51 protein-coding genes and 1 riboswitch (1 of these 52 running past the window's edge) are annotated in these 57,494 nt (G+C 55.2%); of the genes, 18 read left to right on the top strand and 33 right to left on the bottom strand.

The features are described 5' to 3' along the window. On the top strand, positions 1–2,695 hold the 3' portion of the coding sequence (gene uvrA, locus ABOC97_RS20675) for an excinuclease ABC subunit UvrA (protein ID WP_349601375.1). Its footprint begins 131 nt before the window's first position; the window shows 2,695 of its 2,826 coding nt (coding positions 132–2,826); its start codon lies beyond the left edge, outside the window; it ends in the stop codon at positions 2,693–2,695. Here the strand turns inward: uvrA and ABOC97_RS20670 are convergent, their stop codons facing one another. From ABOC97_RS20670 to dnaB, 5 genes are all read right to left on the bottom strand, one after another. Beyond that, on the bottom strand, positions 2,696–3,049 hold the full coding sequence (locus ABOC97_RS20670; protein ID WP_234502119.1) for an MmcQ/YjbR family DNA-binding protein: 354 nt from the start codon (positions 3,047–3,049) through the stop codon (positions 2,696–2,698). A 130-nt stretch (positions 3,050–3,179) separates the two neighbouring features. Continuing rightward, complete coding sequence (gene aphA / locus ABOC97_RS20665) at positions 3,180–3,893, bottom strand: acid phosphatase AphA (protein WP_349601373.1); 714 nt, start codon at positions 3,891–3,893, stop codon at positions 3,180–3,182. Positions 3,894–4,091: 198 nt separating this feature from the next. Further along, entirely contained in the window at positions 4,092–5,285 is a 1,194-nt protein-coding gene (tyrB, locus tag ABOC97_RS20660; RefSeq protein WP_349601371.1) for an aromatic amino acid transaminase, read from the bottom strand. A gap of 202 nt (positions 5,286–5,487) precedes the next feature. After that, positions 5,488–6,567, bottom strand: a complete 1,080-nt coding sequence (gene alr, locus ABOC97_RS20655; protein WP_349601369.1) for an alanine racemase — start codon at positions 6,565–6,567, stop codon at positions 5,488–5,490. A gap of 47 nt (positions 6,568–6,614) precedes the next feature. Continuing rightward, entirely contained in the window at positions 6,615–8,030 is a 1,416-nt protein-coding gene (gene dnaB, locus ABOC97_RS20650; RefSeq protein WP_234502122.1) for a replicative DNA helicase, read from the bottom strand. Between the two features lie 63 nt (positions 8,031–8,093). On the opposite strand from dnaB, the gene ABOC97_RS20645 reads away from it, so the two are divergent. Beyond that, the gene (locus ABOC97_RS20645; protein ID WP_349601367.1) at positions 8,094–9,077 is read left to right on the top strand and encodes a quinone oxidoreductase; all 984 of its coding nucleotides are present in this window, start codon (positions 8,094–8,096) and stop codon (positions 9,075–9,077) included. A gap of 172 nt (positions 9,078–9,249) precedes the next feature. On the opposite strand, the gene pspG is transcribed toward ABOC97_RS20645, so the two are convergent. The 4 genes from pspG to ABOC97_RS20625 form a co-directional block, all read right to left on the bottom strand. Further along, positions 9,250–9,489 carry an envelope stress response protein PspG gene (gene pspG, locus ABOC97_RS20640; protein WP_349601365.1) on the bottom strand — a complete coding sequence of 80 codons (240 nt, stop codon included), beginning with the start codon at positions 9,487–9,489 and terminating at the stop codon, positions 9,250–9,252. A 139-nt stretch (positions 9,490–9,628) separates the two neighbouring features. Beyond that, positions 9,629–10,627 (bottom strand): tRNA dihydrouridine(20/20a) synthase DusA, encoded by a 999-nt coding sequence (gene dusA / locus ABOC97_RS20635; RefSeq protein ID WP_234502124.1) that lies wholly within the window; start codon positions 10,625–10,627, stop codon positions 9,629–9,631. A 168-nt stretch (positions 10,628–10,795) separates the two neighbouring features. After that, on the bottom strand, positions 10,796–12,043 hold the full coding sequence (locus ABOC97_RS20630; protein WP_349601363.1) for a conjugal transfer protein TraF: 1,248 nt from the start codon (positions 12,041–12,043) through the stop codon (positions 10,796–10,798). A 173-nt stretch (positions 12,044–12,216) separates the two neighbouring features. After that, positions 12,217–12,705, bottom strand: a complete 489-nt coding sequence (locus ABOC97_RS20625; RefSeq protein ID WP_349601361.1) for a cupin domain-containing protein — start codon at positions 12,703–12,705, stop codon at positions 12,217–12,219. 126 nt (positions 12,706–12,831) lie between these two features. Here ABOC97_RS20625 and zur point away from each other — a divergent pair, with 126 nt between their 5' ends. Continuing rightward, complete coding sequence (gene zur / locus ABOC97_RS20620; RefSeq protein WP_052281831.1) at positions 12,832–13,347, top strand: zinc uptake transcriptional repressor Zur; 516 nt, start codon at positions 12,832–12,834, stop codon at positions 13,345–13,347. Positions 13,348–13,394: 47 nt separating this feature from the next. Here the strand turns inward: zur and ABOC97_RS20615 are convergent, their stop codons facing one another. The 4 genes from ABOC97_RS20615 to ABOC97_RS20600 all read right to left on the bottom strand — a co-directional run bounded on the left by ABOC97_RS20615 (position 13,395) and on the right by ABOC97_RS20600 (position 16,205). Continuing rightward, positions 13,395–13,604, bottom strand: a complete 210-nt coding sequence (locus ABOC97_RS20615) for a CsbD family protein (protein WP_234502158.1) — start codon at positions 13,602–13,604, stop codon at positions 13,395–13,397. Between the two features lie 136 nt (positions 13,605–13,740). Then, positions 13,741–15,060 (bottom strand): MATE family efflux transporter DinF, encoded by a 1,320-nt coding sequence (dinF, locus tag ABOC97_RS20610; protein WP_234502127.1) that lies wholly within the window; start codon positions 15,058–15,060, stop codon positions 13,741–13,743. A gap of 68 nt (positions 15,061–15,128) precedes the next feature. Further along, a complete protein-coding gene (gene lexA, locus ABOC97_RS20605) occupies positions 15,129–15,737 on the bottom strand; it encodes a transcriptional repressor LexA (RefSeq protein WP_234502128.1) in 609 nt (202 codons plus the stop codon). Between the two features lie 99 nt (positions 15,738–15,836). After that, positions 15,837–16,205, bottom strand: coding sequence for a diacylglycerol kinase (locus ABOC97_RS20600; protein ID WP_234502129.1), 369 nt, complete (start codon positions 16,203–16,205; stop codon positions 15,837–15,839). Positions 16,206–16,390: 185 nt separating this feature from the next. Here ABOC97_RS20600 and plsB point away from each other — a divergent pair, with 185 nt between their 5' ends. Further along, positions 16,391–18,832 carry a glycerol-3-phosphate 1-O-acyltransferase PlsB gene (gene plsB, locus ABOC97_RS20595; protein ID WP_349601357.1) on the top strand — a complete coding sequence of 814 codons (2,442 nt, stop codon included), beginning with the start codon at positions 16,391–16,393 and terminating at the stop codon, positions 18,830–18,832. Positions 18,833–18,937: 105 nt separating this feature from the next. Here the strand turns inward: plsB and ubiA are convergent, their stop codons facing one another. From ubiA to malK, 5 genes are all read right to left on the bottom strand, one after another. Next, complete coding sequence (gene ubiA, locus ABOC97_RS20590; RefSeq protein ID WP_349601356.1) at positions 18,938–19,810, bottom strand: 4-hydroxybenzoate octaprenyltransferase; 873 nt, start codon at positions 19,808–19,810, stop codon at positions 18,938–18,940. 14 nt (positions 19,811–19,824) lie between these two features. Next, positions 19,825–20,322 (bottom strand): chorismate lyase, encoded by a 498-nt coding sequence (ubiC, locus tag ABOC97_RS20585; RefSeq protein WP_349601354.1) that lies wholly within the window; start codon positions 20,320–20,322, stop codon positions 19,825–19,827. A gap of 327 nt (positions 20,323–20,649) precedes the next feature. Further along, entirely contained in the window at positions 20,650–21,588 is a 939-nt protein-coding gene (gene malM, locus ABOC97_RS20580; RefSeq protein WP_349601352.1) for a maltose operon protein MalM, read from the bottom strand. Between the two features lie 113 nt (positions 21,589–21,701). Then, the gene (locus tag ABOC97_RS20575; RefSeq protein ID WP_349601350.1) at positions 21,702–23,063 is read right to left on the bottom strand and encodes a maltoporin; all 1,362 of its coding nucleotides are present in this window, start codon (positions 23,061–23,063) and stop codon (positions 21,702–21,704) included. Between the two features lie 102 nt (positions 23,064–23,165). Continuing rightward, positions 23,166–24,275, bottom strand: coding sequence for a maltose/maltodextrin ABC transporter ATP-binding protein MalK (malK, locus tag ABOC97_RS20570; protein ID WP_234502135.1), 1,110 nt, complete (start codon positions 24,273–24,275; stop codon positions 23,166–23,168). A gap of 371 nt (positions 24,276–24,646) precedes the next feature. Between malK and malE the strand changes: the two genes are divergently transcribed. From malE to malG, 3 genes are all read left to right on the top strand, one after another. After that, positions 24,647–25,837: a maltose/maltodextrin ABC transporter substrate-binding protein MalE gene (gene malE / locus ABOC97_RS20565; RefSeq protein WP_234502136.1), complete on the top strand. Its 1,191-nt coding sequence runs from the start codon at positions 24,647–24,649 to the stop codon at positions 25,835–25,837. A gap of 121 nt (positions 25,838–25,958) precedes the next feature. After that, positions 25,959–27,503, top strand: coding sequence for a maltose ABC transporter permease MalF (malF, locus tag ABOC97_RS20560; protein ID WP_349601347.1), 1,545 nt, complete (start codon positions 25,959–25,961; stop codon positions 27,501–27,503). A gap of 14 nt (positions 27,504–27,517) precedes the next feature. Next, a complete protein-coding gene (malG, locus tag ABOC97_RS20555; protein WP_234502138.1) occupies positions 27,518–28,408 on the top strand; it encodes a maltose ABC transporter permease MalG in 891 nt (296 codons plus the stop codon). A 110-nt stretch (positions 28,409–28,518) separates the two neighbouring features. On the opposite strand, the gene psiE is transcribed toward malG, so the two are convergent. After that, positions 28,519–28,929, bottom strand: coding sequence for a phosphate-starvation-inducible protein PsiE (gene psiE, locus ABOC97_RS20550; RefSeq protein WP_349601346.1), 411 nt, complete (start codon positions 28,927–28,929; stop codon positions 28,519–28,521). A gap of 203 nt (positions 28,930–29,132) precedes the next feature. On the opposite strand from psiE, the gene ABOC97_RS20545 reads away from it, so the two are divergent. After that, complete coding sequence (locus ABOC97_RS20545; protein WP_349601344.1) at positions 29,133–29,642, top strand: GNAT family N-acetyltransferase; 510 nt, start codon at positions 29,133–29,135, stop codon at positions 29,640–29,642. Between the two features lie 9 nt (positions 29,643–29,651). Then, on the top strand, positions 29,652–30,107 hold the full coding sequence (locus ABOC97_RS20540; RefSeq protein ID WP_349601342.1) for an acyltransferase: 456 nt from the start codon (positions 29,652–29,654) through the stop codon (positions 30,105–30,107). A gap of 45 nt (positions 30,108–30,152) precedes the next feature. Here ABOC97_RS20540 and ABOC97_RS20535 read toward each other — a convergent pair whose 3' ends face one another. The 5 genes from ABOC97_RS20535 to pgi all read right to left on the bottom strand — a co-directional run bounded on the left by ABOC97_RS20535 (position 30,153) and on the right by pgi (position 35,917). Further along, positions 30,153–32,249 (bottom strand): YjbH domain-containing protein, encoded by a 2,097-nt coding sequence (locus tag ABOC97_RS20535; RefSeq protein WP_349601340.1) that lies wholly within the window; start codon positions 32,247–32,249, stop codon positions 30,153–30,155. After that, positions 32,249–32,986 carry a capsule biosynthesis GfcC D2 domain-containing protein gene (locus ABOC97_RS20530; protein WP_349601338.1) on the bottom strand — a complete coding sequence of 246 codons (738 nt, stop codon included), beginning with the start codon at positions 32,984–32,986 and terminating at the stop codon, positions 32,249–32,251. Before ABOC97_RS20530 ends, ABOC97_RS20535 begins: the two co-directional genes overlap by 1 nt. Beyond that, positions 32,983–33,621 (bottom strand): YjbF family lipoprotein, encoded by a 639-nt coding sequence (locus ABOC97_RS20525; protein ID WP_349601336.1) that lies wholly within the window; start codon positions 33,619–33,621, stop codon positions 32,983–32,985. Before ABOC97_RS20525 ends, ABOC97_RS20530 begins: the two co-directional genes overlap by 4 nt. A 61-nt stretch (positions 33,622–33,682) precedes the next feature. Further along, complete coding sequence (yjbE, locus tag ABOC97_RS20520) at positions 33,683–33,928, bottom strand: exopolysaccharide production protein YjbE (protein ID WP_234502144.1); 246 nt, start codon at positions 33,926–33,928, stop codon at positions 33,683–33,685. 339 nt (positions 33,929–34,267) lie between these two features. Then, the gene (pgi, locus tag ABOC97_RS20515; protein WP_349601334.1) at positions 34,268–35,917 is read right to left on the bottom strand and encodes a glucose-6-phosphate isomerase; all 1,650 of its coding nucleotides are present in this window, start codon (positions 35,915–35,917) and stop codon (positions 34,268–34,270) included. A 244-nt stretch (positions 35,918–36,161) separates the two neighbouring features. After that, positions 36,162–36,359: riboswitch (Lysine riboswitch) on the top strand. A gap of 114 nt (positions 36,360–36,473) precedes the next feature. Between pgi and lysC the strand changes: the two genes are divergently transcribed. From lysC to ABOC97_RS20500, 3 genes are all read left to right on the top strand, one after another. Next, complete coding sequence (lysC, locus tag ABOC97_RS20510; RefSeq protein WP_349601332.1) at positions 36,474–37,823, top strand: lysine-sensitive aspartokinase 3; 1,350 nt, start codon at positions 36,474–36,476, stop codon at positions 37,821–37,823. 284 nt (positions 37,824–38,107) lie between these two features. Further along, on the top strand, positions 38,108–39,034 hold the full coding sequence (gene panS / locus ABOC97_RS20505; protein ID WP_061283387.1) for a ketopantoate/pantoate/pantothenate transporter PanS: 927 nt from the start codon (positions 38,108–38,110) through the stop codon (positions 39,032–39,034). A gap of 101 nt (positions 39,035–39,135) precedes the next feature. After that, complete coding sequence (locus ABOC97_RS20500) at positions 39,136–39,408, top strand: YjbD family protein (protein WP_349601330.1); 273 nt, start codon at positions 39,136–39,138, stop codon at positions 39,406–39,408. On the opposite strand, the gene rluF is transcribed toward ABOC97_RS20500, so the two are convergent. Further along, positions 39,405–40,277 (bottom strand): 23S rRNA pseudouridine(2604) synthase RluF, encoded by an 873-nt coding sequence (gene rluF, locus ABOC97_RS20495; RefSeq protein ID WP_349601328.1) that lies wholly within the window; start codon positions 40,275–40,277, stop codon positions 39,405–39,407. The two genes, ABOC97_RS20500 and rluF, sit on opposite strands and share 4 nt — an antisense overlap. 218 nt (positions 40,278–40,495) lie before the next feature. On the opposite strand from rluF, the gene ABOC97_RS20490 reads away from it, so the two are divergent. Together ABOC97_RS20490 and ABOC97_RS20485 are read left to right on the top strand one after the other, a co-directional pair. Further along, complete coding sequence (locus ABOC97_RS20490) at positions 40,496–41,419, top strand: sugar-binding transcriptional regulator (RefSeq protein WP_349601326.1); 924 nt, start codon at positions 40,496–40,498, stop codon at positions 41,417–41,419. 20 nt (positions 41,420–41,439) lie between these two features. Beyond that, positions 41,440–42,252 carry a shikimate 5-dehydrogenase gene (locus ABOC97_RS20485; protein WP_349601388.1) on the top strand — a complete coding sequence of 271 codons (813 nt, stop codon included), beginning with the start codon at positions 41,440–41,442 and terminating at the stop codon, positions 42,250–42,252. A gap of 26 nt (positions 42,253–42,278) precedes the next feature. On the opposite strand, the gene ABOC97_RS20480 is transcribed toward ABOC97_RS20485, so the two are convergent. Together ABOC97_RS20480 and ABOC97_RS20475 are read right to left on the bottom strand one after the other, a co-directional pair. Continuing rightward, positions 42,279–42,593 (bottom strand): CcdB family protein, encoded by a 315-nt coding sequence (locus ABOC97_RS20480; RefSeq protein WP_349601324.1) that lies wholly within the window; start codon positions 42,591–42,593, stop codon positions 42,279–42,281. Further along, complete coding sequence (locus ABOC97_RS20475) at positions 42,593–42,886, bottom strand: type II toxin-antitoxin system CcdA family antitoxin (RefSeq protein WP_349601322.1); 294 nt, start codon at positions 42,884–42,886, stop codon at positions 42,593–42,595. The genes ABOC97_RS20480 and ABOC97_RS20475 overlap by 1 nt, the downstream gene beginning before the upstream one ends. A 182-nt stretch (positions 42,887–43,068) precedes the next feature. On the opposite strand from ABOC97_RS20475, the gene pepE reads away from it, so the two are divergent. Continuing rightward, positions 43,069–43,758, top strand: a complete 690-nt coding sequence (gene pepE, locus ABOC97_RS20470; RefSeq protein ID WP_349601320.1) for a dipeptidase PepE — start codon at positions 43,069–43,071, stop codon at positions 43,756–43,758. Positions 43,759–43,887: 129 nt separating this feature from the next. Here pepE and ABOC97_RS20465 read toward each other — a convergent pair whose 3' ends face one another. Next, a complete protein-coding gene (locus ABOC97_RS20465) occupies positions 43,888–45,519 on the bottom strand; it encodes a Na/Pi cotransporter family protein (RefSeq protein ID WP_349601318.1) in 1,632 nt (543 codons plus the stop codon). 153 nt (positions 45,520–45,672) lie between these two features. Further along, positions 45,673–49,356 carry a methionine synthase gene (metH, locus tag ABOC97_RS20460; protein ID WP_349601316.1) on the bottom strand — a complete coding sequence of 1,228 codons (3,684 nt, stop codon included), beginning with the start codon at positions 49,354–49,356 and terminating at the stop codon, positions 45,673–45,675. A 195-nt stretch (positions 49,357–49,551) separates the two neighbouring features. Between metH and iclR the strand changes: the two genes are divergently transcribed. Beyond that, complete coding sequence (iclR, locus tag ABOC97_RS20455; RefSeq protein WP_349601314.1) at positions 49,552–50,376, top strand: glyoxylate bypass operon transcriptional repressor IclR; 825 nt, start codon at positions 49,552–49,554, stop codon at positions 50,374–50,376. Positions 50,377–50,386: 10 nt separating this feature from the next. Next, positions 50,387–50,800 (top strand): ASCH domain-containing protein, encoded by a 414-nt coding sequence (locus ABOC97_RS20450; protein WP_349601312.1) that lies wholly within the window; start codon positions 50,387–50,389, stop codon positions 50,798–50,800. On the opposite strand, the gene aceK is transcribed toward ABOC97_RS20450, so the two are convergent. The 4 genes from aceK to metA all read right to left on the bottom strand — a co-directional run bounded on the left by aceK (position 50,758) and on the right by metA (position 56,747). Beyond that, positions 50,758–52,515: a bifunctional isocitrate dehydrogenase kinase/phosphatase gene (gene aceK, locus ABOC97_RS20445; protein WP_349601310.1), complete on the bottom strand. Its 1,758-nt coding sequence runs from the start codon at positions 52,513–52,515 to the stop codon at positions 50,758–50,760. The two genes, ABOC97_RS20450 and aceK, sit on opposite strands and share 43 nt — an antisense overlap. Positions 52,516–52,607: 92 nt before the next feature. Continuing rightward, complete coding sequence (gene aceA / locus ABOC97_RS20440) at positions 52,608–53,912, bottom strand: isocitrate lyase (protein WP_349601308.1); 1,305 nt, start codon at positions 53,910–53,912, stop codon at positions 52,608–52,610. A gap of 31 nt (positions 53,913–53,943) precedes the next feature. Next, positions 53,944–55,545, bottom strand: coding sequence for a malate synthase A (aceB, locus tag ABOC97_RS20435; RefSeq protein ID WP_349601306.1), 1,602 nt, complete (start codon positions 55,543–55,545; stop codon positions 53,944–53,946). A 272-nt stretch (positions 55,546–55,817) separates the two neighbouring features. Further along, positions 55,818–56,747, bottom strand: a complete 930-nt coding sequence (metA, locus tag ABOC97_RS20430) for a homoserine O-acetyltransferase MetA (protein ID WP_349601304.1) — start codon at positions 56,745–56,747, stop codon at positions 55,818–55,820. 159 nt (positions 56,748–56,906) lie between these two features. On the opposite strand from metA, the gene ABOC97_RS20425 reads away from it, so the two are divergent. After that, positions 56,907–57,359, top strand: coding sequence for an acetyltransferase (locus ABOC97_RS20425; protein ID WP_349601302.1), 453 nt, complete (start codon positions 56,907–56,909; stop codon positions 57,357–57,359). Positions 57,360–57,494 lie beyond the last annotated feature (135 nt).

Below are 57,494 nucleotides of genomic sequence, written 5' to 3'. Positions count from 1 at the left end.
CCTCTACGCCGAGGGGCAGCGTCGCTACGTAGAATCGCTTTCTGCCTATGCGCGCCAGTTCCTGTCGCTGATGGAAAAGCCGGACGTCGATCATATTGAAGGGCTGTCGCCGGCTATCTCCATTGAGCAAAAGTCGACCTCACACAACCCGCGTTCTACCGTCGGTACCATCACCGAAATTCACGACTATCTGCGTCTGCTGTACGCTCGCGTCGGTGAACCCCGCTGTCCGGATCACGACGTGCCGCTGGCGGCTCAAACCGTCAGCCAGATGGTCGATAACGTGCTGTCGCAGCCGGAAGGCAAGCGCCTGATGCTGCTGGCACCGATCATCAAAGAGCGTAAGGGCGAGCACACCAAAACGCTGGAGAACCTGGCAAGCCAGGGCTATATCCGCGCGCGTATCGATGGTGAAGTCTGCGACCTGTCCGATCCGCCGAAGCTTGAACTGCAAAAGAAACATACCATTGAAGTGGTCATCGACCGCTTTAAAGTCCGCGACGATTTGTCACAGCGCCTGGCGGAATCGTTTGAAACCGCGCTGGAGCTCTCCGGCGGTACGGCGGTGGTCTCCGACATGGACGACCCGAAAGCGGAAGAGCTGCTGTTCTCCGCCAACTTCGCCTGCCCAATCTGCGGCTACAGCATGCGCGAGCTCGAACCGCGCCTGTTCTCGTTCAACAACCCGGCCGGCGCCTGCCCAACCTGTGACGGCCTGGGCGTACAGCAGTATTTCGACCCCGACCGCGTGATCCAGAATCCTGAACTGTCGCTTGCCGGTGGCGCGATTCGCGGCTGGGATCGCCGCAACTTCTATTATTTCCAGATGCTGAAATCGCTGGCGGAACACTACCAGTTTGATATTGAAGCACCGTGGGACAGCCTCGGCGCGGTCGCACAGAAGGCGATTCTGTACGGTTCGGGCAAAGAATCGATTGAATTCAAATACATCAACGACCGTGGCGACACCTCCGTGCGCCGCCATCCGTTCGAAGGCGTGCTGCATAATATGGAGCGCCGCTATAAGGAAACGGAATCGAGTGCGGTCCGCGAAGAGCTGGCGAAATTCATCAGCAACCGCTCCTGCACTAGCTGTGACGGTACGCGCCTGCGTCGGGAAGCGCGCCATGTGTACGTTGAAAACACGCCGCTGCCAACCATCTCCGACATGAGCATCGGCCACGCGCTGGACTTCTTCACCAACCTGAAGCTGGCCGGTCAACGGGCACAAATTGCCGAGAAAGTACTGAAAGAGATTGGCGATCGCCTGAAGTTCCTGGTGAACGTCGGCCTGAACTATCTCACCCTTTCTCGTTCGGCGGAAACCCTCTCCGGCGGCGAAGCGCAACGTATTCGTCTGGCCAGCCAAATTGGTGCCGGGCTGGTAGGCGTGATGTACGTGCTGGATGAGCCGTCAATCGGCCTGCACCAGCGCGACAACGAACGTCTGCTGGGGACGCTGGTTCACCTGCGTAACCTCGGCAACACGGTGATTGTGGTTGAGCACGATGAAGATGCGATTCGCGCCGCCGACCACGTTATCGATATCGGCCCAGGCGCAGGTGTACACGGCGGCCAGGTGGTTGCCGAAGGGACGCTGGACGACATTATGGCGGTGCCAGAGTCGTTAACCGGGCAGTTCATGAGCGGTAAACGCAAAATTGAAGTACCGAAAAATCGCGTTCCGGCCGATCCGGAAAAAGTGCTTAAGCTGACCGGCGCTACGGGCAACAACCTGAAAGACGTGACTCTGACGCTGCCAGTCGGTCTGTTTACCTGCATCACCGGCGTTTCCGGCTCAGGTAAATCAACGCTGATTAACGACACCCTGTTCCCGATTGCGCAGACCCAGTTGAACGGCGCAACCATTGCCGAACCGGCGCCGTATCGTGACGTTCAGGGGCTGGAACATTTCGATAAAGTTATCGATATCGACCAGAGCCCAATCGGCCGTACTCCGCGATCTAACCCGGCTACCTATACCGGCGTCTTCACCCCGGTGCGCGAGCTGTTTGCGGGTGTTCCGGAATCACGTTCACGTGGCTATACGCCGGGACGCTTTAGCTTTAACGTCCGCGGCGGGCGCTGTGAAGCCTGTCAGGGCGATGGGGTTATCAAAGTTGAAATGCACTTCCTGCCGGATATCTACGTGCCGTGCGACCAGTGCAAAGGCAAACGCTATAACCGCGAAACGCTGGAAATTAAGTACAAAGGCAAAACTATCCACGAAGTACTGGATATGACCATCGAAGAGGCTCGTGAGTTCTTCGATGCGGTACCAGCGCTGGCGCGTAAGCTGCAAACCCTGATGGATGTGGGTCTGACCTACATCCGTCTTGGTCAGTCGGCGACCACGCTGTCCGGCGGCGAAGCCCAGCGCGTGAAGCTGGCGCGCGAGCTGTCAAAACGCGGTACCGGCCAAACGCTGTACATTCTGGATGAGCCGACCACCGGTCTGCACTTTGCCGATATCCAGCAGTTGCTGGAAGTACTGCATCAGCTTCGGGATCAGGGCAATACCATCGTGGTAATTGAGCACAATCTGGACGTCATTAAGACGGCCGACTGGATTGTCGACCTCGGTCCGGAAGGCGGTAGCGGCGGCGGTGAAATCCTCGTTTCCGGCACCCCGGAAACGGTGGCTAACTGCGAAGCATCGCACACCGCGCGCTTCCTGAAGCCGCTGCTGTCGTAATTACGAGTACATCTGCTGTCGGAGCGTTTCCGGCAGCAGTTCTACCGCCAGCTTATACGAGGCATCGACCAGATAGTAAATCTGTGAATTAGGCAGCGAACCGTCGAGATAAACCGTACTCCAGTGCGCTTTATTAAGATGGCGACTTGGACGTACATCGCTATGCTGCTGACGCAGCAGATCTGCCAGTTCGGGGCTGGTTTTCAGCGACACCGCCGGGCGGTCTTCCACATCCTTTACCATCGCGAAAAGCACGTCGGCCACTTTAATCTGAGTTGCCTTCCAGTCGCTGTGCACGCTCTGTTCCGCGCCACGCTTAGCCATGCAGTACAGCAGAAGATCCGAGCTGGTCATCGTTATACTCCTTTGTGTTACCGCCACCTGTGCAAAAAATCATCACCTTCAGTGTGCAACAAGACGCCGAAAGGTTAAACCTTCCAGCGCATTATTTTGCCTAAAAAAGCATCATTTCTTGGTAGGGCGCTCAGTACTCGGAGTTAACGATCACTTCTTCATTAAAAGCGCCAGCCTGCGGCAGCGGTCGGTAAGTAGAGTTGGAGGCGCGCAGCACGCGGATCCCTCGGGCACCGGCTTCACGCGCGGCGGTGATGTCGTTATCCGAATCACCATAAAACACCCGAATATTCTTCTCTTTTAGCCACTGCGTTTTGCTGTTCTGCCCCGGATGGTCGCCGGCAAAAATCACCGGATTCATGCTCGCAGCCGGGATCAGGAAATCATCCTGCAGCGTTTTGGAGACTGTTTCGGTTTTGGTCGGGCTACGGCCGGTCACAAAATAGATGCTGTCGCCGCGCTTCACGTGCATCGCAATCAACGAACGCGCGACCTCTTTCGGGATACTAAAAGCATCCCAGCCGTTGTTCATCTTTTCCCAGAATTCCGGGTTTTTCAGGTAATCCTGGCTGTTCGGCGAGTAGTTCTTTTGCCCACGCCAGAAACCGGGGCTGGAAAACAGCACGGTATCGTCGATATCAAAACCGACGGCCATCGGCGGATGGCCAAGCAGACTATTTTCAATCTGTGCCACGGAAACCCAGTGGATAGGCGCTTGCTCGGCAAGTTTCGCCACATCGGTGCCAGGGTACAGCGGAGAGGGAGACGACGCATGGGCCGTCACCGAAGTATTCAGTGCAAATAACAAGCAGACGGCACTGAGAGCTTGCGTAATCTTGCGCATGTTTTCCCTTAATTCGTCGATTCGTTATTGTTTTAGAGTCAGTCGTGCTTTAAACAAAGCACTGCGACCTTACCGTCTGAGGTCGATGAAAGGAAGGATTATCTAAGAATAATCCCAGAAAAAGTAAGGGGATCACGTTTTGATTTCGGGAAAACACTCTGGCTCAGCGCTTACCTTAGAGCCAGAGTGAGCACATACTTACATTACTGCGGCAAACGCTTTGGCTACGCGCTGAACGTTCCGGCTGTTGAGCCCAGCCACGCACATACGGCCGCTGGCGATCAGGTAAACACCGAACTCATCGCGCAGTCTGTCAACCTGTTGCGCACTCAGGCCGGTGTAGCTAAACATCCCGCGTTGCTTGAGCAGATAGTCGAAATTGCCGTTCGGCATCTCTTCTTTCAGCACGTTGACCAGCGCCTGACGCATTTCCAGAATACGCGTACGCATTCCTTCCACTTCCGCCAGCCAGTTGGCTTTCAGCTCTGCATCGCCCAGCACCGCTGCCACCACCTGCGCCCCGAAGTTCGGCGGGCTGGAGTAGTTACGACGCACCGTCGCTTTCAGCTGACCCAGCACGCGCAGCGCGGTTTCGTTATCTTCACAGATAATCGACAGACCGCCGACGCGCTCACCGTACAGCGAGAAGATTTTGGAGAACGAGTTGCTGACCAGCGCAGGCAGCCCGGCCGCGGCAATCGCGCGGATCGCGTAGGCGTCCTCATCCATACCTGCGCCAAAACCTTGATAAGCGATATCGAGGAATGGAATCAGTTCACGGGCCTTCAGCACCTCAACCACCGCGTCCCACTGCGCAGGCGTAAGGTCGGCACCGGTTGGGTTATGGCAGCACGGATGCAGCAGCACGATGCTGCGCGCGGGCAGCGTGTTGAGTTTTTCCAGCAGCGCATCCACGCGCACGCCGTTGGTTTCGCTGTCGAACCACGGGTAGGTACCGACGATAAAGCCCGCACCTTCAAAAATCGCGATATGGTTTTCCCACGTCGGGTCGCTGACCCACACGCCGGAGTCCGGGAAGTAGCGCTTGAGGAAATCCGCGCCAACCTTCAGTGCGCCGGAGCCGCCGAGAGTTTGAATGGTCGCCACGCGCTGTTGCTGGAGAACCGGGTTGTCCGCGCCAAACAGCAGCGGTGCCACGGTGTGACGATAGCTGTTAAGCCCTTCCATCGGCAGATACAAAGACGCGCCGTGCGGCTGTGCGTTCAGATGCGCTTCGGCTTTCGCCACCGCTTGCAGCTGCGGAATGATGCCGTCTTCGTTGTAGTACAGGCCGATGCTGAGGTTAACTTTGTCGCTGCGCGGATCTTCTTTGAAGCGTTCCATTAATGAAAGAATGGGGTCGCCCGCATAGGCGTCAACTTTTTGAAACACGCGATGGTTCTCCAGGTTTACAGAAGGCAGGAAATAACACAATAAACCGGATGCTGCGGAAGGTCGAGAGGTAGTTTTACGGTGGGGTGAATATTACCGGGTGGCGGCGTAAACGCCTTATCCGGCCTACAGTCAATACGGGCTGTAGGTCGGATAAGCGCAGCGCCATCCGACGATTACTCTGCACACTGCCGGATAACGCTTAATCGATATATTTCATCGCCACCCGCGAAGTCAGGCGGGTAATAAGTTCGTAAGCACTCACTTTCGTGATTTCAGCGATGCGCTCAACCGGCAGCCCCTGACCCCACATGATCACCGTATCGCCGGTTTTGTCTTCCGCTTCAGGCCCTAAATCGACGCAAATCATATCCATCGCCACGCGACCAACAATCGGCACTTCACGGCCGTTCACCAGCACCGGCGTTCCGGATGGCGCTGCGCGAGGATAACCATCGCCATAGCCCATCGCCACCACGCCAAGGCGGGTATCACGCTCGCTAATCCAGGTACCGCCGTATCCGACCGCTTCACCGGCTTTGTGCTCACGTACCGCAATCAGGCTAGAAGTCAGTGACATCACCGGCTGCATGCCAAAATCCGGGCCCCACGGCTTTTGCTCCAGCGGCGATACGCCGTAGAGAATAATGCCCGGGCGCGCCCAGTCAAAATGCGACTGCGGCCATAGCAGAATGCCGCCGGAAGCGGCGATAGAACGCAGCCCCGGCTTGCCTTCGGTAAAGGTATTGAAGATATCCAGCTGGCGTTCCGTCGCCCCACAATCCGGTTCGTCGGCGCGGGCAAAGTGGCTGACGATATTCACCGGTTGACGGACGTTTTTGCACTGGCTCAGGCGCTGATAGAAAGCTTCGGCTTCCTCCGGGCGAACGCCCAGGCGGTGCATGCCGGTATCCAGTTTCATCCACACGGTGACGGGCTCGCTCAGATCGGCGGTTTCCAGCGCTTCAAGCTGCTCAATGTTGTGCACGGCGGTATGCAGCTGCTGCGTCGAGATGGTCGGCAGGTCCGTGGCGTTGAAGAAGCCTTCCAGCAGCAGGATCGGCTGAGTGATGCCGCCGTCACGCAGGCGCAGGGCCTCTTCAAGACGGGCAACGCCAAAAGCATCGGCGTCGGGGAGCGTTCGCGCGGTCTCGAGGAGGCCGTGTCCGTAAGCGTTCGCTTTCACCACCGCAACCAGCTTGCTGGCAGGTGCCAGCTCACGCAGACGTTGCAGGTTGTGTCGCAGAGCGCGGCGGTTAATGACTACAGTTGCCGCTTGCATTTGTGTTCCTTGATAAGTGTTTGCTTGAATGACCTGATTCAGTGTTGTTATTCGTCGTCGTACTGCGGGCCTGCGTAGTTATCGAAACGCGACCACTGACCATTAAAGGTCAGGCGTACCGTACCGATTGGGCCGTTACGCTGTTTACCGATAATAATCTCGGCGATGCCTTTTAAGTCACTGTTTTCGTGATAAACCTCATCACGATAGATGAACATGATTAAGTCGGCATCCTGCTCGATGGAGCCAGATTCACGCAGGTCGGAGTTGACCGGGCGTTTATCCGCACGTTGTTCCAGGGAGCGGTTAAGCTGCGACAGCGCTACCACCGGCACGTGCAATTCTTTGGCCAACGCTTTGAGAGAACGGGAAATTTCCGCGATTTCCAGCGTACGGTTATCGGAAAGAGACGGCACGCGCATCAGTTGGAGGTAGTCGATCATGATAAGACCAATACCGCCGTGTTCACGGGCGATACGACGCGCACGGGAGCGCACTTCCGTCGGCGTCAGGCCGGAGGAGTCATCGATATAGATGTTCCGTTTTTCCAGCAGGATCCCCATGGTGCCGGAGATACGCGCCCAGTCCTCGTCATCGAGCTGGCCGGTACGAATTCGGGTCTGGTCAACGCGCGACAGAGACGCCAGGGAACGCATCATAATCTGCTCAGATGGCATCTCAAGACTGAAGATCAGTACCGGTTTATCCTGCAACATCGCCGCATTTTCGACGAGGTTCATCGCAAATGTCGTTTTACCCATCGACGGACGCGCCGCGACGATAATCAAATCCGACGGCTGCAAGCCGGCGGTCTTTTTGTTGAGGTCGTCATAACCGGTATTCACGCCGGTGACGCCATCGTGCGGCTGCTGGAAAAGCTGTTCAATACGCGCCACGGTGGCATCGAGCACTTCGGTGATGTTTCGCGGGCCTTCGTCTTTGTTAGCGCGGCTTTCAGCGATTTTAAATACCCGGGACTCAGCCAAATCCAGCAGATCTTCGCTGGTGCGCCCCTGCGGGTCAAAACCGGCTTCCGCGATTTCATTGGCGACCGCAATCATCTCGCGAACAACGGCACGTTCACGAACGATATCGGCGTAAGCGCTAATGTTCGCCGCACTTGGCGTATTTTTTGATAGCTCGGCCAGATAGGCAAAACCACCGACGCTGTCCAGTTGCCCCTGTCGCTCCAGCGATTCCGCGAGCGTTATCAGGTCAATTGGGCTGCCACCTTCTTGCAAACGCCCCATCTCAGTAAAGATGTGGCGGTGCGGACGCGTATAGAAATCATCGGAGACCACGCGCTCGGCGACATCGTCCCAGCGCTCGTTATCCAACATTAAACCGCCCAACACCGATTGTTCCGCTTCAATCGAGTGCGGCGGTACTTTCAGACCCGCAACCTGAAAATCGCGTTCGCGAGCTTCGGTTTGAGGTTTGTTGAAGGGTTTATTTGCTGCCATAGTGAATGGTATTACCGAGATAAAGAGTGGGTCGAAAGATTACCACATTGTTCTGGAGGAAGCATGGCAACCCGTATTGAATTTAGCAAACATGGCGGCCCTGAAGTGCTAAACGCCGTCGAATTCACCCCCAACGCCCCTGCTGAAAATGAAGTGCAGGTGGAAAACAAAGCTATCGGCATTAACTATATCGATACCTATATTCGCAGCGGCCTTTACCCGCCGCCGTCGATGCCAAGCGGTTTGGGCACAGAAGCTGCGGGCGTGGTCAGCCAGGTAGGCAGCAACGTTAAGCATATCAAGGCGGGCGATCGCGTGGTTTACGCGCAGTCAGGGCTTGGGGCCTACAGTTCGGTGCATAACGTCGCGGCGGACAAAGTTGCCCTGCTTCCGTCGGCAATTTCTTACGAACAAGCTGCGGCCTCATTCCTCAAAGGCCTAACGGTCTTTTATCTGCTGCGCAAAACCTATGAAATCAAACCCGGCGAACCGTTTCTGTTTCATGCGGCCGCAGGCGGCGTCGGGCTGATTGCCTGCCAGTGGGCAAAAGCGCTGGGGGCGAAGCTAATTGGTACGGTCGGCAGCGCTGAGAAAGCGCAGCGTGCGCTACAGGCCGGAGCCTGGCAGGTGATTAACTATCGTGATGAAAATATTGCCGAGCGGGTGAAAGCTATCACCGGCGGCAAAAAGCTGCCGGTGGTGTACGACTCGGTTGGCAAAGATACCTGGGAAGCGTCACTCGACTGCTTGCAGCGCCGTGGCCTGATGGTCAGCTTTGGTAACTCCTCCGGTCCGGTGACCGGCGTTAACCTGGGCATTCTCAATCAAAAAGGCTCACTGTTCGTAACACGCCCTTCTCTCAACGGCTACATCACGACCTATGACGAACTGAAAGAAGCCAGCCACGAGCTGTTTTCACTGATTGCCAGCGGGATCATTAAAGTGGATGTGGCTGCGAGCCAGAAATACCCGCTGAAAGAGGCGCGACGCGCGCATGAGATTCTGGAGAGCCGGGCAACTCAGGGATCAAGCCTGCTGATCCCGTAGAGATTCTGCGGCACAAAAGACTAGGGCTTCCCGTAGGAAGCCCTTTCTTTTTTTAGTTCGGCTGTATGTAGGGTACAGCTCGATGAATTCGTTAACGCCAGCCATAGTGACAGATTTTTTACGCGAATCCTACGGCGTTTTATGCAAAATTTTTGAGGTTGTGACGAATCCCTCAATACCTCCGGTAGTTGTCGCGCCAGGTCTGTTTTTTCGGTGAATTAATCGCCCGAACGATCCACACCGCCACCACTGCCAACAGCAGCCACGGTAGAAGCTTTATCATCAGCGCAAACAGACCGCCGACAAACATCAGTACCGTCGCCACCACCAGCGCGGCAATAATACCGAGCAGCGAAATGCCCGTGACCAGCAGCATGACAAAAAATCCAATCACAAATAGTAGTTCCAGCATGGTCGCTCTCCCAGAATTCACACTTATCTGGCTGAACTATTACAAAAACCGTGCCAAAATTAACCTATTGAATTATAACAAAAACGCCCCACAAGAGAGTGCGGGGCGTGGTGAATTTGACCAGGTTTTAGCGAAATAATTAACGCTTATCGGCAACCAGCTTTAATGCGTGTTCCAGCACGTCAATTCCCGCGCCGGCTTTGTGCGCATTTTCACTCAGGTAGCGACGCCACTGGCGTGCGCCCGGAATGCCCTGGAACAGACCTAGCATATGGCGAGTAACGTGGCCCAGATAGGTGCCGTTGCTCAGCTCGCGCTCAATGTAGGGATACATCGCGCGGACGATCGCCACCGGGTCGGCATCGACATCGCTCGCACCGAAGATCTCACGGTCCACCGATGCCAGGATACCTGGATTCTGATAGGCTTCGCGCCCGACCATCACGCCGTCCATATGCGCCAGATGCCCTTTGGCCTCTTCCAGCGATTTAATGCCGCCGTTGATAGACATGGTCAGATGCGGGAAATCACGCTTGAGCTGGTAAACGCGCGGGTAGTCCAGCGGTGGGATCTCGCGGTTTTCTTTCGGGCTAAGCCCGGAAAGCCAGGCTTTACGCGCATGGATAATAAACATCTCGCACTCGCCGCGCCCGGAAACCGTATCAATAAAATCGCAGAGGAATTCGTAGCTGTCCTGGTCATCAATGCCGATACGCGTTTTGACCGTGACCGGAATCGACACTACATCGCGCATCGCCTTCACGCAATCCGCGACCAGCTGCGCATTACCCATCAGGCAAGCACCAAACATACCGTTCTGTACGCGGTCAGACGGGCAGCCGACGTTGAGGTTAATTTCGTCATAACCCCGCTCCTGCGCCAGCTTCGCACAGTGCGCCAGTTGAGCCGGATCGCTGCCGCCAAGCTGGAGAGCAACCGGATGCTCTTCCTCGCTGTAGGCCAGATAATCGCCTTTACCGTGAATAATCGCCCCGGTAGTCACCATCTCGGTATACAGCAGCGTGTGCTGCGACAGCAGGCGCAGAAAATAGCGGCAGTGTCTATCCGTCCAGTCGAGCATCGGCGCGATGGAGAAACGGTGAGCAGGGAAAGCAGCGGTCGAGGATTCTGACAACATGGCGATTATTTAAGCATCCGGAAAAAAGGGGCGGCTACTATAGCATAAAGCCCGCGCGGAAACGTAATGCTAGAAGGGGGATCCCGGCGGCGCTTCGCTTGGCCGGGCTACAAGATAGTGCACACCTGTAGTCCGGCCAAGCGAAGCACCGCCGGGAGGGTATTCGATCTAGAACGTCACGCTAACCTGCGCCCCGGCCCCCCAGGTTTGATCTTCCCCGTACAGCCCCATCAGGTCGAGGTGTACCCGGTTGAACGGCGCAAAACCAACGCCGCCGGTGAAGACGTTACTGTCGTTGTTTTTCACATCCGCACGATAACCTGCACGCACCGCCAACCAATCGAGTGGACGTATCTCGGCCCCCACGCCGACGTACTGTGAACTCTCCTCGCTCTTAAAGCCTTTGGTTTCGGTCAGATCGCCATCGGCGCTCAACGTCAGCATATCGGTGTGCCACGCCACGCCTGCGGTCACTAACGGGTGAATCTGGTAGGTATCGCGCACTCCCGCCACCTCTTTGGTGTCGATATCCCGGGAGAACAGGTTCTGTCCGCTCAGCCCCACGGTCCAGCTATCACCAAAATCGGCGGTCATCCCTGCGTCGACGTTAAAACCGGTATCGTCGTTACGATAGCGGCTACTGTTGATAGCATCGCTGCTGAAGTTGTATATCGACACGGTGTAGTTGTAGAGCCAGGTCTGTTGCAGTTTTGGCGTAACGCCAAATGATACCGGCACACCGCCAAAATTGAACTGCCGGGCAATGGCGACACCGTAGTCAGAAACAATGGCCGCTCGCCCATAACCTTTTGATTTCAAATCCCGGGCTTTGACACTCAACACGTTGGCTGGCGTGGCCTCAATACCGCGCAGAATATCGATATCACCTTGGTCGATATAGGAACTGAGCCGTGCTCGGGCATCAGCCTTTGCGACAAACGCAACCGCCAGCACATCGTTTGGAATAGTAATCGCCAGACCCGCTCCGGCTTTCGTTCGCGCGGTCTTTCCCTTAACCGACGAAAGTTGATCGGCCAAATCGCCGGCCGCCGAAGAAACGCGCCGATAGCCAGGGCTGCCAGGGTTAGTAAGGTCGGAAAGATTAATATTATTCAACGAACTGATGTAGTCCTGTATATCATCGCTAATATCGTCGATCTTAGTGCGCAAATTATCCTTGTCGGAAATCTGCGCCCCAATCGTCGGTAGGATCAACGTAATATCATCATCAGGTTTGGCTTTCGCCAGTAATGCCGGGTTAATCAACACGCCACTGCCATAGTGTGCTGAAGCCACCCCTGTACCCCCCATTGCGTCGTTCCGGGCCTCCGCCCAGCCATTTGCGGCTTCAGCCGGAGCTGCCACCAGAAAAGAGACAGCGATCCCTATCAGAGAAAATTTCTCATTTTTTTTCATAGTTTGCCCATCTTATTGTCTGTTATGGAACAACCCCCCATCCGTTATCGCCTGGATGGAGACAAACTATTGCTGCGAATAACAGGCCAAAAAATGGCCAATTCCCTGAAATGAAATTTTCGATAGGTTTATTATTATTAATAAGCGCTCTAACTTCTTATAGAAGAAGATATTTAGTTTCGCCCAGGTTTTCCGTCATGCGGTCCAAAAAACTGCGGTGGATGATCCACCCAACGATCTTCGCGAGTGACGGCATACGAGGCGTTTAACGGGTAATAGATACGGTTGGTTCGTTTATTCGCCTCCCCGACCACCAGCAGGCGCACCTCTTCCGACGTATTGTTAATAAAAGTGTGACAAACCCCGGTTCCTGCCGGAAAACCGACGCTATCACCGGGCTGAAGTTTCCACAGATAGCCGTTAATCCACGCCTGCGGGTACCCTTCCAGCACGTAGATAAACTCTTCTTCATCGCTTTCCGCATGCGGATAGGACGTCCGCCGCCCCGGCGGTAAACGCTCGTGGTGAATACCAATGTGTCGAAGCCCTAGCGCGCGGGCCAGCGGCGCACCGATGGAAAAGCGTTCGTCGCTATCGGGATAGGTTGAATCGTCCGGGCCTTCAATGTCATGCCAATGGCGAATGCAATCGGGTCTTTTCATTATTTTTCGTCCTGAGTGTGAAGTGCACCTGCTATAACACACCTATAGCACACCTGTGGAAACTCGGCGTTTCTGGCATAACATGATAAAGTATGTGTTTGTTTCACCCGTAACCCGAGGACGCCAATGGATAAGACCACTACGCAAGAACTGCTAGCGCAGGCTGAAAAGCTGTGTGCGCAACGCGGCGTGCGCCTGACTCCTCAACGTCTGGAAGTGTTGCGCCTGATGAGTCTGCAGGAAGGGGCAATCAGCGCCTACGATCTGCTCGACCTGCTGCGCGTCAAAGAACCGCAGGCTAAACCGCCGACGGTATACCGTGCTCTGGAGTTTCTGCTCGAGCAGGGTTTTGTTCACAAAGTCGAATCCGCTAACAGTTACGTGCTGTGCCATCTGTTTGATCAACCGACTCACACCTCCGCCATGTTTATCTGCGACCGCTGTGGCGTGGTCAAAGAAGAGTGTGCGGAAGGGGTTGAAGACATCATGCATGCGCTGGCGGCGAAGATGGGTTTTGCCCTGCGGCATAATGTGATTGAAGCGCACGGTCTGTGCTCAGCCTGCGTTGAGGTCGAAGCCTGCAAGGCGCATGAGCACTGCCAGCACGATCATACGATTCAAATTAAGAAAAAATCCCGCTAGCAGGCGCTAAGCGGGATAGCGTACTTCCCTGTACGCGCTCGCTGGGTTTACCAGCGGTGGTTATGACGTTTATCCCAGCTATCGACCTCTTTTTCGGCCTGATCCTTCGCGTAGCCATAGCGCTCCTGAATTTTACCGACCAGCTGATCGCGTTTCCCTTCGATCACCGTCATATCATCGTCGGTCAGTTTGCCCCATTGCTCTTTCACTTTGCCTTTAAGCTGTTTCCAGTTGCCGCCGACTTCGTCTTTATTCATCATCAAATCCTCGGGAGTCAGTGAGTGAATAGCGAAAGTGTTCCTACAGAACACACATCTTTTTCGCTAAGCGTGAGGTTAATTGTAGTCAGTCATTCCGACATCAATTCACTATTCGGAATCTTTAACCATCACGTCAGGCAAACCAGCTGTTGTTTCGCCAGTGACGACGCCAGATAAACGCCAGCGACAGACCGCGAAGCGCCAGGAAGACGGCAAGCGCCAGCCACAGTCCGTGGTTGCCAAGCACCGGTAGCGCTAACAGCGTGAGCGCAAATCCCGCCGCCGCAACGGCCATGCTGTTACGCATCTCCGCGCCGCGCGTCGCGCCGATAAACATGCCATCAAGCAGATAACACCACACGCCGATTATCGGGAGCACCATCTGCCAGATAACGTAGCGGTCAGCCAGCTCGCGTAGCTCGGGAATGGACGTCAGCAGCGCCACGATATGTTCCCCCAAAACGGCATAAACCAACGCGAACGCCAGTGCGACCACACCGGCCTGACGGCATGCCGCTCGCCAGACCTCCAGTAGTTTACTGCCGTCGCGCGCGCCGTAGGCCTGACCAGAATGGGCTTCAACCGCATAGGCGAAGCCGTCCAGCGCGTAGGCGGTGAAGGTAAGCATGGTCATCAGCACGGCATTCACCGCGACAATATCGCTGCCAAGACGAGCACCAAAAACGGTTACCGCACCAAAGCACAGTTGCAGCAACAGCGAGCGCAGCATGATGTCACGGTTCAACGCCAGCAAACGCCGGAAGTTGCCGTGCCAGGCCATTTTCAGCATCGCCCAGGAAATCCCGCGCATTACCAGTACCTTACGTACCATCCCTAAACCGACCAGCAAGGTCGCGTACTCGGCGATGGCCGTCGCTAACGCCGCCCCCTGCACGTTCATATGCAGCCCCATCACCAGCCACAGATCGAGGACGATATTGAGTACGTTGCCCACCACCAGCAGCACGACCGGTGCACGCGCGTACTGTACGCCCAACAGCCAGCCCAGCAGCACCAGATTTGCCAGCGAAGCCGGAGCGCTTAGCCAGCGGATGGAGAGAAAACGCTGCGCCTGCTCCAGCACTTCGCCGCTGCCGCCAACGATAGACAGCGCGAGATGAATCAGCGGATTTTTAAACAAGATGATCAGCAGACCGGCACCCAGCGCCAGCAGCAGCGGTTGTACCAGCGCTCGCGCCAGCGCCTGGGGGTCTTTGGCGCCAAACGCCTGCGCCGTCAGGCCGGTGGTGCTCATACGCAAGAACAGCAGCAGCATAAACAGGAAGCTGGTTGCGGTCGCGCCAATGGCCACGCCGCCCAGATAGACCGGGCTGTCGAGATGGCCAATCACGGCGGTATCCACCAACCCTAGCAGAGGCACGGTGATATTTGAGAAGATCATTGGTAGCGCAAGGCGCCACAGGGCCTTATCGGCGGAAGTCAGTAGCGGCATGAGTGAGAACCAGAAAGAAAAAAGGCTGTGATAACGGAAGTATCACAGCCATTTGAGAGAAGGGAGTGTTACAGCCACTCGCCGTTGCGGATAACGCCAACGGCCAGCCCTTCGATGGAGAAACTCTGCTGACGCAGATCGACCACGATAGGGGAAAACTCGCTGTTTTCCGGCAGTAGTTCGACGACGTTACCCTGTTTTTTCAGGCGTTTCACCGTCACTTCTTCATCGATACGCGCGACGACGACCTGGCCGTTACGCACATCCTGGGTTTTATGCACCGCGAGCAGATCGCCATCCATAATACCGATATCTTTCATCGACATGCCGCTGACGCGCAGCAGGAAGTCGGCACTCGGTTTAAACAGCGATGGATCGACCTGGTAATGGCCTTCAATGTGCTGCTGCGCCAGCAGCGGCTCGCCCGCCGCAACGCGGCCAATCAGCGGTAGGCCCACTTCTTCTTCCACCAGCAGGCGGATACCACGAGAGGCTCCGGAGACAATCTCAAGAACTCCTTTACGCGCCAGCGCTTTCAGGTGTTCTTCAGCCGCATTCGGGGAACGGAACCCCAAGCGCTGAGCAATTTCCGCACGCGTCGGCGGCATGCCCGTCTGGCTGATATGATCCCGGATGAGATCAAACACCTCTTGCTGCCTGGTCGTTAACGCTTTCATTCCGCCCCCTGGGTGTATATACAGTTATGCTGTGAGTATATACAGCTAGTGCCTATTTTGGAACCATAAAACGCAGGAAATCAGGCAGTTTTCACAGCTTTAGTGGAAATGAGCCCACAGCAGGATAGCCCAGGTGATCAGAGCGACAAAAATCGACAGCAACACGGCGGCTGAGCCCATATCTTTCGCTCGCCCTGACAGCTCGTGATACTCAGAGCCAATACGGTCGACGACCGCTTCCAGTGCACTATTGAGAATTTCCACTATCATCACCAACAGGACGGAGCCGATAAGCAGCACGCGGGTGATAGGGTCAACATCCAGCCAGCAGGCAATGATAATTGCCAGTACGGATGCAACCCCCTCCTGGCGGAACGCGGCTTCGTTGATCCATGCCGCGCGAAATCCTTTCCAGGAATATCCAGCTGCTTTGATAATTCGGGTGAGCCCAGTGGTATTATTGGCCATCTCAAGAACCTTTTACGTTATGACGTCAATGACAATGCGTACTTCACGTTGCTGCTGGGTTTACCGCCTTGCCGCCGCGCGAATCACTTAGTGTATTATTAAGAACCGGTAGAACAGAAATTCTGCCGACTTTCTGATATTCTTGCCGCGCATTTGCATGATTAACCAGAGGCTTTACATCGTTTATGTCCGGCTGGCCACGAATTTACTACAAATTACTGAATTTACCATTAAGTGTTCTGGTAAAGAGCAAGTCTATTCCGGCAGAACCTGCCCAGGAATTGGGGCTTGATACATCACGTCCAATTATGTACGTCCTGCCTTACAACTCTAAGGCCGACTTACTGACGCTGCGCGCCCAGTGCCTTGCGCACGACCTGCCCGATCCGCTTGAACCGTTAGAAATCGACGGCACTCTGCTGCCGCGCTACGTGTTCATTCACGGCGGCCCGCGCGTGTTCACCTACTACACGCCGAAAGAAGAGTCGATCAAACTGTTCCACGACTACCTCGACTTGCACCGCAGCAATCCACATTTGGATGTGCAAATGGTGCCGGTGTCGGTGATGTTTGGGCGTTCTCCGGGTCGCGAGAAAGGTGAAGTCAATCCGCCATTGCGGATGCTGAACGGCTTCCAGAAATTCTTCGCCGTCTCCTGGCTGGGTCGCGATAGTTTCGTGCGTTTCTCTCCGTCCGTTTCTCTACGCCGCATGGCCGATGAACACGGCACGGATAAGACCATCGCCCAGAAGCTGGCCCGCGTTGCCCGTATGCACTTCGCTCGCCAGCGTTTGGCTGCGGTAGGCCCACGTCTGCCTGCCCGTCACGACCTGTTCAAAAAGCTGCTGGCCTCCAAAGCCATTGCCAAAGCAGTAGAAGATGAAGCGCGTAGCAAAAAAATCTCCCACGAAAAAGCGCAGCAGAACGCGATTGCGCTGATGGAAGAGATTGCAGCGAACTTCTCCTACGAGATGATCCGCCTGACCGACCGTATCCTGAGCTTTACCTGGAACCGTCTGTATCAGGGGATTAACGTCAATAACGCCGAGCGCGTACGCCAACTGGCGCACGACGGGCACGAGATTGTTTATGTTCCCTGCCACCGCAGCCACATGGACTATCTGTTGCTCTCTTACGTGCTCTACCACCAGGGGCTGGTGCCGCCGCATATCGCCGCCGGTATTAACCTGAACTTCTGGCCAGCAGGCCCGATTTTCCGTCGCCTGGGCGCGTTCTTCATTCGCCGTACCTTTAAGGGTAACAAGCTGTACTCCACCGTATTCCGTGAATACCTCGGCGAGTTGTTCAGCCGCGGTTACTCCGTGGAGTACTTTGTGGAAGGCGGTCGTTCCCGTACCGGTCGTCTGCTGGATCCGAAAACCGGCACATTGTCGATGACCATCCAGGCGATGCTGCGCGGCGGTACCCGTCCAATCACCCTGGTGCCAATTTATATTGGCTACGAGCACGTGATGGAAGTGGGCACCTACGCGAAAGAATTGCGCGGCGCGACCAAAGAGAAAGAGAGCCTGCCGCAGATGCTGAAAGGTCTGAGCAAGCTGCGTAATCTCGGTCAGGGCTACGTCAACTTCGGCGAACCGATGCCGCTGATGACCTACCTGAACCACCACGTGCCGGAGTGGCGCGAGTCTATCGACCCGATTGAAGCCGTACGTCCAGCCTGGCTGACGCCAACCGTCAATAAAATGGCGGCAGAGCTGATGGTGCGTATCAACAACGCCGGTGCGGCCAACGCCATGAACCTGTGCTGTACCGCGCTGCTGGCTTCACGTCAGCGTTCTCTGACTCGTGAGCAGTTAACGCAGCAACTGGATTGTTATCTGGCCCTGATGCGTAACGCGCCATACGCGCCGGATGCGACCGCACCGAAAGCCTCTGCCAGCGAGCTTATCGATCACGCGCTGCAGATGAACAAGTTCGAAGTCGAGAAAGATACCATCGGCGATATCATCATTCTGCCGCGCGAGCAGGCGGTACTGATGACCTACTATCGCAACAACATTGCGCACATGCTGATTATGCCTTCGCTGCTGGCGTCGATTATGACCCAACATCGGGAGATAACCCGTGGGCAGGTTGCGGACTATATCGATACTCTGTACCCAATGCTGAAAGCCGAGCTGTTCCTGCGCTGGGAGCGTGAGGAGCTGCCGACGGTTATCGATACGCTGATTGCCGAGATGGAACGTCAGGAGCTGATTACCGTAAGCGGCGATGAACTGCGCATCAACGCCTCGCACTCCCGTACGCTGCAACTGCTGGCGGCCGGTGCGCGCGAAACGCTGCAACGCTACGCCATCACCTTCTGGCTGCTGAGCGGCAACCCGTCGATGAACCGCAGCACGCTGGAGAAAGAGAGCCGTACGCTGGCGCAACGTCTGTCCGTGCTGCACGGTATCAACTCGCCGGAGTTCTTCGATAAGGCGGTGTTCTCATCGCTGGTGTTAACCCTGCGCGATGAAGGCTATATCAGCGACAGCGGCGACGCCGAACCAGAAGAGACGATGAAGGTTTACCAGATGATGGCAAGCCTTATTACCTCGGACGTGCGCTTGACGATTGAAAGCGTGACGCAAGACGAAGAACCCGCGCCGAAAGACGCCTGATAGCGCTTCGCTTATCAGACCTACAGGTCGATGATTCGTAGGGCGGGCAAGCGTAGCGCCCCCGCCACAAAAAAGCCGGATAATTATCCGGCTTTTTTTATTGCATCAGAACTGCCAGTAACTCATCGCCAGCCCAATAAACAGCACCAGACCGACGTAGTTATTATTGAGGAATGCCTGGAAGCAGGGTCCGCGCTCGCGGTTGCGGATCAGCTTTTGTTGATAGACAAACAGCGCCCCGGCAATCAGGATTGACCAGTAGAACTCCCAGTGCAGCCCGTTCAGCCAGCCAATTACCGCCATCAGCACCAGCACGCATGCCTGCAGAATACCAATAATTAAGCGGTCGTTTTCACCGAACAAAATCGCCGTCGATTTGATACCGATTTTCACGTCATCATCGCGGTCAACCATCGCGTACTGAGTATCGTAGGCCACCGCCCACAGGATATTCGCCAGCAGCATCAGCCAGCAGCTGAGCGGCAGCGATTCACTGACCGCCGCGAACGCCATCGGAATCGACCAGCCAAACGCCGCCCCCAGCACCACCTGTGGCAGATGGGTATAACGCTTCATAAACGGATAAACCCAGGCCAGCGCCAGACCGGCAACCGACAGCAGGATAGTCATGGTATTGAGCGTCAGCACCAGCAGGAATGACAGCAGCACCAGCACGGCGAACAGGATCCGCGCCTCTTTCTCACTAACGGCACCGCTCGGCAGCGGACGGTTGGCCGTGCGTTTTACATGGCCATCAAATTTGCGATCCGCGTAGTCATTCACCACACAGCCTGCGGCACGCATCAGCCAGACGCCGGCAACGAACACCGCCAGGATCCACAGCGGCGGCACGCCCGGTGCCGCGACCCAAAGCGCCCATAGGGTTGGCCACAGCAGCAGCAGCGCGCCGATCGGTTTGTCCGTGCGCATCAGCTGATGATAAGCCAGCAGCTTGTTCGGCCTAAGACTCCTCTCCATTTTTCTTCTTCCTCTTAGTACAACGGCGATGCCGGTAAAAACAGCTCTGTCAGCAGCAGCGGTTTTCCACTCAAGCGGAGGCGGGAACGACGCCCCCACAGCGCATCATGACGGCCAATTTCGATAAAATCGCGGGTCAACTGGGAGGATGTAAACAGATACCGGCCCAACGGCGTCTGCCCCAGTTGCTGTAGCGCCAGCTCAGGCCCGCATAGGGTCGATTCCGGCACCACGGTACGCCCGGCAAGCCACGGCTCCCCCCCGACGCACAATAATATTTCTCGCAGCCAATAGCGAGGTTCATCCGCAAGCAAGTGCTGTTCATCGACCAGCGCATCGCGACAGATAAATTCTTCGTTTAATAGCGTAACGCTAACGGGTTTCCCGTACTGTTCGAACCGTTTGGTCATCGAGTCTTCCAGCATCAGCCAGTCGCGCTGAGCCGGTTCCAGCGGGGGAACGACGTCAAAATAGTGCAAAGCACGCAACTGCGTCAGTGCAGAGTGCGACATGCCTGTCTCTCCAATACATAGCGTTGGGCCATTGTATCGCAGAAAGGCGCGAGAGGGGTGCAGGAATGGCCAAATGCGATCATTAGCGCAACAGCAACGCAACAGACAGCATTGTGCAGTAGACGCAAAATCATTCAAGCTGGACAAGAACACGCTCTGAGTAACGCGGCAAAGGAGCAAATCCCCAGGAGCGCACATAAGTACGTGACTGGGGTGAGTGAGTGCAGCCAACTCAGAGGCAGCTTGAAGAATGAAGCGTATAAAAAAGGTGCGCCCCTAAGGGCACACCGAAAGGCTTCGCCTAAACATCGACGCTGTGGGGAGAACTTACCCCTTGCCTTTTACAGCGCCGATAAAGGTGGAACGAGCAGATTTGGAGCCCAGGCGTTCGGCTTCATTCATCAGCTTCAGGGCCTTGTCGATATCCCCTTTCGCCACGGCCTGTTTAATACCGTTATTGAAGTAGCTTTCCGTATCATTGAGCATCGGCTCGGCTTTCGCCGCCGGAGCTGGAGCTGCCACCGGCGCGGCAACAGGCGCTGCGTAGGCTGGTGCAGCAGTATTACCCACGGTTACCGGTGCCGGGCCGGAAGAACCAAACAGCGGGCCAACCAGTACGCTGGAGCTGCTGTTGGTTTTCACCTTCAGCTTCACCAGGCCATCGGTGGTGTGTTTCGCCACCGGATCAGGAATATCCGGCACCGCGTTGCCGATACCTTTGGCATAGGCTTTCGCCGGATCCAACAGCGTGGTGGTCTGCTGGAGATCTTTTTCCGTGGTGAAGACCAGCACGTAGAGTTTTTGCTGGCCCAGCGCCGGCGTCAGGCGCATTTCGCCTTCCAGACGGTCAGCGCTCATCACGCCCGGTGCCTGGTAGGTAAAGTAGCTGCTTGGGAAGTAGGCCGAAGGAGTCATATTCTGGTCAAGAATCAACACATTCGGCGCAAAGACGTTAGTTTGTTTGTTCACTTCGCTGGTCAGGGTCAGTGTCAGCTCGCCAATATTGGCCGGAACGCTGTAGGCGACCACTTTACCGGTGATTCCCGGTACGTTAAGCGTTTGCCCGCCCACGGCAATCTGCGTGGACTGCACTTTAGATTGATCGACCGGCGTCCAGGTCAGCTGCTGCAGGTCGCTGGTTGGAATGGTTGGCGCAGCGCTGGTATTTTGCGGCACATAGTTGACGTCAGCGAGGCTGATGCCCGGGACGCTCGCCAGCAATCCAGCGGATAAGCACAGAGCAACGAGACTTTTTTTCATTTTCATTATGATGACCTCAGAAATCGTCAGTCTAGCGGTGGCCAGGCAATAGCGCGCTAAACCTTAGAAACAGAGGGGCTTGCGCCCCTCGTCGGTTGTTACATCAGGTTAGTGCTGAATTACCACCAGATTTCCATCTGTGCACCGAAGGAGAACTCATCGCTATCGCCACGGCTGGTGTTTGAAGTGCTGGAGTTGCTAGCTACTGCATAGCGAGTTGCATCGCCGTTGCTGTTTTTCGCATAGCCCCAGTTTTCATCCCACTTCGCATAGGTTGCGAAGACACGGATTGCTGGACGAGACCAGATGCTGTCGCCCGCCTGCCATTGTTGTGCCAGGGTGATTTTGTACTGGTTGTTGCGGTCGCCAGTCTGCTGAGATTTCACGTTGTCGTAACCGACTTCCAGCAGGGTGCTCATGATTGGCGTCCATTTGTACATTGGACGAATACCCACGGTATACCATTCGGTACCCAGGTTATTATCCATGTCGATATTCTGGTACATACCGACGTACATCAGGTCCCACTTGTCGCCCAGAGAGATTGCGCCGTGGTCCAAAATACGCACGAGGCTACCGTTGTTGTTTACAACGTTATTTGCGTAGTTGGTTTTAACACCAGTGACTGGATCTTCAATGGTAGTGGTGGAAGAACCATAGCTACCCTGGCTCAGACCTTTACCCTGAGTGGTCATAGAGTCGGTTGCGTACTGCACCACAAACTTGTTGTAGCCTTTCAGCATGCTCTGGGTGTGTTCAGCGGTGAACATCCAGCCATCTTTAGAAGCACCGTTTGCCAGGCTATAGTCATCCGTCGTATTTGCACGACCGTAGTCAACGCCCAGCTCCAGAACGCCGTCCGGGTTGGTTTGCAGGCCCGCTAAACGTACGTCAAATACGTCGTTGGCGGTGTCTTTAGTTCTGTCATAAATATTCTGGCTGCTGAAAGCATAAGAGCCGCCAGCTTCCTGAGAACGGGTCGCTGCCAGAGACAGTTTACCGAAGCCCAGATCGACGTTTTCGATACCTGCACCAGGACCAGAAATATCCCAGTAGTAGAAGTCGATCATGTGAACGTCATGACGCTGGTAGAAGCGCTTACCGGCCCAGATGGTGGAGCCTGGCAGCCATTCAATCAGGTTTTTACCCTGTACGTTCGCTTCACGGAACGCTGGGTCGGTACCTTCCCAGTCATTCTGCTGGGCAACGGAGTAAGCCACGTTAGTGTCAAAATAGAAGCTCTTATCGCCCTCTTTCCACACTTCCTGACCTAATTTAAGTTCAGCGTAGGTTTCACATTCGTTACCGAGACGGTATTTACTGCCGGCACCGGTTGCCTGGAAACACTGTTGTTCGCCACCGCTACCCGTCCAGCCAATGCCTGAACGTGCGTAGCCATGAAAATCTACGGCCATTGCCTGAGCAGACATAATGCCTGCTGCTACGGCAACCGCCACGGGGAGTTTGCGCAGAGTAATCATCTATTCTATCTCCTGAGATCATTGCTTTTCTTTAACATTCGACCCGGTAACGCCTTATCGCTGGCGGTGTAAGGGCTTCATGCTTGTTTTGTTATGGGACTCTTAAACGCCGGGTTCTTTATGCAGCCGACGACATGCGGTGCCATCTTCACGGAACAGATGACAACGCTCTGGCGGCAAACCGATGGCGAATGTGGCACCCTCTTCTACCAACACCACGTCGTTCTGGCGGTACACCAGGTTTTGACGAATGGCGGGGATCTGGATATGAATTTGTGTTTCGTGACCAAGCTGTTCAACAACATTCACCACGCCTTCCAGCGTCACATCAGCGATGTGGCTAGGCAGCAGATGTTCAGGGCGGATACCCAGCGACATGTTGGTTCCCACGGTGACGTTGTTGCTCTCCACCGGTAGCCAGATTTGCTGGCGGTTTGGCAGTTCAACCTGTACCTGCTCAATGGCAGTCGCCGTGACTTTGACCGGCAGGAAGTTCATCTTCGGCGAGCCGATAAAGCCCGCGACAAAACGGTCAGCCGGATAGTGATACAGCTCCAGCGGTTTACCCACCTGGGCTACTCGCCCCGCATCCAGCACCACGATTTTGTCGGCCAGGGTCATGGCTTCGACCTGGTCGTGGGTGACGTAAATCATCGTGCGGCCAAGGCGTTTGTGCAGACGGGAAATTTCAATACGCATCTGAACGCGCAGTGCGGCATCCAGGTTAGAAAGCGGTTCATCGAGCAGGAATACGCGAGGTTCTGCCACCAGCGTACGGCCAATAGCGACACGCTGACGCTGACCGCCGGAAAGGGCTTTCGGTTTACGTTCCAGCAGATGGGCCAACTGCAGGACTTCAGCAACCTGAGTCACACGCTGGTTGATAACTTCTTTTTTGGCACCAGCCAGCTTCAGGCCAAAGGACATGTTTTCAGCGACGGAAAGATGGGGATACAGCGCATAGGACTGGAAGACCATGCCCACGCCACGCTCGGCGGGCGGGATATCGTTCATGCGGGTTCCACCGATCATCAGATCGCCGCTGGTGATGGTTTCGAGGCCCGCGATCATACGCAGCAGGGTTGATTTACCGCAGCCCGATGGCCCGACAAACACCACGAATTCCCCTTCCTGGATATCGAGGTTGATATCTTTCGATACCACCACATCGCCCCAGGCTTTCGTTACATTGCGTAGCTGTACGTTCGCCATGCCCTTCTCCCTCGTTACAACCTGTCACCAAAAGACACAATCAAGATGGCCTGACTATGCAACAGCCATTATTTTGGTGAATCCTCCACCCCCCCGGTTTTTTATGGGGGAGGAGGCGGGAGGATGAGAAGGCATGCTCTGCCCCCGATAACATCTCGTCGGGATGAAGATCGTGATGGGGCTTGCAAAAAACGGCGCATTTTTTTGTGCGCTGGGACTCATAACCGGGGATTTTGTTACCAGGATCACACTATTAACCCCGAGGGCGTAGACTCCAGGAGGATGGAAAGGGGTTGCTAAAAAAGGAAACTCATCGACGTTAAACCACCTCTGTGTATCCACGAGTACATCACCAAAAAAGGACGGGATATATGAAAATCAAAACTGGCGCTCGCATCCTCGCGCTGTCCGCATTGACCACGATGATGTTTTCCGCCTCTGCCCTGGCAAAAATTGAAGAGGGAAAACTGGTTATCTGGATTAACGGCGACAAAGGCTATAACGGTCTTGCCGAGGTAGGTAAGAAATTCGAGAAAGACACCGGCATTAAAGTCACCATCGAACACCCGGACAAGCTGGAAGAAAAATTCCCGCAGGTTGCCGCCACTGGCGATGGCCCGGATATTATTTTCTGGGCGCACGACCGTTTTGGTGGCTACGCACAGTCTGGCCTGCTGGCTGAAATCACCCCGGACAAAGCGTTCCAGGACAAGCTCTACCCGTTCACCTGGGATGCGGTTCGCTACAACGGCAAGCTGATTGCTTATCCAATCGCGGTGGAAGCACTGTCGCTGATTTACAACAAAGACCTCGTCCCTAACCCGCCGAAAACCTGGGAAGAAATTCCTGCGCTGGATAAAACCCTGAAGGCGAAAGGCAAGTCGGCGCTGATGTTCAACCTGCAAGAACCGTACTTCACCTGGCCGCTGATTGCCGCTGACGGTGGTTACGCCTTCAAGTTTGAAAACGGTAAGTACGACGTGAAAGACGTGGGCGTGGACAGCGCTGGCGCGAAAGCGGGTCTGACCTTCCTGGTTGACCTGATCAAAAACAAACACATGAACGCGGATACCGATTACTCCATCGCCGAAGCTGCCTTTAACAAAGGCGATACCGCGATGACCATCAACGGTCCGTGGGCGTGGTCCAACATCGATAAGAGCAAGGTGAACTACGGCGTAACGCTGCTGCCAACCTTCAAAGGCAAGGCATCTAAACCGTTCGTAGGCGTACTGAGCGCCGGTATCAACGCCGCTAGCCCGAATAAAGAGCTGGCGAAAGAGTTCCTCGAAAACTACCTGCTGACCGATCAGGGTCTGGATGAAGTGAACAAGGACAAACCGCTGGGCGCTGTAGCACTGAAATCCTTCCAGGATCAGTTAGCGAAAGACCCACGTATTGCGGCCACCATGGATAACGCCCAGAAAGGCGAAATCATGCCGAACATCCCACAGATGTCCGCATTCTGGTATGCCGTTCGTACCGCAGTCATCAACGCAGCAAGCGGCCGTCAGACCGTAGATGCCGCGCTGAAAGATGCACAGGGTCGTATCACCAAGTAATGCTTTTATCCCCTCTCCCCTAGGGAGAGGGTTAGGGTGAGGGGGCGTTGAAAATCCCCCGCACCCCGGCTCTCTCCCCTGGAGAGGGAGAAAAGAACAATCGTTGTAGAGGAAGATCCCCATGGATGTCATTAAAAAGAAACATTGGTGGCAAAGCGACACGCTGAAATGGTCAGTGATTGGTCTGCTTGGCCTACTGGTGGCTTACCTTGTTGTTTTAATGTATGCACAAGGGGAATATCTGTTCGCCATCATGACGCTGATTTTAAGTTCAGCGGGCCTGTATATTTTCGCCAATCGTAAAACCTACGCATGGCGCTATGTTTACCCAGGCGTGGCCGGGATGGGACTGTTCGTCCTGTTCCCTCTGATTTGTACTATCGCCATTGCCTTTACCAACTACAGCAGCACCAACCAACTGACCTTCGAACGCGCCCAGGAAGTTCTGATGGACCGTTCCTATCAGGCAGGTAAAACCTACAACTTTGGCCTGTATCCTGCGGGCGATGAGTGGCAGCTGGCCCTCACCGACGGCGAAAGTGGTAAAAACTATCTCTCCGACGCCTTTAAATTTGGCGGCGAGCAAAAACTGCAGCTCAAAGAAACCGACGCCCTGCCAACCGGCGAACGCGCGGCATTACGCATCATCACCCAGAATCGTCAGGCGCTAAACCAGCTGACGGCGGTTCTGCCGGATGAAAGCAAAGTCACCATGAGCTCGCTGCGCCAGTTCTCTGGCACCCAGCCGCTCTATACGCTGGCCCATGATGGCCTGCTGACCAACAACCAAAGCGGCGTCAAATACCGTCCTAACGGCGATATTGGCTACTACCAGACCATCAACGCCGACGGTAGCTGGGGCAGTGAAAAACTGAGCCCGGGCTACACCGTCAGCATCGGCTGGGACAACTTCACCCGCGTCTTTACCGATGAAGGTATCAAGAAGCCGTTCTTCGAAATCTTCGTCTGGACGGTGGTCTTCTCGGTTCTGACGGTGGTACTAACCGTGGCGGTCGGCATGATTCTGGCCTGCGTCGTCCAGTGGGAATCGCTGAAAGGCAAAGCCATCTACCGCGTGCTGCTGATTCTGCCGTATGCCGTGCCGTCGTTTATCTCGATTCTGATTTTCAAAGGGCTGTTCAACCAGAGCTTTGGTGAAATCAACATGATGCTGAGCGCGCTGTTCGGTATCAAACCGGCCTGGTTCAGCGACCCAACCACCGCCCGTTCGATGATTGTTATCGTCAACACCTGGCTTGGCTATCCGTACATGATGATCCTGTGCATGGGCCTGCTGAAAGCGATTCCGGACGACCTGTACGAAGCATCGGCAATGGATGGCGCCGGGCCGTTCCAGAACTTCTTTAAGATTACGTTCCCGCTGTTGATTAAGCCGCTGACGCCGCTGATGATCGCCAGCTTCGCCTTTAACTTTAACAACTTCGTGCTGATTCAGCTGTTGACCAACGGGGGGCCTGACCGTCTCGGCACCACCACGCCGGCTGGCTATACCGACCTGCTGGTTAGCTACACCTACCGTATCGCCTTTGAAGGCGGCGGCGGTCAGGACTTCGGTCTGGCAGCAGCGATTGCAACGCTTATCTTCCTGCTGGTGGGGGCGCTCGCGATAGTGAACCTGAAAGCCACTCGTATGAAGTTTGATTAAGGGAGACAACGATCATGGCTATGGTACAACCGAAATCTCAGAAACTGCGGCTCTTCACCACGCACCTTCTGCTACTGATTTTTATTGCGGCGATTATGTTCCCGCTGCTGATGGTTATCGCGATTTCTCTGCGTGAGGGTAACTTCGCGACGGGCAGTCTGATCCCAGAAAATATCTCCTGGGAGCACTGGAAGCTAGCGCTGGGCTTCAGCGTTGAACATGCTGATGGCCGCGTAACGCCGCCGCCATTCCCGGTCCTGCTGTGGCTGTGGAACTCGGTGAAAATCGCGGGCATCACCGCCATCGGTATCGTCACGCTTTCCACCACCTGCGCCTATGCCTTCGCCCGTATGCGTTTCCCAGGGAAAGCGGCGTTGCTGAAAGGGATGCTGATTTTCCAGATGTTCCCGGCGGTTCTGTCACTGGTTGCGCTGTACGCCTTGTTTGACCGCTTGGGTCAGTACATTCCGTTTATCGGTCTGAACACCCACGGTGGGGTCATCTTCGCCTACCTCGGCGGTATTGCGCTGCACGTGTGGACGATTAAAGGTTACTTCGAAACCATTGATAACTCTCTGGAAGAAGCGGCTGCGCTGGATGGCGCAACCCCGTGGCAGGCGTTCCGCCTGGTGCTGCTGCCGCTCTCCGTACCGATTCTGGCGGTGGTGTTTATCCTGTCGTTTATCGCCGCCATTACCGAAGTACCGGTTGCATCACTGCTGCTGCGTGATGTGAACAGCTACACCCTGGCCGTAGGTATGCAGCAATATCTCAACCCACAAAACTACCTGTGGGGCGACTTTGCCGCAGCGGCAGTACTTTCCGCCATCCCTATTACCGTGGTCTTCCTGCTCGCGCAGCGTTGGCTGGTAAACGGCCTCACGGCCGGCGGCGTGAAGGGCTAAGCTTCATCGTTAAATGCCACTGTTATCATCCTCAACTTGCAAGAACCCTAACTTGTGACTGTTTGGCGCTCTCCGGAGCGCCCTTTTTTTTCGAGTGCCTCCGAGAAAATTTACTCTCGCTTTAAGCGCTTCGAATTACACAACCACAGCGTAATCACCAGCAGCAAAATCGCGGCGGAGTAAATCAGCACGTCCATCGGTGACTTATGATCGACAATAATCAGCCGCACTATCGCCGTAATACCGATATAGACAAAGTAACGTAGGGGGAAATGAAAGCCTGACTGAAAATACTTCACAATCAGCGCGATAAATTCGAAATAGAGAAAGTAGACCACCAGCCCTTCCACCAGCGCATACTTGCTGGTGCTTTCCGGCGCGAACAGCACGTCCGCCAGATGCAGCGTCTCTTTACCGAGAAAAACCACCAGGATCAGGCCAAGACTGAGCAAACCTAAATTCAACACGGTCTGCAGAATGGTGGAGATAAACTCTACGCGTGGACGAGATAGCGACGTCATAGCTAACACCTCTTTCGCTGGGCCGAGATCTTTGTATAGCGCAAAAATGTGATCCGGATCTAGTTTTTTATCGTGTCGGAATCATGACCAATCTCAACAGCGCGGCAACCCTGCGTTTGCGCACATTATTTCCCGGCAAATTACCGAATCTCACCGCGGGCTGGCACAATTACCGCTGACTTTGTGCTTTGAAGGTACGAGACATGCTCCATATTCGCCGTGCAACCCCCGACGATATTCCGTTGTTACAACATATGGCTATCACCAGCTACCGCCACCATTTCGCGCATTTGTGGAAAAATCCCGATGAGCTGGCGCATTTTCTGAGCGCGGAATATGGCGAAGCGGCCCTGCAACGCTCGCTATCCGACACCCGCTGCGTCTGGCTCATTGCCTGTGCCGGGGCGCCGATTGGTTTTGCGAAGTACACGCGACAACAGCGAATTGAGCCGGAGAATATTGTCGGCACCTTGCTGCATAAGCTGTATCTCATGCCCGGTGAGACGGGGAAAAACTACGGTGAGCAGATTTTTGCCGAGGTCAGTCAACAGGCCAAAGCGCAGGAAGAAACGCATCTTTGGCTGGAAGTCCTGGCCGATAATCCTCACGCCCGCCGCTTTTATCAGCGCCTGGGCATGGAGCACGTTAAGGACATCACCTTCGCCACCGCCACGCAAACCAGTACCTTGAACATACTGGCCAAACTGCTTTGAGAGGACACGATGAACGCTTTTCGTCAGGCCGCGATTCGCAACGTTACCCGCGGTGATAATGTCGTTATCTACGAGCCGAGCAACCTCTACGACTGCACGCTGGGCAACAACGTGTTTGTCGGGCCCTTCGTGGAAATTCAGGGCAACAGCTGGATTGGCGACAACAGTAAAATCCAGTCGCACACTTTTATCTGTGAATACGTCACTGTCGGCAGCCACTGCTTTATTGGCCACGGCGTGATGTTCGCAAACGATATGTTTCGCGAGGGGAAGCCCGATACCGACCGCGATAACTGGGGGCGGATTACCCTGGGGGATAATGTCTCCATCGGCAGCGGGGCCACGATTCTGTCGGTATCGATTTGCGATGGCGTGGTGATTGGCGCAGGCAGCGTTGTGACCCGCTCGATAACGGAAAAAGGGGTTTATGCCGGCAACCCGGCACGCCTGCTGCGCCGTTTATAGCCAAGCGGATTACCGATAGCCGGGTCAGCTATCGGCAATCACCCGTTAGCGGAAGTTCTGGCTCTTATCGCCGGTCATGCTGTAGAGCTCAAACTTACGTCCCAGCATCTGACCGCCGTCGCGCGTCAGCGGCGTCCAGCCGACGGAAGCGCGGCTGCGGGTTGGGCCGGAGGTGAAGAGATCCATCGGGATATTCACATACACCCCTTTGGTGAATTCCCCTTCCCCGTACTCATCCGCCGACACGTTGGTAATTGTGGCATACGCCCCAACGATGATACCGCTGTCGAAATGCTTCGAGATGTCCAGCGTGCCGCCTTTGTCCCCGGCCAGATACTGCCCGACGCTGGCTTTCACCAGCACGTCCTGGGCAAATGACGGCGTCCAGTACGCGGTGAGATGCCCGGTTTTGACGCTGTAATCGGTGAACGTCATCATGTCCTGCGCGCTGCGCCAGTCACGCTGCTTCACGTAGTTGGCGTTTAGGCCAAAGGCCCAGTTGCTGTCGACCGGACGATAGAGCACTTCCGCCCCTGCGCCGCCGTACATGGTTTCCAGATAGCCGCCGTAGACCTGGCCGTAGAAATCATGGCCCAGATACTGGAAGTAGTTGGCCTGCAGGTTATTGACGTAAACATCGTTCTCAACGTATTCACGAATATGGGTTCGCACGCGCGGCAGCGCCGAGTCCTTCGGCGGATTGGTGTAGTTAAACTTATCGTAGTTGTTGGCGATGTTGGCGAACACGCTGCCGCTGGTCAGCAGGTGGTCCGTAACCCACCAATCCGCGGTGCCCATCACGCCGACCTGATACATGTAGAAGCTTTCCGGGCCGCCGATAGACTGGCTCAGCACCGGATCGAGATGGAAATCGAAGCGCGATTTATCGATATACCAGCCCTGCTCGGTTTTCTCCGGCACTACCGGCGCCATACGTTTATGCACCAGCGGCGTTTCCTGGCCTAGCGGTTCCCCTTCCAGATGACGTTTAAGGCTGGCCACGTCCGTTTCAGTGGTCACTTCCGGCAGGTTAAGACGGGTTTCGGTAATACGGATCGTGCGGATCCCATCGGGAAGATCGTTCATGACGATCCGATTAGCCCGTTCGATCCCTTCACGAGAGTCGCGGTACTTCACCTGCTCGCCGGTTACGTACAGCGTATCGCCTTTCACCTGCATGTTCGGGGCGGCAAATCCGGCGTTGTACTTCAGCATGGTCAGCTGATTAGCCACCACCGAGTGCTGGAGGATCGCGTCCTGCGGCTGCGGGCGGTAAGTCGGCCGCGCGTTGTCGTTGTACGACGGGCGCAGGTCGTTAAAGTTGGTACGCAGGGTAAAACCAAACATCACGGTGTTACCGCGCTCATAGCTAAGGTTCACGTCGGCCCAGTCGGTGACACGATAAATGGCGCCGACGTTAAACTTGCTCTTTTGCTCTATCTTGCCGGCAAAATCCTGCTGATAGTTATTGCCTTCATATTCCAGCTTCAAGCGCAGCGGCTGCCACGGCGTCTGGTATTCAATACCGCCAAACCACGCCGCAGGGCCGTGGAACATCTGGCTCCCGTCAACGGAACCGGCTTTACGATAGCTATTATCGCGGTAGCAGTATTTATCGCTGTACGAACACAGCGGGTTGGTGGCATTGCCGCTGGTTCCCAGATAGCCCCAGCCTAAACCGAGGGAGAAATCGAACGACCCCCAGGCTTTGCTGGCGACCACATATTCCGAGTCAAACAGCCCGGTACCACCGATATCACGCGCCCCCACGGCTACCTGTGGCAGCCAATAGCTCTCCTCCCACAGCCGCAGCTTCACGTCGAAGGCTTTATCTTTGTAGGTCTGCGAGCCAGAAAATGACTCTACGCTGCTGTAATTTTTGGTACGTACGTCGGTGTAGCGCAGCGTGGTTTCCAGCCACGGGAACAGCTGAGCCGATGCGGAGTAATAGCGGTACTGGTCATTATTGCGATAGTTAGCGCTGAACTCGCCCTCACGCGCCATGCGCGCCGTTGGGGTTTGCAGCAGGCCGACGCCGCCGAAATCAGACTGTGACGGGCCGATTGGCGCCGGATAGGTTTCTGCATGGCAGGCCGCACTCACCGCCAGGGCAAGCAGGCTATACAGACAGGTTTTTTTCATTATTCAGGTCTCCGCTGCGACAAGGAGCGAAGAATGGCGGCGTTGAGCGCCTCGTATTTATTCGTCCACAACGAGTCAGCAAAGCCGACAAAAAGAATGCTGCCGGGCATCGGTTCGATATGCCGTTTATTCCAGTAGGCCACCGGTGCTTTTTGCGTACGCCCATCCGGATAAATCAGCCAGGCGTAGCTGCGGTCCGCACCGCTAAGCAGGTTGATATCTGCAAGATATCCCGCGGCATCTTTTCCCGGCGTAAACGCGATATTCCCCGGTTTATCCACCAGCCCAACCAGCGTAATCGTCGAGGGTTCACGCCCAAGCCAAAGCGTGTATTTCCCCTGCAGCGGCGGGTTATTTTTACTGTGGACGCGCACGGTATCCGGGTCGAGCGGCACCAGAAGGCGGCCAACAACGGGTACTGCCTGCAGTTGATTGCGCAGCGCGTTGATGGCTGCTGCCGCGCTGCCGCCCTCATCCGCCGCCAGCGTACTCAGCTGTGCCAGCAGAGCCTGATGTTCGCGCGTCGCCAGTTCCGTAACCTGCGGCGTGGTGATAACCGCACCGGGCCACCAGCTTCCCGCCAACCGGGGTTGCCCGACCAAATCCACCAGCCGCTCGGCATTCGTTAGCGTTAGCGGTTTCGCCACTCCCGCCTGATGAACCTCAACGGTTCCTGCCGCCAGCGCGGCAGCTGAAATAAGGCTCAAAGCGGCGGCAGCAATACGCATTTTTTTCATAATTTTGCCGCCTTGATAAGCGTGGTGTTAACCGGGAAAGTGCCCGCACCCAGATACTGCTGCGATTGGCGGATCTGCCCTTCGCTATCCACCCAATAGCGGTTACGCCAATGGGCTTCAGGAGTGTTCACGTCTTCCTCCAGAATGCGCACCGCCGTTTGCGTGCCCGCCATGGTCAGCGTATCGCTGCCGTCCCAGCGGAAAGTGGATGTTGCCGTGGCGTAGCGCACCTGCTGGTGCTCGGTCCAGCCCATCGTTCGTGTCCAGATGGCACCGTCGGTAATCTGATTGGCGTGAGCCAGGGGATCTTTTTCGAGATTATTTACCGTCAACAGGTTGTCACCCTTAAGCTGAGTTTTCACCAGACGCCCATGCTGAGTCACCAGCGTCGCCCGGTCCTGGGTCAGCCATTTTTGTTGGCCGTTTTCCGAAAACGCCAGCACCACAAAAATCTGTGGTCCACCGTTGAGCTGCATATATTGGCTGGCATACGGCATATTCTGGATATCGTCGTCGGTCAGCTGTACGCCCGGTGAACCCCAAATGCTCTCCCAGAACGAGTGCCCCAGTCCCTTGGTGCTGGGTGAACACGCCTGAAGCAGCAGGCAAAAAAGAGGGATAAAAAGTCGCTTCACGGCGCATCTCCAGGGGCGAAATAACCACACCGAAGTGTGGTTAGAATTAACGTACCTTTAATTACTGGGTACTGGTTGTCGTGCTGGTGGTGGTGGTGGTCCCGGTATTGGAACCATCGCCGCCAGCCGCTGCCAGCGCCATACCGACAGCAGAACCTGCGGTGCTGGCGCTGGTGGCGGTTGAACTCCCGGCAGACACGGACGTTGCCGCAACGCCAGCCGCTTCACCGGTTTCAATCGGTGCAGCGCTGACGCTTGCCGCAGCAAACGCCGAAATGGCAAAGATGCCATAGAGGATTTTCTTCATAATAATTTCCCTTCAATGATTGAATGGATATTTGCCCAAGAGAATTCAGGCGTCATCGAGTATACACAACCAAACGAATAGATTTGGCGCAGGGAAAATAGACAGGGGCACTTTAGGATAATAAGCAAAAGCAATAACACGAAATAAATATAATATTTAAAAACATATGCTTATTTGTTAATTAAAAAATAGCAATATACGGTTATTCCGAAAGAGAAGGTAAGTTGAATGGATATTTAGGATTATGCTCAATGCCAATATTAGGCAAATTTCAGGAATAAGCAGAATTATCTGACAAAAAAAATGCCGGCATCAAGCCGGCATTGAGAAAATATAACCTTACGCGCGCCAGGACTTATAACGGTTAATCAGACCGTTGGTCGAGCTGTCGTGGCTATCGATCGCTTTATCATCATTCAGCTCCGGCAGGATGCGGTTAGCCAGCTGTTTGCCCAGCTCTACGCCCCATTGGTCGAAGGTGAAGATGTTCAGGATTGCGCCCTGAGTGAAGATTTTGTGTTCGTACAGAGCGATCAGTGCACCCAGGCTGTAAGGCGTGATTTCACGCAGCAGGATGGAGTTGGTCGGACGGTTGCCTTCGAACACTTTGAACGGCACCACGTAGTCCAGAGTTGCCGGATCTTTACCCTGGTCACGGTATTCCTGTTCAACCACTTCGCGAGATTTGCCGAACGCCAGCGCTTCGGTCTGTGCGAAGAAGTTAGACAGCAGTTTCGGATGATGGTCAGTCAGCGGGTTGTGGGTGATAGCCGGAGCGATGAAATCGCACGGTACCACTTTGGTGCCCTGGTGAATCAGCTGATAGAACGCATGCTGGCCGTTGGTGCCCGGCTCACCCCAGATGATTGGGCCGGTCTGGTGCGCCACTTTGTCGCCGTTACGGTCAACGTACTTACCGTTGGACTCCATGTTGCCCTGCTGGAAGTACGCGGCAAAGCGATGCATGTACTGATCGTACGGCAGAATCGCTTCAGTTTCGGTGCCGTAAAAATTGTTGTACCAGATGCCGATCAGCGCCAGCAGTACCGGCAGGTTTTTCTCAGCCGGGGTGGTGGAGAAGTGTTGGTCCATCGCGTGGGAGCCGGACAGCAGCTCAACAAAGTTGTCAAAACCAACGGACAGGATGATGGACAGGCCGATCGCTGACCACAGTGAATAACGGCCGCCAACCCAGTCCCAGAACTCGAACATGTTGGCAGTATCAATACCAAACTCAGATACCGCTTTACCGTTGGTGGACAGCGCCGCGAAGTGTTTCGCCACGTGTTTCTGGTCTACCGCGCTTGCCAGGAACCAGTCGCGCGCGCTGTGGGCGTTGGTCATGGTTTCCTGAGTGGTGAAGGTTTTAGAAGCCACCAGGAACAGCGTCGTTTCCGGGTTCAGCGTCTTGAGCGTTTCGGCGATATGAGTGCCATCGACGTTAGAAACGAAGTGCATGTTGAGGTGGTTTTTGTACGGACGCAGCGCTTCGGTCACCATGAATGGACCCAGGTCAGAGCCGCCGATACCGATGTTCACCACATCGGTAATCGCCTTACCGGTGTAGCCTTTCCACTGACCGGAGATGATCGCTTCGGAGAAGGATTTCATTTTCTCCAGTACCGCGTTCACTTCTGGCATCACGTCTTTGCCATCAACCACAATCGGGGTATTGCTACGGTTACGCAGCGCGACGTGCAGCACGGCACGGTCTTCGGTGCGGTTGATCTTTTCGCCAGAGAACATGGACTTAATCGCACCGCTCAGATCGGTCTCTTTAGCCAGATCTAACAGCTTCGCCAGCGTCTCTTCGGTGATGCGGTTTTTGGAGAAATCGACCAGCATCTGATCGTCGAAGGTCGCGGAAAACTTAGCAAAACGATCGCCATCTTTGGCGAACAGTTCCGCAATAGTAACGTCCTTCATTTCATCGAAGTGTTTCTGTAGTGCCTGCCACGCAGCGGTCTGCGTTGGGTTGATGTTTTTCATTAGCAATACCCTTCTGATTTAAAAATCGTAACTGTCCTCGATTGTAGCGCCAGTCACAAAAAATTGTGATGGTTTTAATGTTATCCCCCTGTCGGATGACAAAATCGTGCACAAAACAAACAAAAACATCGTCTTTATAAGCCTCGTTACTGAGGGTTACAGCTGCATGAAAAATCCGCATAACCCCAGCGTTGACAACTTACCCACTAACCCTTTATTTATAAATGTACTACCTGCGCATACGCAGGCCAGAAGAGGCGCGTTGCCCAGGTACACGGTGTTTGAGGAACCAGTCCTGTGAAAACATCTGAAGGGGAGCAACGCCGAGATGATTGAACAACCGGTTATGTTCATCATCGGCTACAGGGGCTGAATCCCCTGGGTTGTCACCAGAAACGTTCGCAGTCGCACGTTTCACAAGTGGTGGAGCACTTCTGGGTGAAATCGTAGCTGTTTATCGCTCTGCGCCCACCCGTTATTCGCTCTTCCCTTGTGCCAAGGCTGAATAATTTGGACTGACTTATCTAAGCCAGCCCTCCCCTGACACGAGGTTATTATGACAGCATTAGTAGTCGCCAAATTTGGCGGAACCAGCGTAGCCGATTTTGATGCTATGAACCGCAGCGCCGACGTGGTGCTTTCCGACGCCAGCGTGCGCGTTGTTGTGCTGTCTGCCTCTGCAGGTATCACCAATCTGTTGGTTGCCCTGGCTGAAGGGCTGGAATCCACCGAGCGTCAGGCCAAGCTCGACGCGATTCGCGCGATTCAATGCGCCGTCCTCGAACGCCTTTCCAACCCGGCAGTTATCCGTGATGAAATCGAGCGCCTGCTGGAGAATCTGGCAACGCTGGCAGAAGCCGCCGCGAGCGAAACCTCTACCGCCCTGACCGACGATCTGGTCAGCCACGGCGAACTGATGTCGACCCTGCTATTCGTTGAAATCCTGCGTGAGCGTAGCGTTCAGGCACAGTGGTTTGACGTGCGTAAAGTGATGCGCACTAGCGACCGATTTGGCCGTGCCGAACCGGATGTTGCCGCGCTGTCTGAGCTGGCGACCCAACTGCTGGTACCGCGTCTGGACGAAGGTCTGGTCATCACCCAGGGCTTTATCGGGAGCGAAAGCAAAGGCCGCACCACTACGCTGGGCCGTGGCGGCAGCGACTACACCGCCGCCCTGCTTGGCGAAGCGTTGCATGCCACTCGCGTTGATATCTGGACCGACGTTCCGGGGATCTACACCACCGATCCACGCGTGGTACCTGCCGCAAAACGCATTGATGAAATTGCCTTTGAAGAGGCCGCAGAGCTAGCGACCTTCGGTGCTAAAGTCCTGCACCCGGCGACGCTATTACCTGCGGTACGCAGCGATATCCCGGTATTTGTCGGCTCCAGCAAAGACCCGAAAGCCGGCGGCACGCTGGTGTGTAACGAGACCGCTAACCCGCCGCTGTTCCGCGCGCTGGCGCTGCGTCGTAAGCAAACGCTGCTGACCCTGCACAGCCTGAATATGCTGCACTCCCGTGGTTTCCTTGCCGAAGTGTTCGGTATTCTGGCGCGCCACAATATCTCGGTGGATTTAATAACCACTTCAGAGGTAAGCGTAGCGTTAACCCTGGATACTACCGGTTCCACCTCTACCGGCGACACGCTGCTGACGCAGTCCTTGCTGATGGAGCTATCGGCGCTGTGCCGCGTTGAAGTGGAAGAGAATCTGGCTCTGGTCGCGCTGATTGGTAACGACCTGTCGAAAGCTTGCGGCGTAGGTAAAGAGGTGTTTGGCGTACTGGAACCGTTCAATATCCGCATGATTTGCTACGGCGCATCCAGCCATAACCTATGCTTCCTGGTCCCAGGTGCGGAAGCCGAACAGGTGGTGCAAAAACTTCACCATAATTTGTTTGAGTAATCTTTCAGCACGCGATAAACAATAACTATAGCCGGGCTCGACCCCGGCTTTTTTATAACAACACAACATCAAGATACGCAAAATCACTCACGTTGAATCACAACACGCTTTAGCGTGTTGAACAACGCTTGCGCTGGCCCCGAAGGGGCGAGGCTGTAAGCCGAGTAATGCGGCAGGCCATCAAATCCCCGGGAGCGTACAGAAGTACGTGACTGGAGTGAGAGCGCGCAGCCAACGCAGAGGCAACGTGAAGGATGAAGTGTATAAATCGCAAGGAATACAACATGCTCGCCGTTCTCACCCGGCTGTTCCCGCTATGGGCGCTGCTGCTCTCTGTTATTGCCTACTTCACGCCGTCGACCTTCACGCCGATTGGTCCGCTGGTGCCTTCACTGCTGATGCTGATTATGTTTGGCATGGGCGTACACCTGAAGGTGGACGATTTTAAACGCGTGCTGTCACGCCCGGCACCGGTCGCGGCGGGGATTTTTCTGCACTACCTGGTGATGCCGCTCGCCGCCTGGCTGCTGGCACTGGCGTTCCATATGCCACCGGAGCTTTCCGCCGGAATGGTACTGGTCGGCAGCGTCGCCAGCGGTACGGCATCTAACGTGATGATCTATCTGGCGAAGGGCGATGTCGCACTGTCGGTCACCATTTCCTCTGTCTCCACGCTGGTTGGTGTTGTTGCCACGCCGCTGCTCACTCGTCTGTACGTCGACGCACATATTCAGGTCGATGTGATGGGTATGCTGCTGAGTATTCTGCAAATTGTGGTGATCCCCATTGCGCTTGGCCTGGTGATTCATCACCTGTTCCCGCGCGTCGTGAAGGCGGTTGAACCTTATCTGCCGGCGTTCTCCATGGTGTGTATTCTGGCGATCATCAGCGCCGTGGTGGCCGGCTCCGCATCGCATATCGCCTCTGTGGGTTTTGTGGTGATTATCGCGGTAATTCTGCATAACACCATCGGCCTGCTTGGCGGCTACTGGGGCGGGCGCCTGTTCGGCTTTGATGAGTCCACCTGCCGAACGCTGGCGATTGAAGTCGGGATGCAGAACTCCGGGCTGGCCGCGGCCTTAGGCAAGATTTACTTTGGCCCACTGGCGGCGCTGCCTGGCGCGCTGTTCTCAGTGTGGCACAATCTGTCCGGCTCTCTGTTGGCGGGTTACTGGTCCGGTAAACCTATCGAGAATAAAAAGCGCAAATAACGCACAGCCCGTTCGGGACTTCACGAACGGGCGATAATTCCCTGTCAGATTCCCGCGCCTTTGCCGTACACTGGGTAAACCATCCGATAGAGGGCACCCCTATGGCACTCCCCCGCATTACGCAAAAAGAGATGACCGAGCGCGAACAGCGTGAACTGAAAACGCTGCTCGACCGCGCGCGCATCGCGCATGGCCGTCTGCTGACGAATGCAGAAAGCAACAGCGTGAAGAAGGAGTACATCGATAAGCTGATGGCTGAACGAGAAGCCGAAGCGAAGAAAGCCCGCCAGTTGAAGAAAAAGCAGGCTTATAAACCGGATACCGAAAGTTCATTTTCGTGGTCGGCGAATACGCCGACGCGCGGTAGACGTTAACGCCCTTTCTTTTTACGCCCCGGTGAGACGAAACGTTTCCCGTTCGCCGCCGGGCGCGCAGGTTTTTCGTTGGTTTTTTCCATCTTCACCACCGGACGCTTAATGCCCGAGGTTTTTGGCTTGGCCTTCGGTTTCGGCTTGGCTTCCGACGATGACCCCTCAATCAACTTGAAGAGATCGATAAGCTCATCATCGGTCAAATCGCGCCATTCCCCCAGCGGAATACCCGACAGGCTAACGTTCATGATGCGCGTACGCTCAAGTTTGGTGACTTCAAAACCAAAGTGTTCGCACATGCGGCGAATCTGGCGGTTCAGCCCCTGAACAAGGGTGATACGGAAGACAAACGGCGCTTCTTTCTTCACCTTGCACTTCTTGGTGACCGTGCCCAGAATCGGCACTCCCGCGCCCATTCCGCGAATAAAGTCATCGGTGACTGGTTTATCGACCGTCACCAGATACTCTTTTTCATGATCGTTGCCAGCACGCAGGATCTTGTTCACCAGATCGCCGTGGTTGGTCAGGAAGATCAGACCCTGAGAATCTTTATCCAGACGCCCAATCGGGAAGATACGTTTGCTGTGGTTGACGAAATCAACGATGTTGTCACGTTCGCCATCTTCGGTCGTACTGACAATGCCGACAGGTTTGTTTAGCGCAATCAGCACTAAATCATCCGCTTCCCGCGGCTCAATCAACTGACCGTTAACCTTAACAACGTCGCCTGGCTTCACCTGGTCGCCAATCGTGGCGCGCTTACCGTTAAGGAACACGTTGCCTTGTTCGATATAGCGATCGGCCTCGCGACGTGAGCAAATCCCGCTTTCGCTGATGTATTTATTTAATCGGGTTGATGAGTCTGGCAGCATAAATTCTCCTGTAAAAGCGAAATATACCTCACCTTGGCGGTGGGGAAAAAGAGTCCACGGAAAATCAGTGCCAATATCTGACGGTCCTTGCACAAATGTGCAACATCGTTCCTTCCCTTCTCAGGTAAATGAGCCTTGAACTCGCTCTATGATGGAGATATACCAGATCAAGAATCCTTTTTTATGTTTTGCACATATGTGCAGGAGCCCGCCCCGCGATGGAAAACAGTGACGATATTCGCCTGATCGTGAAAATAGCCCAGCTTTATTACGAGCAGGAGATGACGCAAGCGCAGATCGCGCAGACTCTGGGGATTTACCGCACGACCATCAGCCGTTTGTTAAAACGTGGTCGTGAACTGGGCATTGTTAGTATCGCCATCAACTATGACTACAACGACAGCCTGTGGCTGGAGCAACAGCTCAAGCTGAAGTTTGGCCTGAAAGAAGCCGTGGTCGCACCGCAGGAAAGCGAAACGGGGCTGTACGGCGCACAACTGGTGGAAAGGCTGCTATCGCCAGAAATGGTCATTGGATTTGGTTGGGGGCGCGGCGTGAGTGCGCTGGTCGAGCAATTGTCGCAAGCAAGCCAACCTCACCGTCTGATGTGCGTGCCGGTAGTTGGCGGGCCTGCGGGCAAGCTGCCCAGCCGTTTTCACGTCAACACCCTCACCTACAGCGCGGCAAGCCGGTTAAAGGCAGAATCGCATCTCGCTGATTTTCCCGCGCTGCTGGATAACGCCACAATTCGCAACGGCATTATGCAATCTCAACACTTCAAAACCATTGCCGAATACTGGCAACAGTTGGATATCGCGCTGGTTGGCATTGGTTCTCCGGCTATCCGCCACGGCGCAAACTGGCAGGCTTTCTACGGTAATGAGCAAAGCGATGACCTGGTCGCCCACCGGGTGGCCGGTGATATCTGTTCACGCTTCTTTGATAGCGAGGGGCAGCCCGTCCACACCGCAATGCAGGAAAAGACGCTCGCCATTGAACTGGAGACGTTACGCAAGGCCCGTTACGCCATTGGCATTGCCTACGGTGAGGAAAAATATGCGGCTCTGCTCGGCGCGCTGCGCGGCAAACACATCAACAGCCTGGTAACCGACCGGGCTACCGCTGAATATTTAGTGCAGTAATACAAGACGAGGACATGACCATGATCAACCGCGATACCCAGCTGTGCATGTCGCTTGCCGGACGCCCCGGCAACTTCGGCACCCGCTTTCATAACTATCTTTATGAAAAGCTGGGGCTGAATTTCATCTACAAAGCCTTCACCACCCAGGATATTGAAGCGGCGGTAAAAGGCGTTCGTGCCCTTGGCATTCGCGGCTGTGCGGTCTCTATGCCGTTTAAAGAAAGCTGCATGGCCTTTCTCGATGCTATCGACCCGTCGGCCAACGTCATCGACTCCGTGAATACCATCGTCAACGATGGCGGCAAACTGACCGGATTCAACACCGACTATATTGCGGTTAAAAGTCTGATCGCCAGCCACCAGCTGGATACATCCGCTCGCGTGATGATCCGCGGCAGCGGCGGCATGGGAAAAGCGGTGATTGCCGCCTTCCGCGATGCCGGTTTTCGCGAGGTGATTATCGCCGCACGTAATGAGGCCAACGGCACAGCGCTGGCGCAGCAGTATGGTTTCCAGTGGCAGGCACAGCCGGAAGCCAGCGGGATAGATATTCTGGTTAACGTCACGCCGCTCGGCATGGCGGGAGGAAACGAAAGCGAAAGCCTGGCCTTCAGTGAAGCGATGATCGAGCGCGCCAGCGTGGTGTTCGACGTGGTGGCGCTGCCGCCGGATACGCCGGTGATAAAACTGGCGCAGCGTCTGGGGAAAAAAACCATCAGCGGAGCAGAAGTGATTGCACTGCAGGCCGTTGAACAGTTCGTGATGTATACCGGCATGCGGCCAGATGCCGCGTTAGTTGCTGAAGCGGCGAAGTTTGCGCGGGAAGGGTAAGCAGCCAGAGCGCCTTAACCGGCGCTCTAATACCCGTTTAACAGAAAATCGATCGCATCCCGTAGCTTCGCCCTTTCTGATGTTAGGTCAGACACCCGCTCGCCCAGTTCTTTGATAGGTATTCCAGCCATCATGTGTGTCATAACGACATAAGGCTGGCCTGATATCTTCACGATAGGACAAATTTTAGCCGGTGCATCTCCGGGGAGGTGTTCTAATGAAACCGCTGGAGCCACCAGCACATGCTGTAACACATTGGCAATGGGGTGCTGTAAATTGATCAGGTAGGGATAAACTTTCCTCCCGCTACCGATATTCTCATAAGCACAGAACTGTTCCATTAGAACGACCGCTGAAAATCACTGAACGAACCGTTTTCATCAACCCATTGGTTAACGGACTCAATGGCTTTCTCGTTGTCCCGCAGCCACACTTCGCGTTGATTTTCACGAAACTTTTCCAACAACGCCTCGGTTAACACCGCCGACAAGTTAATTTTCAGCTTACGGGCCTCTTCCAGAATTTCCGGCGCCAGAGAGACATTCACGGACTTTTTAGCATTCGACATCGCGCGCATGATAACCCCCATTGTAATGCGCATAGTTTGTCTGAGATTAGCGTAATAAGCGAGCATTTCCTATTCCTGACTCTGTGAAGGTAGAGAGAAATTAACTGCCAAAGCCACCGCTGTCATGCTCGACAAGTCATTCCTGCGAGCAGCATTCCGCAACATCGTGAACCCCATCAGTGAGCCATCAGACGTAGAGTGATAACATCTTGCCCTGACTGATTATTTTTTCATTAAAGGGATAAACCATGGAACTGCTATTGCTGAGTAACTCGACGCTGCCGGGCAAAGCCTGGATGGAACACGCGATGCCGCTGATTGCCTCACAGCTGAACGGCCGCCGCTCTGCGGTGTTTATTCCGTTTGCAGGCGTCACGCAGACCTGGGACGAGTACACCGCGAAAACTGCCGCCGTTTTTGCACCGCTGGGCGTCACGGTGACCGGTATTCATACTGTCGCCGATCCCGTCGCAGCCATTGAAAACGCCGAACTGGTTATCGTCGGCGGCGGCAATACGTTCCAACTGCTCAAAGAGAGCCGTGAGCGCGGTCTGCTGGCACCGATTGTTGATGTAGTCAAACGCGGTGCGCTGTACATCGGCTGGAGCGCTGGGGCAAACCTTGCCTGTCCAACCATTCGCACCACTAACGACATGCCAATTGTCGATCCAAAAGGCTTTGATGCGCTGGGTCTGTTCCCGCTGCAGATTAACCCGCACTTCACCAATGCCCTGCCGGAAGGGCATAAGGGCGAAACCCGCGAGCAGCGCATTCGCGAACTGCTGGTGGTGGCGCCGGAGTTAACGGTTATTGGTCTGCCGGAAGGCAACTGGATTCAGGTGGCGCAGGGACACGCCACGCTCGGCGGGCCGAACACGACGTACGTGTTTAAAGCCGGTGAAGAAGCGGTCGCACTGGAAGCTGGGCATCAGTTTTAAATTCTGCCGCGAGGCTGGCATCGTCGCCAGCTCCGCGCAGGCCCGATAAGCGTCGCACTATCGGGAGTATTGACGCACATTGCCGGATGACGGCGTAAACGCCTTATCCGGCCTACGGTCTCCCGTCACTTAGTAATCGTCACGGTCGTCGTCTTCATCCGGCTGCTCCAGCACGCTGTATGCCACCGAACAGAACAACGAGTTCAGACGCAGCATATCGCCCAGCAAAGCCAGGTGCAGCGTACTGGTTTCAATGCTCTGTACGTTTTGCTGATGCAGACGATCAACGTGTGCGTGGGCATAGCGGCGGTTCATGATGCGGAAACGGTGTTTGCTGCGGCGCAGTCGGCGCGCGCTGGTCACATCACCGGAGAAGAACACCGACATCGCCAGCTGCAGATTGCTCAGCAACAGTTCATGGAGCGCGTCCAGCTCTTTTAAGCCTTCCACCGAGAACGCGCGACGGGCCGCCAGCGATTTATCCGCGATCTCACTGCCCATACGTTCGACAATGTCCGATGCCTGCTCAAGGTTGAGCGACATTTCGATAATTTCCGCCCAGCGCCGGGACTCTTCTTCCGCCAGCTCATCTTTCGGCATCCGCGCCAGATACAGTTTGATAGCGGTATAGAGCACGTTGATGTCATCGGCCTGTTTACGCAGATTTTTCTCTTCGCGCGGCTCGCCGTTCATCACCTTTTTTAAGCCATCCAGCATCTGTTCCGTCGCGTCACCGATACGCAGCGTTTCGCGCGCGGCGTTGGCTAATGCCAGCGTAGGAGTATCCAGCGCGGTCACATCGAGATGCTTTGGCTTCAGGTGCGCATCAAGCTCAGGTTCGTCGCGAATCAGACGTTTGCATAAGCGTGCCATCGGCTCGGCAAACGGCACCATCGCCACGCAGCGGATCAGGTTGTAGAAGACGTGGAAGTAGATAACCAGCTCGGATTCCGGCAGCGGTAACTTTTGCAGCGTCGTTGCCAGCACATGAACAAACGGCAGGATCAGCAGGCTACCCACCAGCTTAAACAGCAGGCTACCGAGCGCCACGCGGCGGGCTGAGGCGTTGGCGGCGCTGTTATTGAGCATCGCCAGCAGGCCGGAGCCAAGGTTAGCGCCAATCACCAGACACAGCGCGACCGGGAACGAGATAACGCCCGTGGTGGTCAGCGTGGCGGTTAACAGCACCGCCGCCAGGCTGGAGTAGCTGATTATCGCGAATACGGCACCAATCAGTGCATCCAAAAGAATATCGCCGGTCAGCGAGGCAAAGATAACCTGTACGCCGTTGGCCTGGGTCATCGGCGTGACCGCCTGCACAATCAGCTCCAGCGCCAGCAGGATAAGACCGAGACCAATCCCCACGCGGCCAAGCTGGCCCTCTCGCGTCTGTTTGCGACCAAGGAAGAAAGTGACGCCGATAAAAATCAACAGCGGCGACAGCCAGGAGAGATCGAAGGTCAGAATACGCGCCATCAGCGCGGTACCCACATCGGCGCCGAGCACAATTACCAGTGCAGGCGTCAGGGCAACAAGGTCCTGGGCGACAAAGGATGTCACCAGCATGGTGGTAGCGTTGCTGCTCTGAACCAGCGCGGTGACGCCAATGCCCGCGCAGAAGGCGAGCGGCTTTTTCTCAACGCTGCGGCTGAGAACGGTACGCAGGCGGGCGCCAAAGACGCGCATCACCCCGGTACGAACAATGTGGGTGCCCCATACCAATAGGGCGACGGCAGAAAGCAGATGTAGCAGAGTTAACACAGAATCCGGTTCTCCTTATCGTTATTTGTTCCTGAAATCATCAGGCCTGCAATGACCCCAGGTCTTTTCAGTATAAGGGTTTACGCACAATAAAGAGACAGGGCGCTCATTGAGCGCCCTGTTAGTTGTAAGGAAAGATGACGGTTTTGTGAATTAGTCAGCATCGTACCCGAGGTTCGGCGCTAGCCAGCGCTCCACTTCCGTCACGCTCATTCCTTTGCGGAGGGCGTAATCCTCAACCTGATCGCGCTGAATCTGCGCCACCGCGTAGTACTTGCTATCCGGGTGACTGAAGTACCAGCCGGAAACCGACGCGCCAGGCCACATAGCGAAGGATTCGGTCAGCTTCATTCCGGTGTGGGTTTCCACGTCCAGAAGCTCCCAGATAGTGCCTTTTTCGGTGTGTTCCGGACAGGCCGGGTAGCCCGGCGCCGGGCGAATCCCCTGGTAGTTTTCGCGGATTAGCTCTTCGTTGCTCAGGTTTTCATTCGGCGCATAGCCCCAGTAAACCTTACGCACGCGCTCATGAAGATACTCGGCGAACGCTTCTGCCAGACGGTCAGAAAGCGCCTTCACCATGATTTTGTTGTAATCATCGTGCTGAGCTTCGAAAGCATCGGCCAGGGTATCTTCTTCCAGACCGCCGGTGACCGCGAAGGCGCCGATATAGTCGGCTTTGCCGGATGTCTTAGGTGCCACAAAGTCAGACAGACAGTAGTTAGCAAAACCGACTTTTTCGGTCTGCTGGCGCAGGTGACGGCTGACGGTCAGTACATGGGTGCGCGTCTCATCGCGGTAAATTTCCACGTCGTCGCCGACGCGGTTGGCTGGGAACAGTCCTACCACGCCGCGCGGGTTCAGCAATTTCTCCGCACTCAGCTTATCCAGCATGTCGTTAGCGTCTTTAAACAGGCGCTTAGCCTCTTCGCCCACCACCTCGTCTTCCAGGATGCGCGGATATTTACCGGCCAGCGACCAGGTCATAAAGAACGGCGTCCAGTCGATGTAGTTACGCAGGGTTTCGATGCTGGCTTCCACTTCCTGGACACCCAAACGGTGCGCCACCGGCGGAGTGTAATTTTCCCAGTCAAACGCCAGATCGTTCTCGCGCGCGGCAGCCAGCGTGACCGGCGGGGTTCGCGGTTTCTTACGCCCGTGCTGGATACGCACGGTTTCGTACTCTTTACGGGTTCGGGCGACGAAATCGTCATGCTGCGTATCGGACAGCAGCGCGGCGACCACGCCCACGGTACGCGAAGCGTTTTGCACATAGACCGTTGGGCCGCTGTAGTTCTGCTCGATTTTCACCGCCGTGTGCGCTTTTGAAGTGGTTGCGCCGCCAATCAGCAGCGGGATGGAAAAGCCCTGACGCTCCATCTCTTTCGCCACGTTGACCATTTCGTCCAGCGACGGAGTAATCAGCCCGGAAAGGCCAATCAGATCGGCATTCACTTCGCGCGCGGTTTTGAGGATTTTATCCGCTGGCACCATCACGCCGAGATCGATGATTTCGTAGTTGTTGCACTGCAGCACCACGCCGACGATGTTTTTGCCGATGTCGTGAACGTCGCCTTTCACCGTCGCAATCACCATCTTGCCGTTGCTGGAGCCTTTCTCTTTACTGGCTTCGATATACGGTTCGAGGTAGGCCACCGCCTGCTTCATTACGCGGGCCGATTTCACCACCTGCGGCAGGAACATTTTACCCTCACCAAACAGATCGCCGACCACGTTCATGCCGTCCATCAGCGGCCCTTCGATGACCTGTATTGGACGTTCGGCCTGCTGACGCGCCTCTTCGGTATCTTGTTCAATAAACTCGGTAATGCCTTTCACCAGCGAGTATTCAAGGCGTTTTTTCACGTCCCAGCTGCGCCACTCCGCCTGCTGGGCGTTGGCGGTATCGTCAGTTTTGCTGCCGCGATATTTCTCAGCCAGATCCAGCAAACGCTCGGTGCCGTCATCGCGACGGTTGAGGACCACGTCTTCTACCGCATCGCGCAGCTCGGCTGGCAAATCGTCATAAATCGCCAGTTGCCCGGCGTTGACGATCCCCATGTCCATGCCGTTGCGAATGGCGTAGTAGAGGAACACCGCGTGGATGGCTTCACGCACCGGGTCATTGCCACGGAACGAGAAGGAGACGTTAGAGACGCCGCCGGAAATCAACGCATGCGGCAGTTCGCGTTTAATGTCTTCACAGGCACCGATAAAGTCCTGCGCGTAGTTGTTGTGCTCTTCAATCCCGGTCGCCACGGCAAAGATATTCGGGTCGAAGATGATATCTTCCGGCGGGAAGCCGACTTCTTTGGTCAGAATGTTGTAAGCGCGGCGGCAAATTTCGATTTTGCGCTCGCGGGTATCGGCCTGGCCCACTTCGTCGAACGCCATCACCACCACGGCAGCGCCGTAGCGACGCACCTTTTTCGCGTGCTCGATAAACGGTTCAATGCCCTCTTTCATCGAAATTGAGTTGACGATGCCTTTGCCCTGAATGCACTTCAGGCCTTTCTCGATAACGTCCCACTTCGAGGAGTCGATCATAATCGGCACGCGGGCAATGTCCGGCTCACCGGCAATCAGATTGAGGAAACGCACCATCGCCGCTTCAGCGTCGAGCATCCCTTCATCCATGTTGATATCGATAATCTGCGCACCGCTTTCCACCTGCTGGCGGGCGACAGCCAGCGCTTCGTTATATTTTTCTTCTTTGATCAGGCGTTTGAACTTGGCCGAACCGGTGACGTTGGTACGTTCACCGACGTTCACAAACAGGCTGTCATCGCCGATATTCAGCGGTTCAAGGCCGGACAGACGGCAGGCAACCGGCAATTCTGGTAGCTTACGTGGTGGAAGACCTTCCACCGCGCGGCTCATGGCAGCAATGTGTTCTGGGGTGGTGCCGCAGCAGCCGCCAACAACGTTGAGGAACCCGGCTTCAGCCCATTCGCGAATCTGCGTCGCCATGGTGTCAGCGTCAAGATCGTATTCGCCGAAGGCATTTGGCAGCCCGGCGTTCGGGTGCGCGGTAACGTAGCACTCGGCAATACGCGACAGCTCCTGCACGTACTGGCGCAGCTCATCCGGGCCTAAGGCACAGTTCAGGCCAAAGGTCAGCGCGTCGGCGTGGCGCAGCGAGTTATAGAACGCTTCGGTCGTCTGACCGGAGAGCGTACGCCCGGAGGCATCGGTGATGGTGCCGGAAATCATGATCGGCAAATCCACGCCCAGCGCTTCAAACTCTTCTTTCACCGCGAAGATTGCCGCTTTGGCGTTGAGGGTATCGAAGACGGTTTCAATCAGGATCAGGTCGCTACCGCCCTCCACCAGCGCTTTGGTGGACTCGCGATAGGCGGCCACCAGCTGATCGAAGGTGACGTTACGATAAGCCGGGTCGTTGACGTCCGGAGAGATTGAGGCGGTGCGGTTAGTGGGGCCGAGCACGCCCGCAACATAGCGCGGTTTGTTCGGCGTACGTGCCGTCCACTCATCGGCGCAGGCGCGCGCCAGTTTTGCCGCCGCAAAGTTGATTTCCGCCGACAGGGATTCCATCTGGTAATCCGCCATCGCAATCGTCGTGGAGTTGAAGGTGTTGGTTTCAATGATATCCGCACCCGCTTCAAAGTAAGCGCTATGGATAGCCCCAATCACCTCTGACTTGCTGAGCACCAACAGGTCGTTATTACCCTTCAGATCGCAGGGCCAGTCGGCGAAACGCTCACCGCGGAAGTCCTGTTCGCTCAGACGATAGCTCTGGATCATGGTGCCCATGCCCCCGTCCAGAACCAGAATACGTTCATTTAACTGCGCACGCAGTTGCTCCACTTTGCTGCTCACAGACACTCCCGACAACGCTCAACGAAACCCAGAAAAAAGGTAATAAGGCATACTGGCATAAACCGGGGTGGCGGAAAAGAAAACAACCGCCTACATGAGACATGTTCAACATGACTCATCGGAGCAGTAATCTGAACGGTTGTATTATAATCAATAAAAACGAAAACAATTTCCACGATACAGAAAGGAGTTGCGATGGTTGCCAACGTTCCTGCTAAACGCGGCAGAAAGCCCGCCGCTACCGCCGCACCCGCGACGGGCCAAGTGCAATCCCTCACCCGTGGCCTGAAGCTGCTGGAATGGATTGCCGAATCTCACAATAGCGTCGCACTGACCGAACTGGCACAGCAGGCCGGGTTACCGAACTCCACCACCCACCGCTTGCTCACTACCATGCAGCAGCTAGGCTTTGTCCGTCAGGTGGGGGATTTAGGGCACTGGGCGGTGGGCGCGCATGCGTTTATCGTCGGCAGCAGCTTCCTGCAAAGCCGCAATCTGCTGGCGATTGTCCACCCGATTTTACGCCAGCTGATGGAAGACTCCGGTGAGACGGTCAATCTGGCGGTGCTGGATAAGAGCGATCATCAGGCGATTATCATCGACCAGGTCCAGTGTACCCAGCTGATGCGTATGTCCGCGCCGATTGGCGGCAAGCTGCCGATGCATGCGTCCGGCGCGGGTAAAGCCTTCTTATCGCAACTGAGTGAAGAACAAGTGACCGGCCTGCTGCACCGTAAGGGGCTGCATGCCTATACCCATGCCACGCTGGTGTCACCGCTGCATCTGAAGGACGATCTGGCTCAGACGCGCAAACGCGGCTATTCGTTTGATGACGAAGAACATGCGCTCGGGCTGCGCTGCGTGGCATCGTGCATTTACGACGAGCACCGCGAACCGTTTGCAGCAATTTCCATTTCCGGGCCAATTTCGCGTATCACCGATGACCGCGTGACCGAGTTTGGCGCGATGGTGATTAAGGCCGCGAAAGAGGTGACGCTGGCATATGGCGGGCTGCGTTAAGATGCGCGATATGAAATCCGCCTGGCAGGAGAAATATCCCCAGGCGTGGTGCTGGTCGTTTGGCGACTCCCCCGAGCTGGCCGACGAATTGGCCGCACTGGTAGTCGCCGGGAAGAAAACCGGCACCTGCGGCTCGTTTGCCAGTTACCAAAAAGAAGAGCCGCGTTTAACGCCGGGCACCTACCATATCGTTCTCAACGGCAGCGGAGAAGCGGTGTGTGTGATCCGCACGCTGGCCATCAGGCTCATTCGGTTTAATGAAATGAGCCCGGCGCTGGCTGCGCTGGAAGGTGAAGGGGATTTGAGTCTCGCCTACTGGCAATCGGCGCATCAGGCCTTCTTCGAACGCGAAGGCAGCTGGTCGCCGGATATGGAACTCATCTACGAAGAATTTGCGGTCATCGAAACCGCCAGCGCCGAGTAGCGCACGCTAAACCGCTGACGGCGGCGGTAGGCGTAAACATCCTCCACGTGGCCATTTTTGATGCGTGTTTGCAGGCCGCGCCAGTAGTCGGCGCTGAATAAGTCCGCGTGCATTTCCTCAAACAGCGGCCCAATACGCGGGTCGGCGCACAGCCAGTGGCGAAACTCTTCCGGGAACACATCACCGGGCGAGACGCTGTACCACGGCTCGCTGGACAGCTCATCTTCCGGGTAACGCGGCGGCGGAATATGGCGGAAATTCACCTCCGTCATGTAGCAAATTTCATCGTAATCGTAGAACACCACGCGCCCGTGTCGGGTGACGCCAAAGTTTTTAAACAGCATATCGCCGGGGAAAATATTGGCGGCAGCCAGCTGGCGGATGGCGTTGCCGTACTCTTCGATAGCATCGCGCAGCTGCTGGCCTTCCACGCGCTCCAGCCAGATATTGAGCGGCACCATCCGTCGCTCGATATAGAGGTGGCTAATGGCGATTTTATCCCCCATATCGACGATTTTCTCCGGAGCTTCCTGTAATAACAACGCCATCAGCGCCGGAGAAATTTGTCGTTTATCCAGCACGAAATTTTCAAATTCCTGGGTATCAGCCATGCGCCCGACGCGGTCGTGCTCCTTCACCAGTTGATAGCAGGCGCGAACGTGGGCGGCAGACATTTCCTTTTGTGGCGCAAATTTGTCTTTGATAACTTTAAACACCCGGTCAAAACCCGGCAACGTGAATACCAGCATCACCATGCCACGAATGCCCGGCGCTTCAATAAACGGCTCATTGGCGTTGGCAATGTAGTGCAGATACTCGCGGTAGCTTTCGGTTTTGGCATGTTTCTGGCAGCCAATCGCCATATACAGCTCAGCGGTGGTTTTGCCCGGGAGAATGTCCCGCAGCCACTCAACCAGCGCAGCCGGCAGCGGGGCGTAAACCATAAAGTAAGAGCGGGCAAAGCCAAACACGATACTCGCCTCTTCCGTGGTGGTAAGGCAGGTATCGACGAACAGCTCGCCTTCATCGGTGCGATGAATCGGGATCAGAAACGGCAGCGTGGCATTGGGTGTGATCAGCTTGCCGATCAGCCAGGCGGCCTTATTGCGATAAAACAATTCGTTATTGATCTGCAGATGCGAGTGACGCAGCGTTTCCGTGTCCAGCGTTTCACTCAGATGCGCCATGATGTAGCCCACGTCGCGAAACTTATTCTGCCAGGGCAGGCGTAACGGCAGGTCGCTGAGCATTTTAAAGATCACCGCCTCCCAGCCGTGTTCCGGGAAGAAATCTTTTGCCAGCGGTCGGGGAATGGCGCGAAAACGGCGCTCGGGCTGCGAGCTGAAAATAAACAACCGCTCAGGACTAAGCGAGCGGTGGTCAAATAACCGGCAATAGACGGAGTTGAAAAAGCTCTCCGCAATCTCGAAGCGTGGGTAATCAGGTAACAGCCGCGTGTACTGTGCTTTTACCCGCAGCAGAAAATCGGCATCGGTACTTTTGCCGTCGGTAATGCAGCGCAGCTGTTCAACCACCAACCCCACGTGATGGTCGTACAGATGGATACGACTTTTCATCGCCTGCTGTACTGCATGCCAGTCGGCCTGTTCAAAACGCTGCTGCGCGCCGGAAGTGACTTCCAAAAATCGCCCATACTGCGCGTCAAAACCTTGCAGGATGGTTTGAGCAATCAGTAATTCCAGACCACGCGACATCTTTCACCCTCATTTGCCAGATGGCGGATTACGCCTTATCCGGCCTACTCGATTATGTAGGCCGGATAAGCGCAAGCGCCATCCGGCAACCATCAGAACTGCGACTCTTCCGTCGATCCAGTCAGCGCCGTCACTGAAGAGGCACCGCCCTGAATAATTGTAGTGACCTTATCGAAGTAGCCGGTGCCCACTTCCTGCTGGTGAGAAACAAAGGTATAGCCATCTTTTGCCGCCGCGAACTCTGGCTGCTGAACCTTCTCAACATAGTGCTTCATGCCTTCACCTTGCGCGTACGAGTGCGCCAGATCGAACATGTTGAACCACATGCTGTGAATACCCGCCAGGGTGATGAACTGGTATTTGTAGCCCATGTCGGACAGCTGCTGCTGGAAGCTGGCAATGGTTTTGTCATCCAGCTTTTTCTGCCAGTTGAACGATGGCGAGCAGTTGTAAGCCAGAAGTTTGCCCGGGTATTTCGCGTGGATAGCATCAGCAAAGCGCTTAGCCAGTTCCAGGTCAGGCGTCGAGGTTTCACACCACACGAGATCGGCATACGGGGCATACGCCAGGCCGCGGCTAATCGCTTGTTCAATCCCCGCCTGGGTACGGTAGAAACCTTCGCTGGTACGCTCACCGGTGATAAAGCCGCTGTCATAAGGGTCGCAGTCGGAGGTAATTAAGTCGGCTGCATCCGCGTCGGTACGCGCAATCAGCAGCGTTGGAACGCCCATGACGTCGGCCGCCAGGCGCGCTGCCACCAGTTTCTGAATCGCTTCCTGAGTTGGTACCAGCACTTTGCCGCCCATGTGACCGCACTTCTTCACCGACGCCAGCTGATCTTCAAAGTGTACCGCCGCTGCACCGGCCGCAATCATCGATTTCATCAGTTCAAAAGCATTCAGTACGCCGCCAAAACCCGCTTCCGCATCGGCCACGATCGGCAGGAAATAGTCCACATAGCGCGGATCGTTCGGCTCGATCCCATTCGCCCACTGGATCTGATCGGCGCGGCTGAAAGAGTTGTTGATCCGATCCACCACCGCCGGCACCGAGTTCGCCGGGTAGAGTGATTGATCCGGGTACATGCTGGATGCCAGGTTCGCGTCCGCCGCCACCTGCCAACCGGAGAGATAAATCGCTTCAATCCCTGCCTTTGCCTGCTGCAACGCTTGGCCACCGGTGAGTGCGCCCAGGCTATTCACGTAGCCCTTTTTGGACTCGCCGTGCAGCAGTCGCCACATTTTAGCCGCACCCAGCTGCGCCAGAGTGTGCTCCGGTTTAACCGAGCCGCGTAATTTCACCACTTCTTCCGCGCTGTACGGGCGTTTGATGCCTTCCCAACGAGGCTGCGTCCATTCTTGTTGTAATTCTTCGATTTGTTGAGTACGGGTTTTCATGTGCAGATGCTCCATTTTGTTATGTGGTGAATTAAGCCAACAGGCGGTAGCCTGGCAGAGTCAGGAAGTCGATCAGTTCATCAGAGGTGGTGATTTGCTCCATCAGACGCGCGGCATCATCGAAACGGCCGCCGTTAAAGCGGGTATCGCCCAGCTCGTTTTTGATAACCAGCAGCTCTTCGGCCAGCATCTGACGGAACAGCGGTTTGGTCACCGGCTTACCGTTGCTCAGCGTTTTCTGATGGTGTATCCACTGCCAGATAGAGGTGCGGGAGATTTCCGCCGTCGCGGCGTCCTCCATCAGGCCATAAATCGGTACGCAGCCGTTGCCGGAGATCCACGCTTCGATGTACTGCACGGCGACGCGGATATTGGCACGCATCCCCTCTTCGGTACGCTCACCGTCACACGGTGTCAGCAACTGTTCGGGGGTAATCGGCGCATCATCGGCGCGCGAGACGTTCAGCTGGTTGGGGCGTGAACCCAATACTTCGTTAAACACCGCCATCGCCGTATCAGCTAAGCCAGGGTGGGCAACCCAGGTGCCGTCGTGACCGTTGTTAGCTTCCAGCGATTTGTCCGCTTTGACTTTGTTCAGCACCTGCTCATTGCGTTCGGCATCTTTGCTTGGGATAAACGCCGCCATACCGCCCATCGCAAACGCGCCGCGCTTGTGGCAGGTTTTAATCAGCAGACGCGAATAGGCGCTGAGGAAGGCTTTATCCATCGTCACCACCTGGCGATCGGGCAGTACGCGATCCGGGTGGTTTTTCAGGGTTTTGATATAGCTGAAGATGTAATCCCAGCGGCCACAGTTCAGACCGACAATATGGTCACGCAGAGCATGCAGAATTTCATCCATCTGGAAGACGGCTGGCAGCGTTTCGATCAGCAGCGTCGCCTTGATAGTGCCGCGCGGCAGGTCAAAACGGTCTTCGGCGTAGCAAAACACATCGTTCCACCAGGCCGCTTCCTGCCAGGCCTGTGTTTTCGGCAGGTAGAAGTAGGGGCCGCTGCCTTTCGCCAGCAGAGCCTTATGGTTGTGGAAGAAGTAGAGCGCGAAATCAAACAGGCTGCCCGGGATCGCTTCGCCACGCCAGGTGACGTGTTTTTCCGGCAAATGCAGGCCGCGCACACGGCAAACCAGTACCGCCGGGTCTGGTTTGAGCTGGTAAATTTTGCCCGCGTCGTTGGTGTAGTTGATGGTGCCGTTGACCGCATCGCGCAGGTTGATTTGCCCTTCGATGACTTTATTCCAGTCTGGCGCCAGCGAGTCTTCAAAGTCAGCCATAAAGACTTTGACGTTGGCATTCATGGCGTTAATCACCATTTTGCGCTCAACAGGGCCGGTAATTTCCACACGACGATCCTGTAAATCAGCGGGAATACCACGGACGGTCCAGCTTCCTTCACGAATGGAAGCGGTTTCCGAAATAAATCCAGGCAGTTTTCCGTCGTCGATATCCTGCTGTTGCTGAATGCGTGCGGCGAGCAGCTTATTGCGTTTCGGCGTAAATCGGGTCACCAGTTCGGTCAGAAACTCCACCGCTTCCGCAGTCAGAACCTGCTGTTCCTGCTCGCCATAGGGCTTCAGAAAAGCCAGTTCATCGGTTGTTGTGGCCTGTTGTGTCATGCTGCAGCTCCTCGTTAATGATCCGAATAGTGTCCCGAAAAGATGGGCTAACGATCGTTGTCGTTTTTTTCGCCCAACGTGTTTAAGCCTAATCAATAAAATTAAAAAATCAAAAACGATTTCCATTTTTAATTAAAAATAAATGTAATTCATTGATTATTATGCAATTAAAAATTAATTGCTTACTGGGGTGGCTTTCGGAAACAAAAAAGGCACCCGAAGGTGCCTGATTGAGGATGCTGAAACGCTTTAGGATCGTAAGGGGTAGTCGATCAATCCAGCGTTGGATTCATATTCCGCAGATCGTATGGTGTGATTTGGTAGACATAGTAGTTGAGCCAGTTAGCAAACAGCAGATTGCCATGGCTGCGCCAGGTAGCATGCGGTTTATTTTGTGGGTCATCTTTGGGGAAATAGTTGTATGGCACTTCCGGGCTTAAACCGGCTTCCACATCGCGGAAAAATTCACTCGCCAGCGTGTGGGCATCATACTCTGGATGACCAGTGACAAAGGCAATACGCTTGTCTTTGCTGGCAAACAGGTAGGCATCTCCATCGGCCGTTTCGGCGAGGATTTCGAGATCGGTATAGTCACGAATCAGTTTTGCCGGGAAATCAGCATAACGCGAGTGTGGGGCAAGGAAAGCGTCATCAAAACCACGCGTTAGAAGAGCGTGTGGGTGAAGAATGTGGTGCTCATAAACGCCGGAGAGTTTGTCGTTGCGGGTCTGTTTTGGAATTCCGTAGAGAATATTTAGCGCGGCCTGTACCGCCCAACAGACAAACAACGTCGAGGTGACGTGGTCTTTCGCCCACTCCAGCACCTGCTGGATCTGCGGCCAATAGGCGACATCATTAAATTCAACCAGCCCCAACGGCGCGCCGGTAACGATCAATCCATCGAAGTTTTCGTGGCGAATATCGTCGAAATTGCAGTAAAAGTTATTAAGATGCTCCGTCGGCGTGTTACGCGACTCGCGGGCATCGATGCGTAGCAACTGGATATCCAGCTGCAGCGGAGAATTCGACAGCAGGCGTAGGAACTGATTTTCTGTCTCAATTTTCTTCGGCATCAGGTTAAGGATCAGCACCTTTAACGGACGAATCTCCTGACCTGTTGCACGCGACGCCGTCATCACGAAGACGTTCTCATCACGCAAAAACTTGACGGCTGGTAGCTCGTCCTGCACCCGAATCGGCATAACCTTATTTACCTCACAACATACGTATAAACGTTTAGACTTCCAGACACCTAACGATACCCAGAATTAAGTAAAATGTCGAGCCTGCATGTGGAAGGTGAGAAAGTTTCAATCACCTCTACGTTATAATGCGGAAACGATTCTTAAGGAAGCTGAATAATGATCATCAGACGTTCACAACGCCATGAAGGCGAACGATTAATTGCTATCTGGTGCCGCGCTGTCGATGCGACGCATGACTTTCTTTCGGCACAGGACCGAGCTGAGATTGAAGTTCAGGTACGGGGATTTCTCCCCGAAGCACCATTATGGGTAGCGGTAAATGATGCGGATGCACCGATCGCATTTATGTTGCTGTCGGAACATCACCTGGAGGCGCTGTTTGTCGATCCTGATGCCAGGGGAATGGGCGTAGGGAGAGAGTTGGTCAGGTATGCGCTGTCGTTAATTCCCGATCTGACTACCGATGTGAATGAGCAGAATAGCCAGGCGGTTGGGTTTTATCAGAAGATGGGGTTTGTCGTTCACGGACGCTCTGCAACAGACGATCATGGCCGGCCGTATCCGTTACTGCATCTACGTTATGAAGGGAATTTGGGCGAAACAGCTTAAAAATATTCGCCGATCTGTACCTTATGATCGGCTTTTTACTACTGCACAGACGCAAAAAAGCCCAGTCTTCCGACTGGGCTCTTCGCTTTATTTGATGCCTGGCAGTTCCCTACTCTCGCATGGGGAGACCCCACA

Origin of the sequence: Kluyvera huaxiensis, from assembly GCF_040149365.1 — a bacterium.
GTDB classification, from domain to species: domain Bacteria; phylum Pseudomonadota; class Gammaproteobacteria; order Enterobacterales; family Enterobacteriaceae; genus Kluyvera; species Kluyvera intermedia_A.
The sequence above is the reverse complement of the archived record's forward strand: the minus strand, read 5'-3'. Positions and strand labels throughout refer to the sequence as shown.

Excerpts from the sequence above, each read along its gene's own strand:
- aceK (WP_349601310.1), bottom strand. The coding sequence starts at position 52,515 with ATGTCGCGTGGTCTGGAATTACTGATTGCTCAAACCATCCTGCAAGGT.
- ABOC97_RS20425 (WP_349601302.1), top strand. The coding sequence starts at position 56,907 with ATGATCATCAGACGTTCACAACGCCATGAAGGCGAACGATTAATTGCT.
- ABOC97_RS20490 (WP_349601326.1), top strand. The coding sequence starts at position 40,496 with ATGGAAAACAGTGACGATATTCGCCTGATCGTGAAAATAGCCCAGCTT.
- psiE (WP_349601346.1), bottom strand. The coding sequence starts at position 28,929 with ATGACGTCGCTATCTCGTCCACGCGTAGAGTTTATCTCCACCATTCTG.
- ABOC97_RS20600 (WP_234502129.1), bottom strand. The coding sequence starts at position 16,205 with ATGGCCAATAATACCACTGGGCTCACCCGAATTATCAAAGCAGCTGGA.
- malM (WP_349601352.1), bottom strand. The coding sequence starts at position 21,588 with ATGAAAATGAAAAAAAGTCTCGTTGCTCTGTGCTTATCCGCTGGATTG.
- rluF (WP_349601328.1), bottom strand. The coding sequence starts at position 40,277 with ATGCTGCCAGACTCATCAACCCGATTAAATAAATACATCAGCGAAAGC.
- plsB (WP_349601357.1), top strand. The coding sequence starts at position 16,391 with ATGTCCGGCTGGCCACGAATTTACTACAAATTACTGAATTTACCATTA.
- ABOC97_RS20540 (WP_349601342.1), top strand. The coding sequence starts at position 29,652 with ATGAACGCTTTTCGTCAGGCCGCGATTCGCAACGTTACCCGCGGTGAT.
- ABOC97_RS20500 (WP_349601330.1), top strand. The coding sequence starts at position 39,136 with ATGGCACTCCCCCGCATTACGCAAAAAGAGATGACCGAGCGCGAACAG.
- lexA (WP_234502128.1), bottom strand. The coding sequence starts at position 15,737 with ATGAAAGCGTTAACGACCAGGCAGCAAGAGGTGTTTGATCTCATCCGG.
- lysC (WP_349601332.1), top strand. The coding sequence starts at position 36,474 with ATGACAGCATTAGTAGTCGCCAAATTTGGCGGAACCAGCGTAGCCGAT.
- aceA (WP_349601308.1), bottom strand. The coding sequence starts at position 53,912 with ATGAAAACCCGTACTCAACAAATCGAAGAATTACAACAAGAATGGACG.
- malG (WP_234502138.1), top strand. The coding sequence starts at position 27,518 with ATGGCTATGGTACAACCGAAATCTCAGAAACTGCGGCTCTTCACCACG.
- alr (WP_349601369.1), bottom strand. The coding sequence starts at position 6,567 with ATGCAAGCGGCAACTGTAGTCATTAACCGCCGCGCTCTGCGACACAAC.
- aceB (WP_349601306.1), bottom strand. The coding sequence starts at position 55,545 with ATGACACAACAGGCCACAACAACCGATGAACTGGCTTTTCTGAAGCCC.
- ABOC97_RS20450 (WP_349601312.1), top strand. The coding sequence starts at position 50,387 with ATGAAATCCGCCTGGCAGGAGAAATATCCCCAGGCGTGGTGCTGGTCG.
- ubiA (WP_349601356.1), bottom strand. The coding sequence starts at position 19,810 with ATGGAGAGGAGTCTTAGGCCGAACAAGCTGCTGGCTTATCATCAGCTG.
- metA (WP_349601304.1), bottom strand. The coding sequence starts at position 56,747 with ATGCCGATTCGGGTGCAGGACGAGCTACCAGCCGTCAAGTTTTTGCGT.
- pgi (WP_349601334.1), bottom strand. The coding sequence starts at position 35,917 with ATGAAAAACATCAACCCAACGCAGACCGCTGCGTGGCAGGCACTACAG.
- yjbE (WP_234502144.1), bottom strand. The coding sequence starts at position 33,928 with ATGAAGAAAATCCTCTATGGCATCTTTGCCATTTCGGCGTTTGCTGCG.
- ABOC97_RS20575 (WP_349601350.1), bottom strand. The coding sequence starts at position 23,063 with ATGATTACTCTGCGCAAACTCCCCGTGGCGGTTGCCGTAGCAGCAGGC.
- ABOC97_RS20670 (WP_234502119.1), bottom strand. The coding sequence starts at position 3,049 with ATGACCAGCTCGGATCTTCTGCTGTACTGCATGGCTAAGCGTGGCGCG.
- pepE (WP_349601320.1), top strand. The coding sequence starts at position 43,069 with ATGGAACTGCTATTGCTGAGTAACTCGACGCTGCCGGGCAAAGCCTGG.
- ABOC97_RS20625 (WP_349601361.1), bottom strand. The coding sequence starts at position 12,705 with ATGAAAAGACCCGATTGCATTCGCCATTGGCATGACATTGAAGGCCCG.
- malK (WP_234502135.1), bottom strand. The coding sequence starts at position 24,275 with ATGGCGAACGTACAGCTACGCAATGTAACGAAAGCCTGGGGCGATGTG.
- dnaB (WP_234502122.1), bottom strand. The coding sequence starts at position 8,030 with ATGGCAGCAAATAAACCCTTCAACAAACCTCAAACCGAAGCTCGCGAA.
- malE (WP_234502136.1), top strand. The coding sequence starts at position 24,647 with ATGAAAATCAAAACTGGCGCTCGCATCCTCGCGCTGTCCGCATTGACC.
- ubiC (WP_349601354.1), bottom strand. The coding sequence starts at position 20,322 with ATGTCGCACTCTGCACTGACGCAGTTGCGTGCTTTGCACTATTTTGAC.
- iclR (WP_349601314.1), top strand. The coding sequence starts at position 49,552 with ATGGTTGCCAACGTTCCTGCTAAACGCGGCAGAAAGCCCGCCGCTACC.
- ABOC97_RS20615 (WP_234502158.1), bottom strand. The coding sequence starts at position 13,604 with ATGAATAAAGACGAAGTCGGCGGCAACTGGAAACAGCTTAAAGGCAAA.
- ABOC97_RS20630 (WP_349601363.1), bottom strand. The coding sequence starts at position 12,043 with ATGAAAAAAAATGAGAAATTTTCTCTGATAGGGATCGCTGTCTCTTTT.
- ABOC97_RS20480 (WP_349601324.1), bottom strand. The coding sequence starts at position 42,593 with ATGGAACAGTTCTGTGCTTATGAGAATATCGGTAGCGGGAGGAAAGTT.
- dusA (WP_234502124.1), bottom strand. The coding sequence starts at position 10,627 with ATGTTGTCAGAATCCTCGACCGCTGCTTTCCCTGCTCACCGTTTCTCC.
- aphA (WP_349601373.1), bottom strand. The coding sequence starts at position 3,893 with ATGCGCAAGATTACGCAAGCTCTCAGTGCCGTCTGCTTGTTATTTGCA.
- ABOC97_RS20475 (WP_349601322.1), bottom strand. The coding sequence starts at position 42,886 with ATGCTCGCTTATTACGCTAATCTCAGACAAACTATGCGCATTACAATG.
- ABOC97_RS20485 (WP_349601388.1), top strand. The coding sequence starts at position 41,440 with ATGATCAACCGCGATACCCAGCTGTGCATGTCGCTTGCCGGACGCCCC.
- ABOC97_RS20535 (WP_349601340.1), bottom strand. The coding sequence starts at position 32,249 with ATGAAAAAAACCTGTCTGTATAGCCTGCTTGCCCTGGCGGTGAGTGCG.
- dinF (WP_234502127.1), bottom strand. The coding sequence starts at position 15,060 with ATGCCGCTACTGACTTCCGCCGATAAGGCCCTGTGGCGCCTTGCGCTA.
- zur (WP_052281831.1), top strand. The coding sequence starts at position 12,832 with ATGGATAAGACCACTACGCAAGAACTGCTAGCGCAGGCTGAAAAGCTG.
- panS (WP_061283387.1), top strand. The coding sequence starts at position 38,108 with ATGCTCGCCGTTCTCACCCGGCTGTTCCCGCTATGGGCGCTGCTGCTC.
- ABOC97_RS20530 (WP_349601338.1), bottom strand. The coding sequence starts at position 32,986 with ATGAAAAAAATGCGTATTGCTGCCGCCGCTTTGAGCCTTATTTCAGCT.
- ABOC97_RS20545 (WP_349601344.1), top strand. The coding sequence starts at position 29,133 with ATGCTCCATATTCGCCGTGCAACCCCCGACGATATTCCGTTGTTACAA.
- ABOC97_RS20645 (WP_349601367.1), top strand. The coding sequence starts at position 8,094 with ATGGCAACCCGTATTGAATTTAGCAAACATGGCGGCCCTGAAGTGCTA.
- pspG (WP_349601365.1), bottom strand. The coding sequence starts at position 9,489 with ATGCTGGAACTACTATTTGTGATTGGATTTTTTGTCATGCTGCTGGTC.
- malF (WP_349601347.1), top strand. The coding sequence starts at position 25,959 with ATGGATGTCATTAAAAAGAAACATTGGTGGCAAAGCGACACGCTGAAA.